Source organism: Streptomyces flavochromogenes, assembly GCF_000717595.1.
Lineage (GTDB): Bacteria > Actinomycetota > Actinomycetes > Streptomycetales > Streptomycetaceae > Streptomyces > Streptomyces flavochromogenes.
The window spans coordinates 1-56,510 of sequence record NZ_JNZO01000041.1 but is presented as its reverse complement, the minus strand read 5'-3'; the positions used below and the strand labels follow the sequence as shown (position 1 = coordinate 56,510).

The window sequence follows — 56,510 nt, the reverse complement described above, 5'->3', positions numbered from 1 at the left end:
ACGCCATGCGGTCCGGGTGGAACGCGTCGAACTCGTCCAGCTTCTCGCCGTTGGAGGCGAACATGATCTGCTTGCCGGTGACGTGCGCGATGGAGAGCGCGGCACCACCGCGGGCGTCGCCGTCGAGCTTGGAGAGCACGACACCGTCGAAGCCGACGCCGTCGCGGAAGGCCTCGGCGGTGTTGACCGCGTCCTGACCGATCATGGCGTCGACGACGAAGAGGACCTCGTCGGGGCTGACGGCGTCGCGGATGTCCGCGGCCTGCTGCATCAGCTCCTGGTCGATGCCGAGGCGGCCGGCGGTGTCGACGATGACGACGTCGTACATCTTGGTCCGCGCGAACTCGATCGAGTCCTTCGCGACCTGGACCGGGTCACCGACGCCGTTGCCCGGCTGCGGGCCGTAGAAGGCCACGCCCGCGCGCTCGGCGACGACGCCGAGCTGGGTGACGGCGTTGGGGCGCTGGAGGTCGCAGGCGACGAGCAGCGGGGAGTGGCCCTGGCCCTTGAGCCAGAGGCCGAGCTTTCCGGCGAGGGTGGTCTTACCGGCACCCTGGAGGCCGGCGAGCATGATCACGGTGGGCGCGGTCTTGGCGAACCGCAGACGCCGGGTCTCGCCGCCGAGGATGCCGATGAGCTCCTCGTTGACGATCTTGATGACCTGCTGGGCAGGGTTGAGGGCCTGCGAGACCTCGATGCCGAGGGCGCGCTCCTTGACCTGCTTGATGAAGGACCGGACGACCGGCAGGGCGACATCCGCTTCGAGCAGCGCGATACGGATTTCGCGCGCGGTGGCGTCGATGTCCGCCTCGGACAGACGGCCCTTGCCGCGGAGGTTCTTGAAGGTCGCTGCAAGGCGGTCGGAGAGGGTATCGAACACGGCGGTCGCGGATCCTCGGTGTCGGGGGCGGTCGGATTGCCCTCCAGGGTATCGGGCCGCTCGAAGTGTGTGCCCCCGCCCGCCGAATCCGGCGCGCGGGGGCGGTGGGGGCCGGGGGTCAGCGGAGCGCCGACTCCAGCGCACGCGCCAGGTCGATCGCCTCCTCGTCGGGCAGCAGGGAGCCGTCGGGGCGGGTCACGTACAGGGTGTCGACGGCGTTGGCGCCGAGCGTCGACACATGCGCGCTCCGGACCCGTACCGCCGCGCCCTCCAGGGCCCGGCCGATGCGGTGGAGGAGGCCGGGCGCGTCCTGGGCGCGGACCTCGATGACGGTGGCGAGGCGGGAGTCCGCGGCGGCGACGGTGACGCGGGGCGGCGGGGCGGTGAGGCCCCGCCGGCGGGGGTAGGCGGCCTCGCGCTCGGCCAGCCGGGCGCGGATGTCCAGGGAGCCGTCGAGCGCGCGGACGAGGTCGGCGCGGAGCCGGGCGGCCTCGGGCAGGGAGCCGTACTCGGCGGCGACCCGCCAGTCGAGGACGAGGACGGGTCCCGAGCCGGCGCCGAGGTCGAGCGGGAGCTCGACGGCGCGGAGGTCGGCGGCGCGGACGGTGAGCCGGTGCAGGGCGAGGACGCCGGCGACGGCGGGCAGGACGCCTGGCTGGTCGGGTAGGGCGATGACGAGTTCGACGCCGACCGGTTCGGGTTCCTCCGGTTCCGCCACGACCGGTTCGGTGTGGAGGGCGAGGACGGGTTCGCCGGTGCGCAGGGCCTCGATGGCGAGCCGTTCCTGTTCGGCGCTGGGGGCGGCGGCCTCGGGGTCGGGCGGGGTCTCCCCCGCCAGGACGCCGGCGACCCGTTTGACCAGGTCGGCGACGAGCGAGGCGCGCCAGGCGGACCAGGCGGCGGGTCCGGTGGCGAGGGCGTCGGCCTCGGTGAGGGCGTGCAGGAGTTCCAGGGTGCCGACGGTGCCGACGGCGGTCGCGACGGCACGGACGGTGGCGGGGTCGTCGAGGTCGCGGCGGGTGGCGGTCTCGACGAGGAGCAGGTGGTGGCGGACGGCGGTGGCGATGGTGGCGACGTCCGTGCGGTCGAATCCGATGCGGGTGGCGAGGTCGCGGGCGATGGTCTCGCCGGCGACGGAGTGGTCGCCGGGCCAGCCCTTGCCGATGTCGTGGAGGAGGGCGGCGACGAGGAGGAGGTCGGGGCGGCCGACGCGGCGGGTGAGCGAGGAGGCGCGGACGGCGGTCTCGACGAGGTGGCGGTCGACGGTCCAGGTGTGGACGGGGTTGCGCTGGGGGCGGCAGCGGACGCGTTCCCAGTCGGGCAGCAGCCGGGTGACGATCCCCTCGGCTTCGAGGGCTTCCCAGACGGGGACGGTGGCCTCGCCGGCGCCGAGCAGGGTGACGAGTTCCTCACGGGCCTCGGCGGGCCAGGGCACGGGCAGCGGGGTGGCGGTGGCGGCGAGGCGGCGTACCGCGTGCAGGGAGATCGGCAGGGCGGACTGGGCGGCCGCGGCGGCGGCCCGCAGGGGCAGGACGGGGTCGCGTTCGGGCCGGGCGGTGCGGGCGAGGACGACCTCGCCGTCCATCTCGACGACGCCTTCGGCGAGCGGGGTGCGCTCGACGGGCGGTTTCCCGGTACCGGTCCGGCCGCCGAGGAGGGCGCGCAGGCGGGGCCGGGCGGAGCGGGCCTTGAGGACGCGGTTGACCTCGCGCCAGGTGACGTCGGTGGCGTACGAGATGGTCCGGGCGGCCTCGTACACCTCGCGGAGCAGGGTGTCGGCGTCGAGGAGGCCGAGTTCGGCGGCGACGGCGTCCTGTTCCTGGAGGGCGAGCCGGTCGGTGGCGCGGCCGGTGGTGAGGTGGAGGGCGTCACGGGCGTCGAGGAGGCGGCGGCGGGCGCTGTCGAGGCCTTCACGGGGGGCGTCGGCGAGCCAGGAGGCGGCGACGGCGCGGAGGGCCTGGGCGTCGCGGAGGCCGCCCCTGGCCTCCTTGAGGTCGGGTTCGAGGAGGAATTGCAGCTCGCCCATGCGTTCGGCGCGTTCGCGGCAGAGTGCGTCGAGTTCGGGGAGGCGTACGGGTGCCTGGTTGCGCCAGTCGGCGAGGACGGTGGTGCGCAGGGCGGCGACGAGTCCGTGGTCGCCGGCGAGGGGCCGGGCGTCGAGGAGGCCGAGGTGGACCTTGAGGTCGTCGGCGGCGGTGGCGCGGGCCTCGGCGGCGGTGCGGACGGAGTGGTCGAGGGCGAGCCCGAGGTCCCAGACGGGGTACCAGATGCGGTCGGCGAGAGCGGCGATCGCGGCCTTGTCGGCGGTGCCGTCGTGGAGCAGGAGGAGGTCGAGGTCGCTGCGCGGGGAGAGCTCGGCGCGGCCGTAGCCGCCGACGGCGACGAGGGCGACCCCGTGGGGTGGTGCGGCGGCCGCGAAGAGCCCGGCCAGCCAGTCGTCGGTGAGCCGGGCGAGGGCGGCGCGGCGCGGCGGCCCGGACCGCTCCTTCTCGTGGAGGAGGAGCAGCCGGGCCGCCGCGTAACCGCCGGGTCCCGAATCTTCGGTCTCTTCGCTGACTTCGAGGCTCGTCACCCGGCGGCTCCTTCGTTGCTTACGGTGCGTCCGGACCGCTGTCTACAGGGCGTCCGGACCGCGTTCGCCGGTGCGGACGCGGACGGCGGTCTCGACCGGCACGCTCCACACCTTGCCGTCTCCGATCTTGCCGGTTCGGGCGGCCTTCACGACGACGTCGATGAGCTGTTCGGCGTCCTCGTCCTCGACGAGGACCTCGATGCGGATCTTGGGTACCAGGTCGACCGTGTACTCGGCGCCCCGGTAGACCTCGGTGTGGCCGCGCTGGCGGCCGTAGCCGCTGGCCTCGGTGACGGTGAGGCCGTGGACGCCGAAGGCCTGGAGGGCCTCCTTGATCTCGTCGAGCCGGTGCGGCTTGACGACCGCGGTGATGAGCTTCATGCGTCCACCTTCTTGTTCTCCGTGACGGCCGGGGCGGGGGCTGCGGTGGAGCGCGAGGACGCGCCGCCGCCGGCTCCGCTGAAGTCGTACGCGGTCTCGGCGTGCTCGACCTGGTCGATGCCGGAGACCTCGTCGTCCTCGCTGACCCTCATGCCCATCGTCTTGTCGATGATCAGCGCGAGGATCGCGGAGGCGATCAGAGAGTAGGCGAGGACGGCGAAGACACCGACGGCCTGCTTGCCGAGCTGGTCGAGGCCGCCGCCGTAGAAGAGTCCCTTGGCGTCGGACTGGACGCCGCCGGTGGCGAAGAGGCCCACGAGGAGGGAGCCGAGGACACCGCCGACGAGGTGGACGCCGATGACGTCGAGGGAGTCGTCGTAGCCGAACCTGTACTTGAGGCCGACGGCCATGGCGCAGAGGAGACCGGCGATGACGCCGATGGCGATCGCGCCGAGCGGACTGACGGCGCCGCCGGACGGGGTGATGGCGACGAGGCCGGCGACCGCGCCGGAGGCGGCGCCCAGGGTGGTGAAGGAGCCGTGGCGGATCTTCTCGTACGCGAGCCAGGCGAGCATGGCGGCGGCGGTGGCGACCTGGGTGTTGACGAACATCACCGCGCCGACGCCGTCGTCGTTGCCGAGCCAGGAGCCGGCGTTGAAGCCGAACCAGCCGAACCAGAGGAGACCGGCACCGAGCATGACCAGCGGGAGGCTGTGCGGGCGCATCGGGTCCTTCTTGAAGCCGACGCGCTTGCCGATGACGAGGATGACGCCGAGGGCCGCGGCGCCGGCGTTGATGTGGACCGCCGTGCCGCCGGCGAAGTCGATGACGCCCATCTCGAAGAGCCAGCCGCCGGCGCCCCAGACCCAGTGGGCGACGGGGAAGTAGACGACGGTGACCCAGAGGGTGATGAAGAGGGCCCAGGCGGTGAACTTGACGCGGTCGGCGAGGGCGCCGCTGATCAGGGCCGGCGTGAGGATGGCGAACATCAGCTGGAAGACGGCGAAGACGTACACCGGGATGGTGTAGCCGTCCCAGAGTTCGGTGACGCCGATGCCGCTGAGGCCGACGTAGTCGGAGGACCAGCCGATGATCGAGCCCGAGTCGGTGCCGAAGGCGAGGCTGAAGCCGAAGAGCACCCACAGGATCGTGACGATCCCGAGGCTGATGAAGCTCATCATCAGCATGTTGAGGGTGGACTTGACGCGGACCATGCCTCCGTAGAAGAAGGCGAGTGCCGGGGTCATCAGCATGACCAGGGCGGAGCAGATGAGCATGAACCCGGTGTTGGCGGCGGACAGCTCGGGGGCGTCTGCTGCCAGGGTCGTGATGGCTGGTGCCATCGGCGTCTCCTCGTCGTCGAATGCGGCCTGTGCGGGGGCGGGGCCGGAGGGCGGCTGCGGCCGTGAGGGGTGGCCGGTTATGGCCCAGAGATTCGCGCAGGGCCGTTTCCGCCGATGCCGCTCGATGTTTCGGAGCGGTGACGAAGGGGTGGGGCGTGTTACGCGACCGTGAACGGCCGCATCACAGCGAGGTAACGCCCGTATCCTCCGCCCACGGGAAACAGGCCTGGAACGGTGTACGCGGCACGCCGGAGACGGGGCCGGAACGGTGTACGCGGCACGCGGAAGACGGGGCCGGAACCGTGTACGGCACACGGAAGACGAGCCCGAAGCGGTGTACCGGCACGCGGAAGACGGGGCCGGGGAGCCGTGCCCGCGGCACACGAGAACCGGCCGCGCCTGGCGTCCGTGTGACCTTGCGGCGGGGGAGCCGAGTCGGGCATTACGGGACGTCCGGCGCGGCCGGAGTACGGGTGGCGCCGGGGGCGCCGGGTGGGTCAGACCGCTTCGGCGGCCTCGGGGAGCAGCTGGGTGAGCCGGTCGGTGAGGTGGACGACCTCGGCGACGTCGCTGTAGTTGCGTGCGGCGTGGTCGACGGTCTTGCGGAGTCGGGTGTTGACCCGCTCGGAGCGGATGCTGCGGGCGACTCCGAGGGCCTTCTCGGCGAGGACGACGGACTGCTCGGGCTCGCGCTTGAGGAGGTGGACGGTGGCCATGCCGATGAGGTTCAGCGCGTACGACCGCTGGTGGTCGGGGTCCTTCTCGAAGAGCTCGACGGCCCGCTCCATCACGGGTTCGGCGAGCGAGGCGTAGGTCGGGGAGCGTCCGGCGACGTAGGCGAGATCGCGGTAGGAGTGGCTGTTCTCGCCGTTGAGTTCGGCCTCGGAGAAGAAGCCGATCCAGTCGGGCTCGGGCTCGCCGTCGAGGCCGACGTCGGCGAAGGTGTCCTCGGCCATCCGGACGGCCCGCTTGCACTTGGAGGGCTGCCCCATGTTGGCGTAGGCGCGGGCCTCCATCGCATACAGCATGGCCTGGGTGCGCGCGGTGGCGCAGTCCCGACTGCCGTACTGGGCGAGATGGATGAGTTCGAGGGCGTCGTCGGGCCGGCCCAGGTGGATCATCTGGCGGCTCATCGAGGACAGGATGTACGAGCCGAGGGGCTTGTCGCCTGCCTCCTTGGCGGCGTGCAGGGCGAGCACGAAGTACTTCTGGGCGGTGGGCTGGAGGCCCACGTCGTAGCTCATCCAGCCGGCGAGTTCGGCGAGTTCGGCGGCGCAGGTGAAGAGGCGCTTGGCGGTGGCGGCCGGCTGGGGCTCCTGGAGGAGGTCGGTGACCTCGTGGAGCTGGCCGACCACGGCCTTGCGGCGCAGTCCCCCGCCGCACTGGGCGTCCCATTTGCGGAACATGGCGGTGGTGGATTCGAGGAGGTCGAGTTCGATCTCGGAGAGCCGGTTGGGGCGGCGGGCGTCGGCGAGCGGGTCGGGGCGCTCGAGGTCGCCCGCGGGGGTGGGGACGAGCCAGCGCTGCATCGGTTCGATGAGGGCGGGTCCGGCGGCGAGCGACAGGGACGAGCCGAGGAAGCCGCGGCGGGCGAGCATGAGGTCGCTGCGGGAGAACTCGCCGAGCAGTGCGACCGTCTGCGGTCCGGCCCAGGGCAGGTCGACGCCGGAGACGGAGGGCGACTGGTGGGCGGTGCGCAGGCCGAGGTCCTCGATGGCGACGACGGAGCCGAAGCGCTCGGAGAACAGCTCGGAGAGGATCCGCGGGATGGGCTCGCGCGGCTGCTCGCCGTCGAGCCAGCGACGGACGCGCGAGGTGTCGGTGGAGATGTGGTGTGCGCCCATCTGGCGCGCCCGGCGGTTCACCTGGCGCGCGAGTTCGCCCTTCGACCAGCCGCTGCGGACGAACCACGAACCCAGCTGCTCGTTCGGGCGCTTGCCGGCAGTCGTACCGTCTGCGCCGTTGCCGCCCACAGGAACGCCCCCATCCACCTGAATACCTGTCATGTGAACCCCTACCAGAATGCCGCGTCTCGCGGCACCCGTCCGGCGTTCGCGCTCCTTCGAACTGGAAACCGGGTTGCCTCCGGCATACCCGCGTGCGCAAGCGACCCCGGGGGTTCGAGTACCGAAAGTAATCCTACGATCACCCGTCCACGAGGGCGATTCAAGAAACGCCACCATTCGCCACCCCTTCGAATGAACTCGCCGCCCGCGGATCGCGATTCACTTGACATGCGACGAACCGGAGTCGGCGGACGGATGCGCGGAGAGGCGCGCGCACCGGCCCGCACCACCCCGCCCACGACCGCACGCCACCCTCGGCGACGGAACGTGACGAAGGGTGACGACGGTGCTCCGGGTCGTAACCACCGGCGCGCTCGACCCGTTGGAGGGGACATGGGTTTCACGATCGGCGGCATTCGTGAGATGCGGTCCGGCGCACGCCGCCGCGTTCGCACCACGGAGTGCACTGCGGTGGCCGAGTACACAGGACTGTGGGGCTGGGACGTGGTGCCCGGAGCGCGGGCCGTCTCCGGCCAGTGCTCCTGCGGGGATCCGGCGTGTACGGCCCCGGGCGCGCACCCCCTCTCCTTCGCGGAACCGGTCCCGGCCGGCGCCGGCCTCGACGACGCGACCAAGGCATGGTCGGAGTACCCCGGCGCGGCACTGCTGCTCCCGGTGGGCCGGGCGTTCGACGTGATCGAGGTCGCCGAGGCCGCGGGCCGCCGGGCGCTCGTCCGGCTCGAACGCATGGGGCTCCCGCTGGGCCCGGTGTGCGCGACGCCGACCGGCCGGGCGCGGTTCTTCGTGGCGCCCGGAGCGGCGGCGGAGCTTCCGCAGCTGCTCTACCGGATGGGCTGGGACGACGCCGATCTGGATCTGCACTGCCTGGGGCCCGGCACCTACGTCACCGCTCCCCCGTCGGACCTGGGCGGGCTCGGTCCGGTGCGCTGGCTGCGGCCCCCGACGCTGGACACGGCGGGCGCGCCGCCGCAGGCACGGCTGCTGCTCGGCACGCTGGCGTACATCTGCCACCGCACCCACTTCTGAGCCCCGGCACGCGGAAGGGCCCTCGCCGGGTGGCGAGGGCCCTTCCGCGTGCCGTACGGGCGTCAGTCGCCGATCAGGGCGTCGACGAAGGCGCCCGGCTCGAAGGGCGCCAGGTCGTCCGGGCCCTCGCCCAGGCCGATCAGCTTGACGGGGACGCCCAGCTCGCGCTGGACGGCCACGACGATGCCGCCCTTGGCGGTGCCGTCGAGCTTGGTGAGCACGATGCCGGTGATGTCGACCACCTCGGCGAAGACACGGGCCTGGATCAGACCGTTCTGGCCGGTGGTGGCGTCGAGGACGAGCAGGATCTCGTCGAGCGGACCGTGCTTCTCGACGACGCGCTTGACCTTGCCGAGCTCGTCCATGAGGCCGGTCTTGGTGTGGAGGCGGCCGGCGGTGTCGATGAGGACGACGTCGGCGCCCTCCGCGATGCCCTCCTTGACCGCGTCGAAGGCGATCGACGCCGGGTCGCCGCCCTCCGGGCCGCGGACGGTCCGGGCGCCGACGCGCTCGCCCCAGGTCTGGAGCTGGTCGGCGGCGGCGGCACGGAAGGTGTCGGCCGCGCCGAGGACGACGGACTTGCCGTCGGCGACGAGGACACGGGCCAGCTTGCCGGTGGTGGTGGTCTTGCCGGTGCCGTTGACACCGACGACCATGACGACGCCCGGCACGTCCGAGGGGCTCTCGGTGTGCACCGTGCGGTCGAGGTCGGGTCCGAGCAGGGTGACGAGCTCCTCGCGGAGCAGCGCGCGCAGCTCCTCCGGGGTACGGGTGCCGAGCACCCGGACCCGCTCGCGCAGCCGCTCGACGAGCTCCTGGGTGGGAGCGACGCCGACATCGGCCGTGAGAAGGGTCTCCTCGATCTCCTCCCAGGTGTCCTCGTCGAGGTGCTCGCGGGACAGGAGCGTGAGCAGCCCCTTGCCGAGCGAGTTCTGCGAGCGGGCGAGCCGGGCCCGGAGCCGGACGAGGCGGCCGGCGGTGGGCTCCGGGATCTCGATCTCGGGAGCGGCGGGCGCGGCGACGACGGGGTCCTCGACGGCGGCCGGCGTCTCGACGGCCTCCTCGGCGGGGAGTTCGACCTCCTCGACCGTGCGGCGTGGTTCCTCCCGCGGCGTCTCCGCCTCCTCGCCGACATGCGGTTCGGCGGGCGGAGCGGTGATGGTCGGCGTGGTGGACGGCGGCTCGGCCGGCGGCAGCTGCTTCTTCTTGCGACCGCTGATCACGAGCCCGCTCGTCACGGCGACCGCGACGACCAGAGCGATGACTACAGCAAGGATGAGTTCCATAACTCGACCAGTATGGCGTGACCTCGCCCGCGTCCCCTCGCTCTCCCGGCGGGGGCATGCCCCTCCGGGCCCGGCCGGTCCGCCGTTCGGCCGCACGCCGACGGGAAGCCCCTCGGGGCGGAGACACGACCGGCCGGTGTCGGTCCGGTGCCGGTGAGCGAGGCCTCGGCGCGCGAGGCGCGCCCGGAGGGTGCTGAGGCCCCTTCTATGGGCTGACGCACCCTTTGCTCGTTAGGGCGCGAATGTACGATGTTCCGACCCCCACACCTTCGTACGGAGTACCCCCATGCCCCACGACGCCTCCGAAGCCGCAGGCGCGACGCACGACGGCGCGATGGAGACCCGCGGTCTCGAGCCCGTCCCCGACGCCGAGCGGACCGGCCGGGTCCGCGAGCTGTTCCCGACCTGGGTCGCGGCCAACATCAGTGTGCTGCTGCTCACGATGGGCGCGGGCCTGATCGTCTTCAACGGCCTGAACTTCTGGCAGGTCCTGGCGGTGGCGGTCGCCGCGCCGGTCCTCTCGTACGGGATCGTCGGCCTGATCTCGATCGCGGGCAAGCGGGGCGGGGCCCCCGGGATGGCGCTGTCGCGCGCGGTGTTCGGTCAGCGCGGAAACCTTTTTCCCGGCGCGCTGATCTGGGTGGCCCGGTGGGGCTGGGAGACCATCAACGCGGTCACCGGCGCCTACGCGGTGCTGACCGTGCTCGACCTGCTCTTCGGCGTGAAGTCGAACACCTTCCTCATCGTCGTGACGCTGCTCCTCTTCGTCACCTGCACCTTCCTCGTCTCGGGGCTCGGGATCAACGCGCTGCGGGTGTGCAGCAAGTGGTCCACCTACCTGTTCGGCGCCTTCTCGGTGCTCGTCCTGGTCTATCTGGTGGCGAACACCGACTGGTCGGCGGTCTTCGACAAGCCGGCCGGTTCGACTGCGATGATGATCGCGGGCATCGGCACGATCGCGGCCGGCGGCATCAGCTGGGTCCCCTCGGGTCCCGACTTCACCCGCTACCTGCCCCGTACGGCCTCGTCGAAGGCGATGGTCGGCTCGACGGTGGGCGGCGCCGGCATCGTCGTGCTGCCGATGGTCCTGATGGGCGCTGTCATGGCGGTGTCGACGCCGGACCTGGCCTCGGCGCAGGACCCGGTCTCCTTCATCGGCGAGCTGCTTCCGATGTGGATCTCGGTGCCGTACCTGGTGATCGCCCTGCTCGGGATGCTGCTGATCAACTCGATGTCGATGTACTCGGCCGGGTTCACCGCGCAGACCCTGGGCATCAAGGTCTCGCGCGCGGCGGCGGTCAGCGTCAACGCGCTGATCAGCCTGATCTTCGGCTTCCTGCTCATGGTGGTCGCGACCAGCTTCATCGGCTCGTTCATCTCCTTCCTGACCCTGCTCGCGGTGGCGTTCTCGGCCTGGATCGGCGTCTTCGGCGTGGACATGCTGCGGCGCCGGTCGTACGACGCGGTGGCCCTCATGGACACCACCCGCACCAGTGCGTACTGGTACCGGGGCGGTTTCGCCTGGCAGGCGATGACGGCCTGGGCGGTCGCGCTGCTGGCGGGTCTCCTCTTCACCAAGGTCGACTGGTTCTCCGGTCCGCTCGCCTCGTCCTGGATCGGCGAGAACGGCCTGGGCTGGGCGGCGACCATCGTGGTGGCGGGCGTGCTGTACGCCGTGCTGCCGCGTGCGCCCGAGAAGGTTCCGGCGGAGCCCGCCGGAGTGCGCGAGACCGTTTCCATCTGACGCTACGTCAGATAACGTCCCCCTTCGCCGGTATCCCACCAGCGGAGGGGGACTTCCCATGCCGATCAGCGTCATACGGTTCAACCTCGTCGATCCCCGCGCGACCCCCGAATCCCTCTCCGCCCGCTACCGGGCCGCCGTCGAGATGGCCGCGTACGCCGACGCCCACGGGGTCGACACCGTGCAGACCGAGGAGCACCACGGGGTCGACAACAACTGGCTGCCGTCCCCCTTCGCCTTCGCCGGGGCGGTCTTCGGCGCGACGATGGGAGGGGCGGCGCACAGCGCCTCGCCGGGGGGTGGTGGCCGGGAGACGGGTGGGCGGATCGCCGTCACCGTCTCCGCGATCATCGGGCCGCTGCACGACCCGCTGCGGCTCGCCGAGGAGATCGCCGTCCTCGACCTGCTGAGCGAGGGACGCCTGGTGACGGTGGCGGGGATCGGCTACCGCCCGGAGGAGTACGAGGAGCGCGGGGTCGACTGGGGGCGGCGCGGCAAGCTCCAGGACCTGCTCCTGGAGACCCTGCTCACGGCCTGGACCGGGGAGCCGTTCACGTATCAGGGCCGTAAGGTACGGGTCACCCCGAGGCCCTTCACCCAGCCGCATCCGATGCTTCTGGTCGGGGGGTCGTCGCGGGCGGCGGCGCGGCGGGCGGCCCGGCTCGGGCTTCCGTTCTTCCCGAGCGCGCACCTGCCGGAGCTGGAGGAGTACTACCAGGAGCGCTGCGCGGAGTACGGCACGGAGGGCTGGACGATGATGCCGGCCGAGGTGACGCCGCTGCTGCATCTGTCGGAGGACCCGGACCGGACCTGGGCGGAGTACGGGGAGCACTTCCTGCACGAGGCGCGGACGTACGCCTCGTGGCAGTCCAAGGACATCCGCTCGGCGGTGCGGTCGACGGCGGCGACGGTGGCGGAGCTGCGTGCGGAGGGGGTCTACCGGGTCCTCACTCCGGAGGAGTGCCTTGCGCTCGGCCTGGAGAGCCTCGTGCTGCATCCGCTGTGCGGCGGGATGCCGGTGGAGGAGGGGTGGCGGAGCGTGCGGCTGTTCTGCGACGCCGTCGTGCCCCGGCTCGCGGCCTGAGCGCGGAGGACGACACCGTCCCGCCCCGGCTCGCGGCCTGAGCGCGGAGGACGACACCGTCCCGCCCCGGCTCGCGGCCTGAGCGCGGAGGGCCGTGACGTACTGCCCCGGTCCGAGGCGTGAGGCCTCGGGCCGGGGCAGTTCCGTGGGTGAGGAGAGGGGCAGCGGGGATTAGCCCATCTCCTCCAACGCCTTGCCCTTGGTCTCCTTGACGTACCGGAGCACGAAGGGGATCGAGAGCACGGCGAAGACCGTGTAGATGATGTAGGTGCCGGAGAGGTTCCAGTCCGCGAGGGACGGGAAGCTGGCCGTGATGGCCCAGTTGGCGATCCACTGGGCGGAGGCGGCGACACCGAGTGCGGCGGCGCGGATCCGGTTGGGGAACATCTCGCCGAGGAAGACCCAGACCACCACGCCCCACGAGAGGGCGAAGAAGAGCACGAAGACATGGGCGGCGACCAGTGCCACGACGCCCTGCGTCTCGGGGAGTTTGCCGTCGACGAGGTCGGCGGAGAAGGCCCAGGCCTCGACGGCGAGGGCGATCGCCATGCCGACGGAGCCGACGAGGGCGAGCGGCTTGCGGCCGACACGGTCGACCAGGACCATCGCGATCACGGTGCCGATGATGTTGATGATCGACGTGGTGAACGAGTAGAAGAACGAGCTCGACGGGTCGATGCCGACGGACTGCCAGAGGGTCGCGGAGTAGTAGAACGCGACGTTGATGCCGACGAGCTGCTGGAAGACCGAGAGGCCGATGCCGACCCAGACGATGGGCAGCAGCTTGAAGCGGGAGCCGATGACGAGGAGGTCCTTGAAGGTGGACTTGTGCTCGCTGCGCATGGCCCGGTCGATCTCGGCGACGCGGTGGTCGAGGTCGACACCCTTGCCCTCGACCTCGGCGAGGACCTCCTTCGCCCGGTCGATCCTGCCGACGGAGATGAGGAAGCGGGGGGACTCGGGGATCGCGAAGGAGAGCATGCCGTAGAGGAGGGCGGGCACGACCATGACGCCGAGCATCCACTGCCAGGCCTCCAGGCCGCCGATCTCGCCGCGCTGGTCGCCGTCGGCGAGCTGGAGGATGCCGTAGTTGACCAGCTGGGAGATGGCGATGCCGATGACGATCGCGGCCTGCTGGAAGGAGCCGAGGCGGCCGCGGTAGGCGGCGGGGGCGACCTCGGCGATGTACGCGGGGCCGATGACGGAGGCCATGCCGATGGCGAAGCCGCCGACGATCCGCCAGAGGGCGAGGTCCCAGAGGGCGAAGGGGAGCGCGGAGCCCACGGCGCTGACCGCGAAGAGCACCGCGGAGATCTGCATGCAGCGGATGCGGCCGATGCGGTCGGCGATCCGGCCGGCGGTGGCGGCGCCGATGGCGCAGCCGATCAGGGCGATGGCGATGACCTGGGCCAGGGTGCCGGAGCCGATGTCGTAGCGGTCGCGGATCGCCTCGACGGCGCCGTTGATGACGGAGCTGTCGTATCCGAAGAGGAAACCGCCCATCGCGGCGGAGGCCGTGATGAAGATGACGTGGCCGAGGTGGTCCGGGTGGGCGGCTCGGCCTTCGGAAGGCGGCGGCGTGGGCGCCTGCGCGGTGTGGGGCACATGGACTCCTCGGTGGGGGGCAAGCCCTTCCAGTGGCGCACAACTTCACGCCGCCCACCACGTGAAGGTAAAAGCAACGTTGCAGAGACTATGCCTTCAAGTTTCTAAGTCAATAGGTGATGTCGTGTGACTTAATCTGCACTGCAAGGTGGCTTGAGTTCAACACTTGAAGAAATGGCGCTGTCGAGCTCATCGCAGCCGCTGGCTGATCACCTTCGAGACGCCGTCACCCTGCATGGACACGCCGTACAGCGCGTCCGCGACCTCCATGGTCCGCTTCTGGTGGGTGATCACGATCAGCTGCGAGGACTCCTGGAGCTCCTGCATGATCCGGATCAGCCGCTGGAGGTTGGTGTCGTCGAGCGCCGCCTCGACCTCGTCCATCACGTAGAACGGGCTGGGCCGGGCCTTGAAGATCGAGACCAGCAGCGCCACGGCCGTCAGCGAGCGCTCGCCGCCGGAGAGCAGCGAGAGCCGCTTGACCTTCTTGCCGGGCGGGCGGGCCTCCACCTCGACGCCGGTGGTGAGCATGTTGTCGGGGTCCGTGAGGACGAGCCGGCCCTCGCCGCCCGGGAAGAGCCGCGAGAAGACGCCCTCGAACTCACGGGCCGTGTCCCGGTAGGCCTCGGTGAAGACCTGCTCGACCCGCAGGTCGACCTCCTTCACGACCTGAAGCAGGTCGGTCCGGGTCTTCCTGAGGTCCTCCAGCTGCTCGGAGAGGAAGCGGTGCCGCTCCTCCAGCGCCGCGAACTCCTCAAGGGCCAGCGGGTTGACCTTGCCGAGCTGGTGGTACGCCCGTTCGGCGGCCTTGAGACGCTTCTCCTGCTCCGAACGGATGAAGGGGCGCGACTCGTCGGCCTCCGGAGAGTCCGTACCCTCCGGGGAGTCCACGCCCTCCGCTCCCCCGACGGCCGGCGACGGCGGTACGGGCTGGTCCGGTCCGTACTCGGCGACCAGCGCGGTCGCCTCCACGCCGAACTCCTCCAGGGCCTTCGACTCCAGCTGCTCGATCCGCAGTCGCTTCTCCGCGCCGAGCACCTCGCCGCGGTGCACCGAGTCGGTCAGCTTGTCGAGTTCCGCCTTGAGCTCGCGGCCCCGGGTCCGGGCTGCCGTCAGGCCCTCCTCGCGATCGGCCCGCGCCGCCTGCGCCACCACCCGCTCCCGCTCGGCGCGGACGAGCGACACGTCGATGTGGGCCAGGAGGCTCCGGGCGCCGGCGGCGACCGCGCCCCCGACCCGCTCCTCGTGGCGCAGCCGGGCGCGGCGCTGCTCGGCGCGCGCGCGTGCCTCCCGTTCGGCACGGGCGGCCCGGTCGAGCGAGTCGGCCCGCCCTGCGAGCCCCCTGACCCGCTCCTCGTGAGTACGGACCTGGAGGCGTGCCTCCATCTCGGTCTGGCGCGCGTTGGATCCGTCGATCGCGAGCCGGTCGCGGGTGGCGGTGTCGGGTTCCTCGTCCCCGCCCTCCCCGAACGCCGCGGCCTCCTGGGCCACAAGGAGCCGTTCGGCGAGTTCCTCCGCCTCGGCGGTCGCCTTCTCCAGGGCCTCCTGCGCGCGGGCGGCGGCGGCCGCGGTCCGTTCGGCCTCCCCGGCCGCTCCCCTGGCCTGGCCGGCGAGCCGGCCGAGCTGCTGGGCGACGGCGGACTTCTCCCGTTCGGCGGTACGTCGAAGGGTGTCGAGTTCCTCGACGAGTGCGGCGGCGGTACGGCGCCGCTCGTCGGCCTGGCCCTTGGCGGCGGCCAACTCCTCGCAGCGTACGACGAGTTCGTCGAGCTCGGCGGCGGCCTCGGCGACCGAGGCCTGGACTTCGAGGAGGCTGGGAGCGCCCGCGGAGCCGCCTTGGGCGAAGTGCGCGCCGAGCAGGTCTCCTTCGAGGGTGACGGCGGTCGACGCGGGCCGCGACCTGACGAGGTCGGCGGCCTGCTCCAGGTCGTCGACGACGACCATTCCGGCGAGCAGCCGGCGGACGGCTCCCATGAGCTCGTCGGGGCCGCGGACGAGGTCGGCGGCGTACGGGTGCCCCTCGGGCGCCGGGACCGCGGTCTCTCCGGAGCGGTCCGGTTCGGGGGCCCCGGTCAGGAGCAGGGCCGCGCGGCCGGCGTCCTGCTTGCGCAGCAGGCGGAGGGCTTCGGCTGCGGCGGAGGGGCCGGTGGCGGCGACCGCGTCGGCGGCCGCGCCGAGGGCGGCGGCGACGGGGATCTCGTATCCGGGGGTGACGGTGAGGAGTTCGGCGGCAGGACCGAGGAGTCCGCTGAGTCCCGCGGTCAGCAGGGCGCCCGTGCCGTCCTTCCGGCGCAGTCCGAGGGCGAGGGTCTCGTGCCGGGCCTGGGTCGCGGCGCGGCGGCGTTCGGCGGTGGCGGCCGCCTCGCGGGCGGTGCCGAGGGCGGCCTCCGCCTCGGCCAGTTCGCGGCGGGCGGCCTCGTACCGCTCGCCGTGTTCGGTGTCCGCGGCGTCGAGGCCGTCGACCTCGGTCTTGAGCTGCTCGTACTCCTCCTGGGCGGTGACCGCCCGTTCTCCGGCCTCGTCACGGGCGGCGGCGAGCCGGTCGATCTCGGCCTGGGCGGAGGCGGCGCGCGAGCGGGCCGCGTTGACCTGGCCGTGGAGGCGGGCGAGGCCCTCGCGCCGGTCGGCGAGGGCGCGGGCCAGGTCCTTGAGCCGGCGCTCCTCGGACGCCAGCGCCTGTTCGAGCTCGGCGCGGTGGGCGACGGTGTCCTCCAGGGCGCGCTCGGCCGCCTCCAGGGCGGCTTCCAGCTCCGCCTCCTGCTCGCGGACGCGGGCAGCCTCGCGCTCCAGGTCCTCCGGGTCGCGGCCGCGGCGTTCCTCGGCGGGTGCCGCGGTGGCGCTCTTCACCCGCGCGTCGGCCAGGGAGGCCGTGCCGCGGACGCGTTCGGCGAGCTGGGAGAGGGCGTACCAGTTCTGCTGGGCCCTCTCGAGTCGGGGCACGAGCGCGCGTGCCTCGGCCTCGAGGGCGGCCTCGCGGGCGAGCGCGGCCCGCAGTTCGGTCTCGGTGGCTTCCTTGCGGGCGAGCAGGGCCGCTTCGTCGGCGACCTCGGCGGTGAGGGCCCGCTGGAGGTGGACGAGGTCGTCGGCGAGGAGGCGGAGCCGGGCGTCGCGCAGGTCGGCCTGGATGACGACGGCGCGGCGTGCGACGGCGGCCTGCCGGCCGAGGGGTTTGAGCTGGCGGCGCAGTTCGTCGGTGAGGTCCTGCACGCGCGCGAGGTTGGCCTGCATCGCGTCGAGCTTCCGCAGCGCCTTCTCCTTGCGCTTGCGGTGCTTGAGGACTCCCGCGGCCTCCTCGATGAAGGCGCGGCGGCCCATCGGGTCGGCGTGCAGCACGGAGTCGAGCTGCCCCTGGCCGACGATGACGTGCATCTCGCGTCCGATGCCGGAGTCGGAGAGCAGGTCCTGGAAGTCGAGCAGCCGGCAGGTGTCGCCGTTGATCTGGTACTCGCTGCTGCCGCCGCGGAACATGATGCGGGTGAGGGTGACCTCGGCGTAGTCGATGGGCAGCGCGCCGTCGGAGTTGTCGATGGTGAGGGACACCTCGGCACGGCCGAGCGGAGGGCGCCCGGTCGTGCCGGCGAAGATGACGTCCTCCATCTTGCCGCCGCGCAGCGACTTGGCGCCCTGCTCGCCCATGACCCAGGACAGGGCGTCCACGACATTGGACTTGCCCGATCCGTTGGGGCCCACGACGCAGGTGATTCCCGGTTCGAACCGCAGCGTGGTGGCCGAGGCGAACGACTTGAATCCGCGGAGGGTCAGGGCCTTGAGGTGCACGCCCGGGACTCTACCGGGGCTCGTGCGTTTCACCCGCGAAGGTGTAGGGCAGATCCTCGGGTGAGGAGGGGTGGGACGGGAGGGGAACGGCGGGTGAAAGAAAGAAGGGACGCCGAAGCGCCCCTTGCATGTCTGCTCTGCCGACATGAGTGTTCAGATGGCTGCCGACATGAGTGTCCATGCGGCTGTGCCGGCGTGAGTGTTTCCCACCTGGCCCCTCGGGGCTGGGTTGTCAGGTGAGCGCAGGCTCCGCCTGGGGTACGTCGAGGTCGATGCTGTTCAGCAGTGACTCTCCCTGGTGCTGAGCGGCGGCAGCGGCAAGCGAGTCGTTCTCGGACTGGATCCGTACCAGCTCGGATTCCAGGTCCTGGACGCGCTGCTGAAGCCGTCGCATCTCGGCGAGGAGTCGCGGGTCGGAGCCGCCGACGTAACCGAGAAGCGCCTTTGCCATGATGGATGGTCCTCCACAATGAGTGACCGACCGAAGCGGTTGGGTCGTGAGGGATTTCGCACCCGCGGTGCTCGGCAGTACTGCTTGTCGTGCCGGTTCCACTGCCAAACAGCTAAGGTGCGCGGGGCTTCCAGAGTCTCACCAAAAAGTTTGACGGTCAACACGATCACGCCCCGTTTGAAGGGGCGACCGAGGAGTCCCGGGCCGCTCAGCGGGCGGCGGGGCCTCATGAACTCGGTGCCTCAGGGCGTCGCGATCATCCTTACCCGGCAGCCTTCCACGACGGGCGCGCCTTGGCAACCACCAGGCCGTTTCCCCTCCACCCGGCTGTTACCGCGCGTCCTTTCGAGGCCTCTCTCGGTCACCGGAAAGGGTGTCGGAGAGTGATCGTCAGCGGATGGCGAAGCCGTCGTAGCCACCGCGCGGGGTGGCCCAGATCTCAGTGACGCCGTCCACGCGCCCGGGTGTGTCGGCGGAGTGGAGCCAGGCGAGCAGACGGTGGCAATTCTCACGCGCCCCTTCGGCCACCACCTGCACGCGGCCGTCGTCGAGGTTCAGGGCGAAGCCCACCAGGCCGCCGATCTCCAAAGCGTTTGCCCTGGTGAACCAGCGGAAGCCCACTCCCTGTACCCGGCCGCGTACCCACGCGGTCATCCGCACGTCGTCACTCATGCCTGCACGCTAGCGGGCGGATTGCCAGATGAGCACATCGCCCCCGGTCCGCATGGACTACAGTCCCGACCGAACACGCCTCACCCATTCGGGCCCGCCCTGTTCGATCGGCGGTCCGAAACGGTACCGAGAGCAAAGATCAGCAAAGGCCACAGGGCCGGCACAGGACCACAGCAGGACCAGCAAGAGGAAGGCAGACCAGATGGGACGCCACCGTCGCGCCGGAGCCGCACCCGCCGCAGAAGACTACGCGGACGGCTCGGACCGCAGTCACCGGGGTACCCGCCGCAAGCGGCGCGCCCCGGTGCGCACCGGCCTGCTCGGAGCCTCCGCCGCCGTCGCGGTGGGCGCCATCGCCGTCGCCTCGGGCCTGCTGCCCGGCGGGGACACCTTCGACGTCGGCAGCGCGGGCACGAGCGAGCGCCCGAGCCAGTCCCGGCAGGCGCCGGAGCTGACGACGCAGGGCGGGTCCACGCAGACCCCGACCGGCGACTCGGGCAGCGCCCGCACGAGCGCGAAGGCGAGCGCGGGTACGGACAAGGGCAAGGCGGCCTCGCCGTCGGCGACCCCGTCCGCGAAGCCGACCCCGAAGGCGACGCCGACCCCGACGAAGGCGCCGGCCAAGGCCCCCACGAAGGCCCCGGCCAAGCCGGCCGCCCCGAAGAGGACCACGGCCGCCCCCTCCACCAAGGCCCCCGCGCCGAAGCCGGAGCCGAAACCCGACCCGACGACCGAGGCTCCGGTCGAGACGACCGCGGCCCCCTCCACCGCCGACCGCGGCGTGGCCGCCGAGGCGGAGGTCGTCCGGCTGGTCAACGTCGAACGCGCCAAGGTGGGCTGCTCGCCGGTGAGCGCGGACGCCCGGCTCGCGGCACTGGCCGGGGCGTTCAGCTCGGACATGGCGGCCCGCGGCTTCTTCGACCACACGGACCCGGACGGGGCCACCCCGTGGGCGCGCGCCGAGAAGGCGGGCATCTCGGGCCTCGGCGGCGAGAACATCGCCCGCGGCCAGGCCGACGCGGCGGCCGTCATGGAGTCCTGGATGAACAGCGACGGTCACCGCGCCAACATCCTGAACTGCGACTTCACCACCCTGGGCGTGGGCGTCCACTTCGCCGACGGCGGCCCCTGGTGGACCCAGGACTTCGGCTACTGAGCCGGCCGTCCTCGCGCTTCCCCTGTGTGAAAGGGCCCGTCACCTTCCCGGTGGCGGGCCCTTTCGCGTCGTCACGTCCGGGATCCTCAGGCGGCGGCCTTGCCCGCCACGAAGGTGCGGGCCGTCAGGGCGACGCGGCGGCCGAGGTGTTCGGCGGTGGCGACGTCGGCCTTGTGGACGCCCTCGGGGCCCAGGTCGGCCGGGGTCTGGCCGGCGGCGCCGGAGAAGAAGCCGAGGCGGTTGATGTCGTTCTCGGAGGCCTCGCTGGTGTTCCAGCCGGGCTTGAGGCCGAGGTTGATCCAGTTCATGCCGTGCTGGCCGGCGAGGATCTGGAAGTACTGCAGGGTGTGCAGCTTGTCGCCGCTCTTGGAGCCGGAGTTGGTGAAGCCGGCGGCGAGCTTGTCCAGCCACGCGTCGGCGAACCAGCGCTTCGAGGAGTCCTCGGCGAACCGGTGGAAGGCGCCGGAGGCCGTGCCCATGTAGGTCGGGGAGCCGAAGACGATCGCGTCGGAGGCGTCGAGCAGCTCCCACTCGGCCTCGGTGATCCCGTCGACCTTGATCAGGTGGACGGTGGCGCCCGTCTCGGCGGCACCGTCGCGGACGGCCTCGGCCAGGACGGCGGTGTGGCCGTAGCCGGAGTGGTAGGCGATGGAGACGACGGGGGTGGTCACAAGAGGCTCCTCGAACGAGAACAGGTCTGAGAACAGGTCTGTGGGGACGTCCAGAAGTAGAGCACTAACTTTTTGATAGCGCAACCCATGAGTGAGCGCACACCTGGCGGTGAGCGCTGTGCGGGAGTACGGTGGAGGGCATGACTGACGACCTCGCCTACGACGTGTTCGCGCGCGCCTGCCCCTCGCGCGGCACGCTGGAGCATGTGACGGGCCGTTGGGGCAGCCTGACCCTCGGCGCCCTGTACGACGGGACGTTCCGGTTCAACGAACTGCGGCGCCGGGTCGACGGCGTGAGCGAGAAGATGCTGTCGCAGACCCTGCACGCGCTGGAGCGCGACGGACTCGTCCATCGCGAGGCGCAGCCGACGAATCCGCCGCGGGTCGACTACCGGCTCACCCCGCTCGGCCGCGAGATCGCGGAGCGGCTGATCGGCCTGATCCAGCTGGTCGAGGGCCGGATGCCCCAGGTCGAGGCGGCCCGCGAGCGTTACGACGCGGAGCGCGGAGCCCCGGTCGGCGCCTGATCCTGAGACCCGCCGGCGGCGTCGAGGGCGTGCGCCCCCGGGCGATCGCGTCGTCAGGCGCTCGCGCGCGGCGGTCGCTGGCAGCGCGGACAGAAGTAGCTGGAACGGTTCATCCACGCGCGGCGCCGCATCGGCGTACCGCAGCGGTGGCAGGGCTCGTCCTCGCGCCCGTAGGCGTCGAGCGAGCGGTCGAAGTAGCCGGACTCGCCGTTGACGTTCACGTACAGGCTGTCGAAGCTGGTGCCGCCGACATCGAGGGCCGCGTTCATCACGTCCCGGACGTGCCCGAGGAGTTCGGCGGAGCGCGGGCGCGTGAGGGTGGCGGTCGGCCGGTCGTAGTGGAGCCGGGACCGCCAGAGCGCCTCGTCGGCGTAGATGTTCCCGACGCCGCTGATCAGCGACTGGTCGAGCAGCGCCCGCTTGACCGTCGTACGGCGCAGCCGCAACGCGCTCTGGAAGGCGGCGTCGTCGAACTCGGGGTCCAGCGGGTCGCGGGCGATGTGCCCGATGACGTCCGGCAGTCCGTCGGGGGTCTGGTCGTGGAGCGAGAGTCCGCCGAAGGTGCGCTGGTCCACGAAACGGAGCTCGGTGCCGGCCGCGCCCGTGACGGAGTCGCTGTCGGATGCCGCGAAGCGGATCCGGATGCGGAGGTGCTTCTCGTCCGCGGCGTCCTCCGGCTGGACGAGCAGCTGCCCGCTCATGCCGAGGTGCCCGAGGACGGAGGTGCCGGTCTCGGCGAGCGGCAGCCACAGGTACTTGCCGCGTCGGCGCGCCACCTCGAACCGCTGCCCCTTCAGCCGGGCCGCGAAGTCCGCGCCGCCCGCGGGATGACGCCGTACGGCCCTGGGGTGCAGCACCTCGACCTCGGTCACGGTCCGCCCGGCGACCCAGCGCTCCAGACCCCGCCGTACGACCTCGACCTCGGGCAGCTCGGGCACGGGACTCCTCCGGACGTACGTCTTCGACAGCGGTTCAACCCTACCGGGGGCCGACCCGCGAGGAGGACGGAGAAGAGGACGGGAAAAGACGAGAACCCCGCCCTGGGGCGGGGTTCTCGGGAAGCGGGGGTGCGGCCGTCAGGCCGACGCCCGGTGGGCGGTCGGAGAGGGGTCGGCGACCTCTCCCGTTCCCGCCTCGGCCGCGGCCTTCGCCGCCGCCGCGCGCTCGTCCGCGGCCGCGCGGATCGCGCGCCACGCGGACTCCGCCGCCTGCTGTTCCGCTTCCTTCTTGCTGCGGCCGGTGCCGGTGCCGTACGAGACACCACCGACGCGGGCGGCAGCAGTAAAGGTCTTCTCGTGGTCCGGGCCCTCTTCGGAGACGAGGTACTCCGGAACGCCCAGACCCTCGGCCGCGGTGAGCTCCTGGAGACTGGTCTTCCAGTCCAGGCCGGCACCGAGGTTCGAGGACTTCTCGATCAGCGGGTCGAAGAGCCGGTGCACCAGCTCGGACGCCGCGTCGAGGCCCTGGTCGAGATAGACCGCGCCGATCACCGCTTCAAGGGTGTCGGCGAGGATGGACGCCTTGTCCCGGCCACCCGTGCCCTCTTCGCCCCGGCCGAGCCGGATGAAGGAGCCGAGTTCGAGTTCGCGTCCCCCGTCCGCCAGCGCACGCGAGTTGACCACCGCGGCCCGCAGTTTGGCCAGCTGGCCTTCCGGCAGGTCGGGGTGGGTCCGGTACAGCGTGTCCGTGACCACCAGGCCGAGCACGGAGTCCCCGAGGAACTCCAGCCGCTCGTTGGTGGGCAGACCGCCGTTCTCGTACGCGTACGAACGGTGGGTCAGCGCACGCACCAGAAGGGCGGACTCGAGCTGATAGCCGAGCCGCCCTTCCAGAAGCGTGTGGGACGAGGCATGGTCCGTCTTGTCGTCCGTCTTGCGGGACTCAGACATTGCGCCTCTCACCAGCCCAATCAGACCGAGAGGACCTGGCGCTTGTTGTAGGTGCCGCAGCTCGGGCACGCGATGTGCTGCAGCTTCGGCTCCTGGCAACGCTCACACGAAACCAGGGTGGGGACCGCAGCCTTCCACTGCGACCGGCGGTGGCGCGTGTTGCTGCGCGACATCTTCCGCTTCGGAACAGCCACGGCTACTTCTCCTGCTTCTCGGCGGCGCTTCGGACGTCCCCGTCAGAGGCTTTGCCGCTCATGTTGTCCTTCTCATCGGTTCCCAGCGAACCGGCGAGTCCCTGCAGTGCCGCCCAACGAACGTCGACGGCGTCATGGTGGTGGTCCGGGTTCTCGTTCAGGTTGGTTCCACACTCGGAACACAGGCCTGCACAGTCCTCCCGGCACACCGGCTGCATCGGCAGTGCGAGCACCACCGCATCACGCAGCACGGGTTCGAGGTCGAACATGCCGTCCTCGAGGGGGATCATGTCCTCGTCTGCCTCGGCTTCGTCGTCCGCGGCCGCCTTGGAGCGGCCCCGGTCGTCGGAGTCGGGGTACGAGAACATCTCCTGGAAGTCCACATCGAGCTCCAGCTCGACGGGCTCCAGACACCTTACGCACTCCCCCTCGGCCGATGCACGGGCGGTGCCTGTGACAAGCACCCCTTCCATGACCGACTCAAGACGGAGATCGATTTCCACCGGAGCGCCCTCGGGCACTCCGATCACTCCTTCGACGCCCAGGTCCCTGGGGGCCTCGATCGAACGCGAGAGCCGCTGGAGGGCACCAGGACGCCGCCCCAGCTCGTGCGTGTCGAACACGAGGGGGTTGCGGTGGTCGAGGCGCGTGCTCAGGGCTCTTCCTGCTTTCGAAATCGTGCTGCGTCGAGGAGGCTGCCAGACGTGGGCAGCATGGATCGCGGAGATACGCGCGACCGAAGAGCCAGGATACTGGACGCTTCGCTCAGGGCCCAATCCGGGCCTTGGGGTCGTACCGACCCCGCGCTACTGCCCCTGTTCGTAGCGGCGGAGCTGCTCCAGGTCGATCATGCCCGTGTCGAAGAAGCTCGTCTCGTCGAGCGCCGCGCCCTGCTGCTGGTGCCCCTGCGGATGGACCTGCTGCTGGACGGGCTGCTGGTACGCGTACGGGTCCTGCTGCTGGTAGCCGTACGGGTCGGCGTGCTGCGGCTGCTGCTGGTACGCGTACGGATCGGGCTGCTGCTGGACCTGCTGATAGCCGGCGTACGGGTCGGGCTGCTGCACCTGCTGGTACGCCGCGTACGGGTCGGGCTGGGGCTGGGACTGCTGCTGGGCGGGGATCTGGACCGGTTCCGGGTCCGAGAGCTCCGCGAGCCCGGCCAGATAGTCGGAGTCACTGGTGTGCACGGAGCCGCCGAGACCCTCCTGGGCGGCCATGTGCTCGCCCAGCGCGTCGGTGGCGATCCTGCCGTGCAGCTTCTGCCGTCCCCGTCCGACGGCCTCCAGGGTCTTGCTGAGCACCGCCTCGAAGGCGCCGAGCTTGGCGTCGACGTACTCGTCGGCCCGGTGGATCAGGGTCTGCGGGTCGGCGCTGTACTCGGGGGCGTCCTCGTCCGCGTAGCCGTTCTGGTCGAGGCCCGGGCCCCGGCCGAGGAGCTTCTCGCGGCCCCGGTCGACGGAGCCGATCGTCTTGTTGAGGACGACCTCGAAGTTCGCCAGCTTGGAGTCGACGTAGTCGTCGGCCTCGGCGCGGACCTCCTCGGCCTCGCGGCGGGCCTCGGAGAGGATGCGGTCGGCCTCCTCCTGCGAGAGCCGGGCGACCTGCGTGTCGGAGACGATCGAGCCGCGCTCCGCGTGGGCCGCCTCGATGATCCGCTCCGCCTCCTGGCGGGCCTGCTCGACCATGTGCTCGCGGCCGCCGATCAGCTCCTGGGCCTGCGCGAGGGAGCCGGGCAGGGCCTCCCGTACCTCTTCGAGCAGGGCGAGCAGCTCGGCGCGATTGACCACGCAGGATGCCGACATGGGCATGGAGCGGGCGCCCTGCACGGTCGCGACGATCTCGTCGAGCTTCTTCTGTACGTCCACCGGGTGCTCGCCACTCTCTACAGCTGGATGGAGACGGACGGGACGACTGTAAGGGCAGTCGGCGCCCGTCCGACACCGGGTGACGGAGCGTCAGCGGCGGTGGCCGCGCGTCACTTCTGCGCCAGGCGCTCGGTCAGCCGGGGCAGGACCGTCGGCGGGACCAGGTGGGAGACGTCGCCGCCCCAGGCCGCGACCTCCTTGACCAGCGAGGACGACAGGAAGCTGTAGGTCGGGTTGGTGGGGACGAAGAGGGTCTCCACACCCGTGAGGCCGTTGTTCATCTGGGCCATCTGCAGCTCGTAGTCGAAATCGCTGACCGCGCGCAGTCCCTTGACGATCGCGGGGATGTCGCGCTGCTTGCAGAAGTCGACGAGCAGTCCGTGGAAGGACTCCACCTCGACGTTGCCGAAGTCGGCGGTCACCTCGCGGATCAGCTCGATCCGCTCGTCGACCGTGAACAGGCCCTTCTTCGACTGGTTGATCATCACCGCGACATGTACGACGTCGTACAGCTTGGAGGCGCGGGCGATGATGTCGAGGTGTCCGTTGGTGATGGGGTCGAATGACCCCGGACAGACGGCGCGGCGCAACTTGGGTCCCTCGCTCTCCGGTCCGGTCATCGTGCGTCTTCGCACGTAGAGGCGGCGCGACCGTACCAAAACGTTCCCTCGCCGTAACGACGGGCCCGCAGTGGTTCGAAACCGGCCGGCCAGCCGAACTCTCCGCCTCTGGTGCTGCGCTCCACGGTGACGAGGGCGTCGTCCGCGAGCCAGCCCCCCGAGCGGAGTGTGAGGAGAATCTCGCGAAGATCCTCGTCGGTGACGGCGTACGGCGGGTCGAGAAAGACCAGGTCGTACGGGTCGGAGGGCGCCGGTCCCGTCACGATCTGCTCCGCTTTGCCGGTGCGGAGTTCGGCGCCGGGCAGACCGAGCGAGGAGATGTTCTCGCGGATGGTCCGAGCGGCGCGCGGCTCGGCCTCGACGAGGAGGGCGTGGGCGGCTCCCCGGGAGAGCGCTTCGAGGCCGACGGCGCCGGAGCCGGCGTACAGGTCGGCGACCCTGGCCCCGTCGAGGGTGCCGAGGAACGCCCCCCAGGTGGAGAAGAGGCCTTCGCGCGCCCGGTCGGAGGTGGGGCGGGTTCCGTTGCCGGGCGGCACGGCCAGGCGGCGCCCGCCGGCGGTGCCGGCGATCACGCGAGTCATCGGTGTCCTCGTCCTGCGTCGTCCAGTGCGTACGTCTCAGGATATGACCGCGGTCCACACCGCGCGGTCAGCCCTTCTCCAGGTACTCCTCCCGGTCCTTGTCGAGCAGGGCGTCGAGCGCGGTGCGCAGGCCGGGGTGGGCGGCGAGGTCCGGGTCGGCGAGGACGAGGGCGGTGGCCTCCTCGCGGGCGGCGGCGATGACCTCCTCGTCGTCGATGACGGTGAGCACCCGCAGGGAGGAGCGGACCCCGGACTGGGCCTGGCCGAGGACGTCGCCCTCACGTCGCTGTTCGAGGTCGATGCGGGAGAGCTCGAAGCCGTCGAGGGTGGCGGCGACGGCGGCGAGGCGCTGGCGGGCGGGGGTGGCCTCGGGCATCTCGCTGACGAGGAGGCAGAGGCCGGGTGCGGAGCCCCGGCCGACGCGGCCGCGGAGCTGGTGGAGCTGGGAGACGCCGAAGCGGTCGGCGTCCATGATCACCATGGCGGTGGCGTTGGGGACGTTGACCCCGACCTCGATGACGGTGGTGGCGACGAGGACGTCGAGCTCGCCCGCGGCGAAGCGGCGCATGACGTCGTCCTTGTCGTCGGGGTGCATGCGGCCGTGCAGGACGGCGATCCGGAGTCCGGTGAGGGGCCCGGTGCGGAGCTTCTCGGCGACGTCGAGGACGGCGAGCGGCGGGCGCTTCTCGGCCTCGTCCTCGGCGGACGCCTTCGCCTTCTTCTTCTGGTCCTCCTCGTCGCCGATGCGGGGACAGACCACGTACGCCTGGTGGCCCTTCTCGACCTCCTCGCGGACCCGCTCCCACGCGCGCGTGAGGAAGTGCGGCTTGTCGGCGGCGGGCACGACATGGGTGGCGATCGGGGAGCGTCCGGCGGGCAGCTGGTCGAGGACGGAGGTCTCCAGGTCGCCGAAGACGGTCATGGCGACGGTGCGCGGGATGGGGGTGGCGGTCATCACGAGGAGGTGCGGGGGCTGTTTCCCCTTGCCGCGGAGGGCGTCGCGCTGCTCGACGCCGAAGCGGTGCTGCTCGTCGACGACGACCAGGCCCAGGTCGTGGAACTGGACCTTGTCCTCGATCAGCGCGTGGGTGCCGATGACGACGCCGGCCTCGCCCGTGACCAGGTCGAGGAGGGCCTGGCGGCGGGCCGCGGTGCCCATGGAGCCGGTGAGCAGGACGACCTTGGTGGCCCGGTCGGCGCCGCCGAGCATCCCTCCCTCGGCGAGCTCGCCCATCATCTCGGTGACGGAGCGGTGGTGCTGCTGGGCGAGGACCTCCGTGGGGGCGAGCATGGCGGCCTGTCCCCCGGAGTCGACGACGGCGAGCATGGCGCGCAGCGCGACCATGGTCTTGCCCGATCCGACTTCCCCCTGGAGGAGGCGGTGCATGGGGTGTTCGGTGGCGAGGTCGTCGAAGATCTCCTTGGAGACCTTCCGCTGACCGTCGGTGAGGGTGAAGGGGAGCTTGGCGTCGAAGGCGTCGAGGATGCCCCCGGGGACGGGCCGGCGGGCGACGGCGGGGAGTTGGGTGTCGGCGTGCCGGCGGCGGGCGAGGGCGACCTGGAGGACGAAGGCCTCGTCCCACTTGAGGCGTTCGCGCGCGGTGGCGATGTCGGCCTTCGTGCGGGGCCGGTGGATGAGCCGGAGGGCGTCGGGGAGCTCGGCGAGACCGCGGCCCTCGCGCAGGGCGTCGGGGAGCGGGTCGACGGCGTCGACGGCGCCGGGCAGGACGGCGTCGACGGCCTTGGCGATCTTCCAGGACTCCAGCTTGGTGGTGGCCGGGTAGATCGGGATGAGGGCGCCGGCCCAGACGTCCACGGCCTCCTCGCCGTCGCCGCGGAGGAGTTCGTACGAGGGGTGGGCGAGCTGGAGGCGCCGGTTGAAGAGCGAGACCTTGCCGGCGAACATCGCGCGGGTGCCGGGCAGCAGGTCGTGGTGCGGCTTGTGCACGCCCTTGCCGAAGAAGACCAGCTGGAGGCGGCCGCTGCCGTCGGTGATGGTCACTTCGAGGCGCTGGCCGCGCCCCTTGGAGCCGTTGAAGGTGTGCACACGGGCGTCGGCGACCTGTGCGACCACCGTGACGTGCTCGTCGAGCGGCAGGTCGGCGAGGGTCGTCAGCTCCCCCCGCTCGGCGTACCGGCGGGGGTAGTGGTGGAGCAGGTCACCGACCGTGTGCAGGTCGAGTGCCTCGGCCATGACCTTGGCGGTGGCGGGGCCGAGGGACTTCTTGAGTGGTTCGTCGAGCGCGGGCACGCGTTCCATTGCACACCACGCGACCGACAGTCGTCCCGGAGGCTGTGGACAACCGCCGGGAAAAACTCCTATTCCACCCCGATGAGCAGCGGCGGAGCGCCCGCGCCCGCGTGGTACGTGGTGGTGTCGACGGCGAGGTAGCCGCGCCGGACGTGGGCCTCCAGGTCGGGGGCGAGCCCGGTCGGGGTGTCGTCGGCGACGACGAGGGTGACGAGTTCGCCGCCGGCCGAGAGCATCCGGTCCAGGACGGTGCGGGCGGTCTCGGTGAGGTCGGTGCCGATGACGGCGACGTCGCCCTCGATGAGGCCGAGGATGTCGCCGGCCTGGCAGACGCCCGCCGAGGTGAAGGACTGCCGTTCGGCGACGGCGAGTTCGGCGTAGCGGGTGGCTCCGGCGGCGGCCGTCATGGCGACGACGTCCTCGTCGAAGCGCCGGTCGGGTTCGTGGACGGCGAGGGCGGCGATGCCCTGGACGGCGGCCCGGGTGGGGATGAGGGCGACGCGAATGCCCTCGGCCCGGGCGCTTTCGGCGGCGGCCGTCGCGGTCTGCCGCAGGTCGCTGTCGTTGGGCAGGAGGACCACTTCGCGTGCGTGGGCCCGCCGGATCGCGTCGAGGAGTTCGTCGGCGGCGGGCTGTTCGCCGGGCAGGGTCCGTACGGTGGTGGCGCCCGCCTCGGCGCAGAGCCCGGCGAGGCCCTCGCCGGGGACGACGGCGACGACCGCGCGCTGGGCGCGCTCCCCGCGCGCGGAGGCGGCGGCCGAGTCGGCGGCGAAGTGGGTGATCCGGATGCGGTGCGGCCGTCCGGCCTCGACACCGGCCTCGACGGCGGCGCCCGCGTCGTCGACGTGCACATGGACGTTCCACAGTCCGTCCCCGCCGACGACGACGAGGGACTCCCCCAGCGCGTCCAGCCGGGACCTGAGCAGCTCCACGGCCTCGTCCCCGGCCTCCAGGAGGTAGATCACCTCGAAGGCGGGCCCGTCCTCGGCGGGGCAGTCCTCCGGCGGTGCGGGCGTGATCCGCGCCTCGGGCACCGGCGGCGGGGTCTGTCCGGTCACGGTCTCGAGGAGGGCGCCGAGGACCGTCACGAGGCCTCTGCCGCCCGCGTCGACGACTCCGGCGCGTTCGAGGACGTCGAGCTGCCCCGAGGTGGCGGCGAGAGCGGTCCTGGCCCCGTCGTGTGCGTTCCTGGCCACCTCGACGAGCCCGCCGCCTGCGGCGCAGGCTCCGGCCGCGGCGCTCGCGACGGTGAGGATGGTGCCCTCCACGGGGTGGGCGACGGCCCGGCGGGCCGCGCTCGCGGCCTCGCCGAGGGCGCGGGCGAGGTGATCACCGTCACAGCCGTCGGCGAGGACGCCCGCCATGCCGCGGAGGAGCTGGGACAGGATGGTGCCGGAGTTCCCGCGGGCTCCGAGGAGCGCGCCGTGCGCCATGGCCCGTACGGTCTCGGCGGTGTCGGGTGCGGGCGCCGAGACGGCGAAGACGGCCTCGACGGCCTGGTGGGCGGCCTCCGCCGTCAGGTACAGGTTGGTGCCGGTGTCCCCGTCGGCCACGGGATAGACGTTGATCGCGTCGATCTCCTCGCGTTCCCGGCCGAGCGCGTCCAGCGACCGCGCGCACCAGGACCTGACCGCTTCGGCGTCGAGCTCGACGAGCTCCTCGAAGGGGTGAAGGGCTCGCGACAACGGGGGGTCCTCCTTCGGCGGTGAGCTCACCGCAGGGTAGACCCGAGGTGTCCCTCCCCCAAGCTCCCGGCTTCGCTCGGGCAGGGAGGACCCTCCGGTGACCTGGGCCCGGGGCGAGGTCCGCCGAGTCCATGCTAGTTTCGTTCCACCGAGCCAGCCGTTGTATGCTGCTTCGGTTGCCTGGTTCACACCGGGCCATCCCCCGGCAAGCCACTTCAGACTCCTGATTCCGGTGCGCCGGATTTCACTGTAATTCTGAAGTCTTTGGAGTGACCCGTGGCTGCCAACTGCGACGTCTGTGGCAAGGGGCCGGGCTTCGGCAACAACATTTCGCACTCGCACCGCCGTACGCCCCGTCGCTGGAACCCGAACATCCAGCGTGTGCGTGCCGTGGTCGGTCGGACGCCGAAGCGGCTCAACGTCTGCACCTCGTGCATCAAGGCCGGCAAGGTCTCGCGCTAATTGCGGCGTGTTCTGTCGTAGCGCAGCCCCTGCGGTTGCCTTGAAAGGCCGGTTCACCCAGGTGAACCGGCCTTTTGCCTTGCCCGGGTGCGGAAGGGCCGCCGGTGTGGGCACCGGCGGGGCGCTCACTCCCTGAACCGCCAGCCGTGGTCGACCGGCCCGATGCCCGCGCCCAGCGCGAATCCGGCGCCGATGGCCCCCGTGACGTACTCCTTGGCCTCCCGTACCGCCTCCGGCACCGGGAGCCCCTTGGCGAGCCCGGACGCCACCGCGGAGGCGAGCGTGCAGCCCGTCCCGTGGGTGTGCCGGTTGTCGTGGCGCGGGGCGCGCAGCCAGTGCTCCTCGGAGCCGTCCGTGAGCAGGTCCACGGCCTCCCGGCCGGTGGGCAGGTGCCCGCCCTTGATCAGCACCCACTCCGGCCCGTACGACAGGATCGCCTCGGCCGCGACGCGCATGTCGGCCTCGTGGACGACGTGGACACCCGTGAGCTGTGTCACCTCGTCCAGGTTCGGGGTGGCGACGGTGGCCCGGGGCAGCAGCTTCGTACGGACGGAGTCGAGCGCGCTCTCGGCGAGCAGGGAGTCCCCGTGCTTGGAGACGCCCACCGGGTCGACGACGACCGGTGATCCGGAGTCGCCGAGCAGCTCGGCGACGGTCTCCACGAGGGCGGCCGAGGCCAGCATGCCGGTCTTGACGGCCTGGACGCCGATGTCGTCGGCGACGGCCCGGTACTGGGCGCGTACGGCCTCCACGGGCAGCTCCCAGACGCCCTGGACGCCCCGCGAGTTCTGGGCGGTGACGGCGGTGAGCACGCTCATGCCGTGGACGCCGAGCGCGAGCATCGTCTTCAGGTCGGCCTGGATGCCGGCGCCGCCGCCGGAGTCGGATCCGGCGACGGTCAGCACCAGCGGCGGCGCGGAGGTCACTCGGTCTCCCCGAAGTGGTCCCAGCCGCCCGCGCTGTGCCAGGGCGCGCCGTCCACGGTGACCTGCGGAAGTGCGGAGGGGTTGAGGACCTCGCCGATGACCTTCCAGCGGGCGGGCAGTTTCACGTCGGGCGGGAAGGTGGCGACGATGGCGTGGTCCTCTCCCCCGGTGAGCACCCACTGCATGGGGTCGACGCCGACGGCCTGGCCGATGTCGTTCATCTGGGTCGGGATGTCGATGAGCCCGGAGCGCAGGTCGATGCGGACCTTGCTGGCCTCGGCGATGTGGCCGAGGTCGGCGATGAGGCCGTCGCTGACGTCGCACATGGCGGTGGCGCCGAGGCCGGCGGCCGCGGGGCCCGCGTGGTACGGCGGTTCGGGCCTGCGGTGGGCCTCGACGAAGGCGCGCGGCGACCGGAAGCCCCGGGAGAGGACCGCGTAGCCGGCGGCGGACCAGCCGAGCCAGCCCGTGTAGGCGACGACGTCGCCGGGCTGGGCGCCGCCCCGGGTGACCGGGTCGTGGTTGCGCAGATCGCCGAGCGCGGTGATGGAGACCATGATCGTGTCGCCCCGGACGACGTCGCCGCCGACCACCGCGGCGCCCGCGACCTGACATTCGTCGCGCAGTCCGTCCATGAGTTCGGTGGGCCAGGTGACGGGGAGTTCGGCGGGGACGACCAGGCCGAGGAGGAGCGCGGTGGGGACCGCGCCCATGGCGGCGATGTCGGCGAGGTTCTGTGCGGCGGCCTTGCGGCCGACGTCGTACGCCGTCGACCAGTCGCGGCGGAAGTGACGTCCTTCGAGAAGGATGTCCGTGCTGGCCACCACGCGCCGGTCGGGCGCGGAGACGACCGCGGCGTCGTCGCCCGGCCCGATCCGTACCGCCGGGGTGGAGGTGAGCCGGGACGTGAGCTCCTTGATGAGCCCGAACTCGCCCAGCTCTCCGACTGTGCCCTTCACCGCGCCTCACCTCGTGTCTTCGTGTCGGCCGGCGGGCGGGGGCGCGTCTGTTCGCGCCGCGGGTCGCGGGCCGTCACCGTGCTGGGTACCGTCAAGTAGACCGTCAACTTCTGTCCTGCGTACGCCACCCCGCGAGCGCCTCGGGACACGCAGGTCTCCCCGCGGCCCGCGGCGACGCGGTACCGTGGCGTCCCTTTCTCCCACAAGATCCTCGTGGTCGCCCTGGAGGTTCCGTGGTTCAGGCGTACATCCTCATCCAGACCGAGGTGGGCAAGGCGTCGACCGTCGCCGACACCATCTCCAAGATCCCGGGGGTGCTCCAGGCGGAAGACGTGACCGGTCCGTACGACGTCATCGTGCGCGCGCAGGCCGACACGGTCGACGAGCTCGGCCGTATGGTGGTCGCGAAGGTCCAGCAAGTGGACGGCATCACGCGCACCCTCACCTGCCCGGTCGTTCATCTGTAGCCCCCGTCTACGCTTGGCCGGTGAAGTCTTCCCACCGGCCCCTCGGCCTGCCCGCCGCCGTCACGGCAGCCGTACTGCTGCTGGCCGCCGCCGGCTGTTCCTCGCCGGACGCCGCGGCGTCCGTCGTGGTTCCCAGCCCCCCGGCGGCGGAGGCCGCCCTCTGCCAGGACCTGGCGAGGGAGCTTCCCGGCACCGTGGCGGGGCTGGAACGGAGTGACCCGGAGCCCGGCTCCGAGTTGACCGCCGGCTGGGGTGACGGTGCGATCGTACTGCGCTGCGGGGTGCCCCGGCCCGAAAAGATGAGCGATCCCCAGGCGCAGGGCGTCGAGGCGAACGGCGTCAACTGGATGCTGGAGCGTCCCGAGGGCAGCGGGCCCCGTTTCACCTCGACGTACCGGAAGACGTACGTCGAGGTCACGCTCGGCGAGCAGTACACGCACGACATGACGCCGCTGGCGGATCTCGCCGATCCCGTACGGAAGACCGTGCCGCCCAGCCTCTGAGGGCGGCGGCACGGTCTTCCGGGGTGCCGGGGCCTGTCGGACAGGCCCAAGGGGTCAGCGCAGGCCCGTGGAGCGGGTCAGCGCGGCCTGGATGAGCCGGTCGACGAGCTCGGGGTAGCTCACGCCGCTCTCCTGCCACATGCGCGGGTACATGGAGATCGGCGTGAAGCCCGGCATGGTGTTGATCTCGTTGATGACGAACTCGCCGTCCTCGGTGAGGAAGAAGTCGGCGCGGACCAGACCCTCGCAGGAGACCGCCTCGTAGGCGGCGACGGCGAGGCGCTGGATCTCGGCGGTGGCCTCGTCCCCGATGGGGGCGGGCACGATGCCGGAGGCCGAGTCGATGTACTTGGCCTCGAAGTCGTAGAAGTCGTGGTCCGTGACCGGCGGGATCTCGGCCGGCACGCTGGCGCGCGGCCCGTCCTCGAACTCCAGGACGCCGCACTCGATCTCGCGGCCGCGCAGCAGCGACTCGACGAGGATCTTGGGGTCGTGGCGGCGGGCCTCCTCGATGGCCTCGTCCAGGCCGGAGAGGTCGTCGACCTTGGTGATGCCCATGGAGGAGCCGCCGCGGGCCGGCTTCACGAAGAGCGGCCAGCCGTGCTCGGCGGCGAACTCGACGATCTTCTTGCGCGCGGCGGCGGGGTTCTGCTCCCACTCGCGCGGCCGGATGACCTCGTACGGGCCGACCGGGAGGCCGAAGGAGACGAAGACCCGCTTCATGTACTCCTTGTCCTGCCCGACGGCGGAGGCGAGGACGCCCGCGCCGACGTAGGGGACTCCGGAGAGCTCCAGGAGGCCCTGGAGGGTGCCGTCCTCGCCGTAGGGGCCGTGGAGCATCGGGAAGACCACGTCGACCTCGCCGAGGGCCCTCGGCACGGCGCCGGGCTCGGTGAGGACGACCTCGCGGTCGGCGGGGTCGACGGAGAGGACGACGCCGCCCTCGGTGGACTCGGCCAGGTCGGCGACGTTCGGCAGGGCGCGGTCGGCGATGGCCATGCGCTCGGGGGCGTCGGCGGTGAGCGCCCAGCGCCCGTCCGTCGTGATGCCGATGGGCAGCACGTCGTACTTGTCCCGGTCGATGGCGCTCAGGACGGCGCCCGCCGTGACGACGGAGATGGCGTGCTCGGAGCTGCGTCCGCCGAAGACGACGGCCACGCGCGGCTTGCGGGGGCTCTGGGTGTTCTCGCTCATATCGCGATGAGCGTACCTTGCGCGTCCCGAACGACCTTGCGGCCCCGGTCCCCTCGCGCGCGTCCGGCGCAGTGCGGCTCGGCGTCGCGCGGGGGCCCGGGACGGCACCGGCCGGTGGCGGCTACCGGCGCTCGGCCTTCGCGCTGCGCGACATCAGCTCCTTGAGCGCGACGACCGGCGGCTTGCCGTCGTGGACGATCGACACGACCGTCTCGGTGATGGGCATGTCGACGCCGTGGCGGCGGCCCAGATCGAGCACCGACTCGCAGGACTTGACGCCCTCGGCGGTCTGCTTGGTGGCCGCGATGGTCTCCTGGAGGGTCATCCCGCGGCCGAGGTTGGTGCCGAAGGTGTTGTTCCGGGAGAGCGGCGAGGAGCAGGTGGCGACGAGGTCGCCGAGGCCCGCGAGGCCCGAGAAGGTGAGCGGGTCGGCTCCCATGGCGAGGCCGAGGCGGGTGGTCTCGGCGAGGCCGCGGGTGATGAGCGTGGCCTTGGAGTTGTCGCCGAGGCCCATGCCGTTGGCGATGCCGACGGCGAGGCCGATGACGTTCTTCACGGCTCCGCCGAGCTCGCAGCCCACCACGTCGGTGTTGGTGTACGGGCGGAAGTACGGGGTGATGCAGGCGGTCTGGAGGCGCTGGGCGACCGTCTCGTCGACGCAGGCGACGACGGCGGCGGCGGGCTGCCGGGCGGCGATCTCCTTGGCCAGGTTGGGGCCGGTGAGGACGGCCACGCGCTCGGCGGGCACGTCGGCGACCTCGGTGATGACCTCGCTCATCCGCTTGGCGGTGCCGAGTTCGACACCCTTCATGAGGGAGACGAGGACGGTGTCGGGCGCCAGCACCGGCGCCCAGGCGGCGAGGTTGCCGCGGAGGGTCTGGGAGGGGACGACGAGGACGGTGAAGTCGGCGTCGTGGGCCGCCTCGGCCGGGTCGGCGGTGGCCGTGACGGCCGCGGGGAGTTCGACGCCCGGCAGGTAGTCCGGGTTGACCCGGGAGGCGTTGATCTCCTTGGCGAGTTCGGCGCGGCGGCCCCAGAGGCTCACCTCGCAGCCCGCGTCGGCGAGCACCATCGCGAACGCGGTACCCCAGGATCCGTTTCCGAAGACGGCTGCCTTGGTCACTTGGTGCCCCCTTCGGCGGCCCTGCGCCGCTGCTCCAGGCGCGCCTTGCGGTGGTCGTACGGTTCGGCGGGCGCCTGCTCGCCGCGGATCTGCTCCAGGAGCGCGGTGACGGCCGCCATGATGACCTCGGTCGCCTCGCGGAGCACCTCGGGCGTGGGCTCGAGTCCGTAGAAGCGGGAGAGGTCGACGGGCGGACCGGCCTGCACGGTCAGCGTCTTGCGGGGGAACAGGCTGAGCTTGTTCTCCTTGGCGTACGGCGGCATCGCCAGGTTGGCGCCCCACTGGGCCACCGGGATGACGGGGGCCCGGGTGAGCAGCGCGACGCGCGCGGCACCGGTCTTGCCCGCCATGGGCCACATGTCGGGGTCCCGGGTGAGGGTCCCCTCGGGGTAGAAGGCGACGCACTCGCCGCGCTCGATGGCGTCGACGGCGGCGCGGAACGCGTCGAGCGCGTTGGTCGTCTCCCGGTAGACGGGGATCTGTCCGGTGCCGCGCAGCATCATCCCGACGAAGGGGGCCTTGAAGAGGCCCGCCTTGGCGAGGAGGCGCGGGACCCGGCCGGTGTTGTACTGGTAGTGCGCGTAGGACAGCGGGTCCAGGTAGGAGTTGTGGTTGACCGCGGTGATGAAACCGCCGTCGGCCGGAATGTGCTCCATACCGCGCCAGTCCCGCTTGAACAGAACCACCAGGGGGGGCTTGGCGATGACCGCCGCGAGGCGGTACCAGAAGCCGATTCTGCGGCGGGGCACTCGTACACCTTTCTCCGGGACTGGCTGGCAGGGGGTCAAGTGTCGCCCCATGCTCCTGCTCTGTCGAGTGACACCGTACGCCCCGGGCCCTCCTGGGGACCGCGTGGGCGGGACAGAATGGGCCCCGATGAACACGCATGCGGACGACGGCTGGTCCCTGGTCGTACCTCTGAAGCCCCTTGCCCTGGCGAAGAGCAGACTGGCCGCGGCGGCCGGGTCCCGGCTGCGCCCGCGGCTGGCGCTCGCGTTCGCCGAGGACACCGTGGGGGCGGTGCTGAACTGCCTGCGGGTACGGGATGTGGTGGTCGTCACGGACGATCCGGCGGCCGGCGAGGCGCTCGCCGCCCTGGGCGCGCGGATCGTCCCGGACGCCCCGGCGGCTGGGCTCAACGCGGCGCTCGCGCACGGGGTCCGTGCCGTACGGACCCGGCGGCCGGCCGCGCGGGTGGCGGCGCTCAACGCGGATCTGCCGGCGCTGCGGCCCGAGGAGCTGGCCCGGGTCCTGGATGTGGCCAGGAAATTTCCGAGGGCTTTTCTCGCTGATGCCGCCGAAATAGGTACGACATTCCTCTCGGCGGCTCCTGGGGTGGAATTGGAACCGGCATTCGGAGGTGCGTCGCGACTCCGGCATTTGTCTTCGGGCGCGGTGGAAATCCTGCTGACGGGGGTGGATTCGGTGCGCCGGGACGTGGACACCGGTGAGGATCTGGCGGAGGCCCGGGCGCTGGGGCTCGGCCCGCGGACGGCCGCCCGGTGGCTGCCGGCGGCCGGATAGGCTGCGGTCCATGCAGGCGACCGCGTTCACGTACGACTCCGAGACCCACAGCGGCAGTGTGCTGCTCGACGACGGCACCCCCGTGGAGTTCGGGGCGGAGGCCTTCGAGGCGGGCGGGCTGCGGCTGCTGCGGCCCGGGCAGCGGGTCCGGATCGAGGCGGAGCCGGGCACCTCGGGGGCCGGCCTGCGGATCACCCTGGTGACGCTCCAGACGTTCTGACGCGCCCGGTCCCCGCCGACGGGGCCCCGGACGCGCCGCGGGCCGGGCTCCCTGGGGGGAGCCCGGCCCGGCGGGTGTCTACCGCTCGTCCTACTTCTTGGCGGCGGCCTTCTTGGCGGTCGTCTTGCGCGCCGTCGTCTTCTTGGCGGGCGCCTTCGTCGCCGTGGCCTTCTTCGCGGCCGGCGCGGTCTTCTTCACCGTGGCCTTGGTCGCCTTCTTCGCGGCGGCCGTGGTGGTCTTCTTGGCGGCGGCGGAGGTCTTCTTCGCCGCGGCCGTGGTGGCCTTCTTGGCCGGGGTCGCCTTCTTGGCGGCGGCCGTGGTGGTCTTCTTCGCGGGGGTCGCCTTCTTCGCGGCGGCCGCCGTGACCTTCTTCGCCGGGGTCGCCTTCTTCGCGGCGGCCTTCTTGGCGGTGGTCGCCCTCTTGGCGGCGGCCTTCTTCACGGTGGCGGAGGCGCCACCGCTCAGGCTGCCCTTGGGGGCCTTCTTGACGGAGACCTCGCCGCCCTTGGGGAGCTTCTTCGAGCCGCTGACCAGGTCCTTGAAGCCCTGACCGGCACGGAAGCGCGGGACCGAGGTCTTCTTGACCCGCACCCGCTCACCCGTCTGCGGGTTACGGGCGTAGCGGGCCGGACGGTCGACCTTCTCGAACGAGCCGAAACCCGTCACCGAGACCCGGTCGCCACCCACCACGGCACGCACGATGGCGTCGAGCACGTGGTCGACGGCTTCGGCGGCCTGCTGGCGACCGCCCATCTTGTCGGCAATCGCTTCTACGAGCTGCGCCTTGTTCACGTCTTCCCCTTCGGAGACATTGCCAGAACGAAAGTGTTCAAGCTTTTTCGCACGTTAGGCATGTATATACCGCAAATCAAACACGAAACGGGCTAATCACCCTAGTGCCGCAACGCGGAAGATCCGCTACGGAGTTCTTGGTGTCAGTCGTCCTCTGGGAATCGGCCCTCGTCGAGGTCCTTCATCAACCGGTCCAGACGCGTTGCCGCGTCCTTGAGATCGTGCTTCGCCGCTGCCGTCACGACCAGCAGCTTCCGGGACAGCGCCATCCTTACGCCCTCCGGGACTTGCAGTGAGCGCACTCTTGTGTGCGCTTCCTTCAATCGGGCGGCGACTGACTCGTAGAGCTCGAGTTGGCTGTCGCGTTCCATGCACCGATTGTGCCATCTAGGGCGAGTTGTCGCCCGACAGGGTCTCAACAAGCGACTGCGCCCCCCACCGGTCGGTGGGGGGCGCAGTCTTGGAAAAGCGCTGCTCAGACCGTAATTGTACGGGGCTTGAAGGCCGGTCGTGACGTCTCGTACGCCGCGATGTCGGCTTCGTTCTGAAGGGTGAGGCTGATGTCGTCGAGACCGTTCAGCAGCCGCCAGCGGGCGTTCTCGTCGAGCTCGAAGTCGGCGTCGATCCCGGCCGCCAGGACCTTGCGACGCTCCAGGTCGACGGTGACCTCGGCGGTCGGGTCGGCCTCGGTCAGCTCCCAGAGCGCGTCGACCGTCTCCTGCGGCAGGACCACCGTGAGCAGGCCGTTCTTCAGCGAGTTGCCGCGGAAGATGTCGGCGAAGCGGGAGGAGATCACGGTCTGGAAGCCGTAGTTCTGGAGCGCCCAGACGGCGTGCTCACGGGAGGAGCCGGTGCCGAAGTCGGGGCCGGCGACCAGGACCGAGGCGCCCTGCCGCTCCGGGCGGTTGAGCACGAACTGCTCGTCCTTGCGCCAGGCCTCGAAGAGACCGTCCTCGAAGCCGTCGCGGGTGACCTTCTTCAGCCAGTGCGCCGGGATGATCTGGTCGGTGTCGACGTTGCTGCGGCGCAGCGGGACGGCCCGGCCGGTGTGCGTGGTGAAAGCTTCCATGGTTCCTCAGACCCCCGCGGTGGTGGCGACGTCGGACAGATCGGCCGGGGAGGCCAGATGGCCCAGGACGGCGGTGGCGGCGGCGACCTGGGGCGAGACCAGGTGGGTCCGGCCGCCCTTGCCCTGCCGACCCTCGAAGTTGCGGTTCGAGGTGGACGCGGAGCGCTCACCGGGAGCCAGTTGGTCGGGGTTCATGCCCAGACACATCGAGCAGCCCGCGTGCCGCCATTCGGCGCCGGACTCCTTGAAGACCTTGTCCAGGCCCTCCTCGACGGCCTGCAGGGCGACGCGCACCGAGCCGGGAACGACCAGCATGCGGACGCCGTCGGCGACCTTGCGGCCCTCCAGCAGGGCGGCGGCGTTGCGCAGGTCCTCGATGCGGCCGTTGGTGCACGAGCCTACGAAGACGGTGTCGACCTTGATGTCGCGCAGCGGCTGTCCGGCGGTCAACCCCATGTACTCCAGGGCCTTTTCGGCGGCCAGGCGCTCCGAAGCGTCTTCGTACGAAGCCGGGTCGGGGACGTTCGCCGAAAGCGGCGCGCCCTGGCCCGGGTTGGTGCCCCAGGTGACGAACGGCGCCAGGGAGGCGGCGTCGATGACGACCTCGGCGTCGAATACCGCGTCCTCGTCGGACCTCAGGGTCTTCCAGTACGCGACGGCGGCGTCCCAGTCCTCGCCCTCGGGGGCGTGGGCGCGGCCCTTCAGATAGGCGAAGGTGGTCTCGTCGGGAGCGATCATGCCCGCGCGCGCGCCGGCCTCGATCGACATGTTGCAGATGGTCATCCGGGCCTCCATCGAGAGCTTCTCGATGGCGGAGCCGCGGTACTCCAGGATGTAGCCCTGGCCGCCGCCGGTGCCGATCTTGGCGATGATCGCCAGGATCAGGTCCTTCGCGGTGACGTCCTCGGGCAGCTCGCCGTCGACCGTGATGGCCATCGTCCGGGGGCGGGCCAGCGGCAGCGTCTGGGTGGCGAGCACGTGCTCGACCTGGCTGGTGCCGATGCCGAACGCCAGCGCGCCGAAGGCGCCGTGCGTGGAGGTGTGCGAGTCGCCGCAGACGACGGTGGTGCCGGGCTGGGTCAGACCCAGCTGCGGTCCCACCACGTGGACGACGCCCTGCTCGACGTCGCCCAGCGGGTGCAGGCGGACGCCGAACTCGGCACAGTTCTTCCGGAGGGTCTCCAGCTGAGCGCGGGAGACCGGGTCGGCGATCGGCTTGTCGATGTCGAGGGTCGGGGTGTTGTGGTCCTCGGTGGCGATGGTGAGGTCGAGGCGCCGCACCTGCCGGCCGTTCTGGCGCAGGCCGTCGAAGGCCTGGGGGCTGGTCACCTCGTGCAGCAGGTGCAGATCGATGAAGAGGAGGTCGGGCTCGCCCTCGGCGCGCCGGACGACGTGGTCGTCCCAGACCTTCTCCGCGAGTGTCCTACCCATCGCTTTCCCTCCGGCCGACGTCTACGCCGGCACAACTAGAGACCCGTTTCGCGGGCCGTTGTGCGGCCGCCTCACCAGAGTGACAAGTTCCGCAGGAAATTGAACTTGCGTTTCACAGAGTGAGACGCGAATATCGTTGCATGGACAACTCTAGCGGCGTAGGCGTTCTCGACAAGGCAGCCCTTGTCCTGAGCGCCCTGGAGTCCGGTCCGGCCACCCTCGCAGGACTGGTCGCGGCGACGGGACTCGCACGACCCACGGCACACCGACTGGCCGTGGCACTGGAACACCACCGGATGGTGGCGCGTGACATGCAGGGCCGGTTCATCCTCGGACCGCGTCTCGCGGAGCTCGCCGCCGCGGCCGGCGAGGACCGCCTGCTCGCGACCGCGGGCCCGGTTCTGACGCATCTGCGCGATGTCACCGGCGAGAGCGCCCAGCTCTACCGCCGGCAGGGCGACATGCGCATCTGCGTGGCGGCCGCCGAGCGGCTCTCGGGCCTGCGGGACACCGTCCCGGTCGGCTCGACGCTGACGATGAAGGCCGGCTCCTCGGCGCAGATCCTGATGGCCTGGGAGGAGCCCGAGCGGCTGCACCGCGGCCTCCAGGGCGCCCGCTTCACGGCGACGGCCCTGTCGGGCGTACGGCGCCGCGGCTGGGCCCAGTCGATCGGTGAGCGGGAGCCGGGCGTCGCGTCCGTCTCCGCGCCCGTACGCGGCCCGTCGAACCGCGTGGTGGCCGCCGTCTCGGTCTCCGGTCCGATCGAACGCCTGACGCGCCACCCGGGCCGTATGCACGCCCAGGCCGTCATCGACGCCGCGGCCCGTCTCTCCGAGGCGCTCCGCCGTACCGGCTGACCTTCCCGCCCGCCTTCTGTTCGTCCCGGCCCACCGCTCCAACGCCGCAGCGGTGGGCCGGAGTTGTCCCTGCGTACGGCACCGGACAGCGAAGAAGCCCTCCCCCGAAGGGAAGGGCTTCCTCGTTCTGTACCCCCGACCGGATTCGAACCGGCGCTACCGCCTTGAGAGGGCGGCGTGCTAGGCCGCTACACAACGGGGGCCTTGCGGATCAGATCCGCGGTGCAGATGAGCTCTGCGAGCTGGCCTACCTGGACTCGAACCAAGAATGACGGTACCAGAAACCGTAGTGTTGCCAATTACACCATAGGCCATGGTGGTTACACCGTACCCCCGACCGGATTCGAACCGGCGCTACCGCCTTGAGAGGGCGGCGTGCTAGGCCGCTACACAACGGGGGCCCTAGCGATCCCACCCGGTCGAGACCGGGTGATGTCACCGTAGATCCACCGGGAGCTACCCAAGTGACCTACAGGATGGATCTGTACCCCCGACCGGATTCGAACCGGCGCTACCGCCTTGAGAGGGCGGCGTGCTAGGCCGCTACACAACGGGGGCTTTGTGGATGCCATCCACGGGTTGCAGATAAAGCTCTGCGAGCTGGCCTACCTGGACTCGAACCAAGACTAACGGAACCAGAAACCGTCGTGCTGCCAATTACACCATAGGCCACCGGGGCAACTTCCCCACCAGGGAGGATCTTGCTCGGCTTGCGCTTTCCGGGTTCTTGCCTTTCGGCTTGTTCCCCTCGGCGCAGGAAGAACATTACCCGAAGGTGGACGGTGCTCCAAAACGGGTATGCCCTCCGAGCAGGGCCGGAAGCTCGCGGAGGCTTGTGATCCGCTTCAGCTCGGGGCGGCCGCCGGTGTCCGCGCGGTCCAGCCAGATGCCCCGCAGCCCCGCCTCCACGGCGCCCCTGGCGTCGATGTCCGGCTGGTCCCCCACGTACGCCACCTCGCTCGGGCGCAGGTCAAGGGCGGTACAGGCGGCGTGGAAGGCCTCGGCGGCCGGCTTGGCCACCCCGAGCTCCGCCGCGCACAGGACGGCCTCGAAGCGGTCGCGTACGCCGAGGACCCGGAGCTTCCGGTCCTGGTTGTGGAGGCTGGAGTTGGACAGAATCCCGTGACGATAGTCATCGGCCAGCAGGTCCAGGACAGGGAGGGCGTCGGGGAAGAGTTCCCAGGCCGCCTCGTAGTGGGAGACGTACCGCTCGAACCAGCCGTCGGCCTCCGCGGCGGTCATGCCGGGCTCCGCCAGGAAGTCCCGGACGCGCTCCCGCCGCTGCTCCTGGAAATCGACCCCGCCGGCCTCGAAACGGCGCCAGTGGAGCACGGTCAGCTCCCGCCAGCGACGGAGGGCCTGGTCGACGGATGCGTATCCGTCCACCAGGCCCTCGGCCGTCAGGTGCGCGCTCATGCCGACGTGGTCGGCGCGGGCGTAGTCGAAGATCGTGTCGTCGACGTCCCACAGCACCGCGCGGATGGTCATGGCCCGACCGTACCGCGCGGGAGGGGTCAGGCGGCGAGCTTCGCCAGAGCCGCGTCGATGCGGGTCAGGGTCTTCTCCTTGCCCAGGATCTCCAGGGACTCGAAGAGGGGCAGGCCGACCGTGCGGCCGGTGACGGCCACGCGGACCGGGGCCTGCGCCTTGCCCAGCTTGAGGCCGTGGGCCTCGCCGGCGGCCAGCACGGCGTTCTTGAGGGACTCGGGGTCGCTCCAGTCGGCGCCTTCGAGCTTCTCGCGGGCGGTGGTGAGGAGGGCCGCGGGCTCGCCCTTCATCGCCTTGTCCCACGAGGGCTGGTCGAAGACCGGCTCCGACAGGAAGAGGAAGTCCACGTTGGCCGTGATGTCCGAGAGGACGGTGACGCGGGTCTGGGCGTGCGGCGCGATGGCCTCCCAGGCGGTCCGGTCGAAGTCCTCGGGCGCCCAGTTGGCGAAGGGGGCCCGCAGCCAGGGCTCGCAGGCCTCGGCGAACGCCTTCACGTCCAGCAGGCGGATGTGGTCGGCGTTGATCGACTCGGCCTTCTTGAGGTCGAAGCGCGCCGGGTTGGCGTTGACGTCGGCGATGTCGAACTTCGACACCATCTGCTCGATGGTGAAGATGTCCTGGTCCGCCGAGAACGACCAGCCGAGGAGCGACAGGTAGTTCAGCAGGCCCTCGCGGAGGAAGCCGCGCTCCCGGTAGAGGTTGAGGGAGGCCTCGGGGTCGCGCTTGGAGAGCTTCTTGTTGCCCTCGCCCATCACGTACGGCAGGTGGCCGAAGGACGGGATCTCCTTGGCGACGCCCAGCTCGATCAGCGCCTTGTAGAGCGCGATCTGCCGCGGGGTGGAGGACAGCAGGTCCTCACCGCGCAGGACGTGGGTGATCTCCATCAGGGCGTCGTCGACCGGGTTCACCAGCGTGTACAGCGGGGCGCCGTTGGCGCGCACGATGCCGTAGTCCGGGACGTTGTCCGGGGTGAAGGTGAGCTCGCCGCGGACCAGGTCCGTGAAGGTGATCGGCTCGTCGGGCATCCGGAAGCGGACGATGGAGTCGCGGCCCTCGGCGCGGTAGCGCTCGATGCGCTCGGCGCTCAGGTTGCGGCAGGTGCCGTCGTAGCCGGACGGCTTGCCGGCCAGGCGAGCGGCGTCACGACGGGCTTCCAGCTCCACGGCGGTGCAGAAGCAGTGGTACGCGTATCCGCCGGCGAGCAGCTTGTCGGCGACGTCCTTGTAGATGTCCATCCGCTGCGACTGGCGGTACGGCGCGTGCGGGCCGCCGATCTCCGGGCCCTCGTCCCAGTCGAGGCCGAGCCAGCGCAGCGAGTCGAGCAGCTGGTCGTACGACTCCTCGGAGTCGCGCGCAGCGTCGGTGTCCTCGATGCGGAAGACCATGGTGCCCTCGTTGTGCCGGGCGAAGGCCCAGTTGAAGAGAGCGGTGCGGACCAGACCCACGTGGGGGTTGCCGGTCGGCGAGGGACAGAAACGGACGCGGATGTTCGCGTTAGCCACGCTTGATCACCCTATTGGTGAGAGTGCCGATGCCTTCGATGGTGACGGCGACCTCGTCGCCGACGTTGAGGGGGCCGACCCCGGCGGGGGTGCCGGTGAGGATGACGTCTCCGGGGAGCAGCGTCATGGCCTCGGTGATGTGGACGACCAGGTCCTCGATGGAGCGGATCATGTCGCTCGTCCGACCCAGCTGGCGCTGTTCGCCGTTGACCGTGGCCTGGATGGTCAGGTCGCTCGCGTCAGCGATGCTCAGGTCCGTCTCGACCCAGGGTCCCAGCGGGCAGGAGGTGTCGAAGCCCTTGGCACGGGCCCACTGCTTCTCGCGCTGCTGGGCGTCGCGGGCGGTGACGTCATTGGCGCAGGTGTAGCCGAAGACGACGTCCTTCACGCGCTCACGGGGCACCTCGCGGCACATACGGCCGATGACCACGGCCAGTTCGGCCTCGTGGTGCAGCTCGTTGGAGAAGGAGGGGTACTCGATGGCGTCGCCGGGGCCGATCACCGAGGTGGTGGGCTTGAAGAAGGCGACGGGGACGTCGGGGACCTCGTTGCCGAGTTCGGCGGCGTGCTCCGCGTAGTTGCGGCCGATGGCCACGATCTTGTTGGGGAGCACCGGCGGCAGGAGCCGTACCTTGCTCAGCGGGACCTTGGTGCCGCTGAGCTCGAAGTCGGTGTACGGGATGCCCTTGATGATGTCGAGGACGAGGCCGCCGGACTCGACGGTTCCCTCGCCCTCGACGGCGCCGAAGGCCACATTGCCGTCGATGGAGAATCTGGCGATGCGCACGAGTGCTGTCGCCCCTCACTTGGTGCTGGCTGGAGTCTGACGCTCCAGGCTAACGCGGCGCGGGGCGGCGGACCGGCGATGTCACCGGGTCGATGACCGGGAGGGCGGGCGGGTCCCCGGGTGCTGACGCGGGTGGCTCCGGGGGTGGCGTCAGCGGGACGCGGAGGCGTAGGGCTGGGGCTGGTACGGGGCCGGGGGCTGCATGAGGACGGTGCGGCGCGGGTTGGCCGTCTTCGCCGGCAGCTCGACCGCGTACTCGGGCAGGGCGACCCGGCCGAGCTCTGCGGCGTCCGAGAGGTGGACGAGGGTGGAACGGCGGGGGTTGGCCGTGGTGCCGGGCGTCGTCGTCTTCATCGCGGTGATCTGACCTTGTTCCGGAACGGGCGCCGCGTTCGGGCGCGAGGGGGTGTAAAGCGTCAGGCTAAACATGCGATTCCCTTCGAATGCATGGCTAAGACATCGATCATCGTGTGAGTTTGCTCACCAAGGGCGACATATTCCGGGCATTACGGACCGTCGCCTGTCGCCACGGAAAGGGACATTCCGCCACTGAATGCTCTATTCCGCTCCTGATCATGGCGACTGGGACACACGGGTACGCGCAGCCATTGGAGAGGAAAAGTCCGAATCCTCCGTGATCATCTTCTACATGGGGTGACGCTGTGCGCACGGGTTGTCATGACCCTCCCGGCGCGACACGCGGCCCTTGTTGGAGGTCCGGCACTGTGCTGGAATTCCACGCACCGCCGCGGGTTTCAAGCCGGCGCGCAGGGGGCGCAACGCAGCGCCGGCCTAGTGGCGGGGAAGGGGGAACTGCGCCGGTCACCGACGACCACCTGGGGTGCCCTCCACGCACCCCGATTGACGCCGACACCGTCCTCTCCGTTCATCCGGAAGGACGCCTGGTCCAGAGGTTGCGACGCTAGTGCAGGGACGTTTCAAGAGGGATGGCTCGGGGTCTCCCCAGGCCCGTCAGGGCCGAGCGGATGCTCCGGCGGAGCAGGAACCGCGTGCCGGGACCGACCGCGGTCCCTCGGCCTCGCACACCCCGAACCAGGGTCAGGGTCCGTCCGGCGAGGGCGGTGACGGCGGCAGGCGCACGAGCGCCGCGGCCGCGTCCGACGCGCCGTCCGACGCACCCCCCAAGGTCCGGGCCGAGAACGAGGTCGGTCCTCGAATAGCCCTGCGCAACTGGCGCATCTCCACGCGCCTGGTCGCGCTCCTCACCCTCCCCGTGGTCGCCGCGACCACCCTGGGCGGCATCCGCATCAGCGAGTCGCTCCAGGACATGGAGCAGCTCGACCACATGCAGCTGCTGACCAAGCTGACCCGAGAGGCCACCGACCTCGCGCAGGCCCTCCAGTCCGAGCGTGACCTCTCCGCGGGTCCGCTCTCCAACAGCCGCCCGGTCAGCGACTACCAGGTCGCCAACCCGCGCCGGAAGACGGACCTGGAGTACAAGGCCTTCCTGCAGGCCACGGAGGCCATCCCGGCCACCGAGGGCGACGAGGCGCTGCGCAGCATCCGGCAGAACGTCAACCAGATCGCCTCGCAGGTCAGCGGTCTGCACACGATCCGGAGCAACGCCTACGAGAAGGACGTCTCCCACTCGGTGACGGTCGAGGCGTACAGCCGTCTCATCCGCTCGCTGCTCAGCCTCTCGCAGGACATGGCGCAGGCGACCAGCAACCCCGAGATGATCAAGCGGACCCGTGCGCTCGCCGCGTTCTCGTCCGCCAAGGAGTACGCCTCCATCCAGCAGGCGATCATCGCCGCGGCGCTGCCGCCGAGCGACCGGACCTCCGGCGACATCCAGCAGGGTGACCGCCTCTACGCCGAGGCCGCGCTCAACTCCGAGGGCCGCGAGCTCCAGTCCTTCCAGGCGATCTACGAGTCGACCGGTGGCGACGCCACCGAGCGACTCGCGTCCCTGAACAGCGGCAACCCGTCGATCACCGCCGCCGAGAAGTACGCCGAGCGTGTCCTCAACATGGACAACGCCATGAAGAGCGGCCCCAAGCGCGGCCACCTCAACTTCACCGACGAGTACGGCACCAAGATCGCCACCATGAACCGCATCGAGCGCGGTCTGCTCGGCGACATGGAGAGCCTGGCCCGTGAGCTCCGCCAGGAGTCGCAGCGGGACGCCATCGTCAACGGTGCGCTGATCCTCCTCGTCCTCGGCGTCTCGCTCATCGGTGCCTTCGTCGTGGCCCGGTCCATGATCCGCTCGCTGCGCCGGCTCCAGGACACCGCGACCAAGGTCGCCCAGGAACGCCTGCCCGAGCTCGTCAAGCAGCTCTCCGAGTCCGACCCGCAGGACGTCGACACCTCCGTCGAGTCCGTCGGTGTGCACTCCCGGGACGAGATCGGCCAGGTGGCCGCGGCCTTCGACGACGTGCACCGCGAGGCAGTCCGTCTCGCCGCCGAGCAGGCCCTCCTCCGGGGCAACGTCAACGCGATGTTCACCAACCTCTCGCGCCGTTCCCAGGGCCTCATCCAGCGTCAGCTCTCGCTCATCTCCGAGCTGGAGTCGCGCGAGGCCGACCCGGACCAGCTGTCCTCGCTCTTCAAGCTCGACCACCTCGCGACGCGTATGCGCCGTAACGGTGAGAACCTCCTCGTCCTCGCCGGTGAGGAGCCCGGCCGCCGCTGGACCCGCCCGGTCCCGCTGGTCGACGTGCTCCGCGCCGCCGCCTCCGAGGTGGAGCAGTACGAGCGCATCGAACTCGCCTCGGTCCCCGCGACCGAGGTCGCCGGCCGGGTCGTCAACGACCTCGTCCACCTCCTCGCCGAGCTGCTCGAGAACGCCACCTCGTTCTCCTCGCCGCAGACGAAGGTCCGGGTCACCGGTCACGCACTGCCCGACGGCCGTGTGCTCGTCGAGATCCACGACACCGGCATCGGCCTCTCCCCCGAGGACCTCGCCGCGATCAACGAGCGGCTCGCCTCGCCGCCCACCGTGGACGTCTCCGTCTCCCGCCGCATGGGTCTCTTCGTGGTCGGCCGCCTGTCCCTGCGACACGGCATCCGCATCCAGCTGCGCCCCTCCGACTCGGGCGGCACCACCGCGCTCGTCATGCTGCCCGTCGACGTCGCCCAGGGCGGCAAGAAGCCGATGCCCAAGCCGGGTGCCGGTGGCCAGGGCGCGATGCCGCCGGGTGCCTCCGCCCCGGGCGGCCGGCTTCCCGCCGGTCCCGGCGCGGCCGGCGGCCCCGGCGGACGTCCGGGCCAGGGCGGTGCGCCGTCCTCGGCGGCCGGCCGCCTGGGCACCGGTGCGCCGCGCGGTCAGGTCGGCACGAGCGGTCCCCGGGCCGCGCTGCCCGCCCGTGACGGTGCGCCGCTCTCCGGTGGCCCGCAGGGCGCCCCGCAGTCCCGTACCCCGCAGCCGCAGAACGCGTCGCTCGACCGGACCGGTCAGCTGCCGCAGCCTCCGCAGGCCCCCCAGGCCCCGCAGAGCGGCGATCCGCTGCGGCCGGGCCCCGGTGGCGGCGGTCTCATCGGCGGCGCCGCGAGCGCCATCCCGTCCCGTACGGACGTCTGGGGCAGCCAGGGCGCCCCGCAGGCCGGACCCGGCGCCCCGCAGCACGCACCGCAGGGCCAGGGCCAGGGTGCCCAGCAGACCGGTGGATACGAGTTCCCGCGCGCCGAGCTGCCGGGGGGCAACCCCCAGCAGCAGCGCCCGCAGGGGGCTAGCTGGGGCAACGACCAGGCCCAGCAGCCGGTCCGCCGCCCGCAGCAGGAGATGTCCCCGCTGGACGCCCCGCGCGGTCACGAGGACCCGGAGACGACCGGCTCGTTCGCGGCCCCGGCGCCCCAGGGACCCGGTTCCACGGGCCAGTTCCCGCGCCCGGACTTCGGTGCGCCCCAGCAGTCGCAGGGCCGCCCTCAGCAGGCCCCGCAGCAGCAGGCCCCGCAGGTGTACCAGGGCGGTGTCCAGGACCCGGCGTCGACGGCGCAGTTCCCGCGCCCCGACTTCGGTGCCCCGCAGGGCCCCGGCTCCACCGGCCAGTTCGCGCGGCCCGACTTCAACAGCCCGCAGCAGGCCCAGCAGCAGGGCTACCAGGGCGGCCAGCAGCAGCAGTTCGGCCGGCAGCCCTACGTGCCGCAGGCGCAGCAGCAGGCCCCGCAGCCGCCGGCCCCGCGTCAGCGCACCGGCGGTGGCAGCGGCGACTTCGGCGCCCCGCGCCCGGAGCCGGTCCAGCCGCAGCAGGGCCAGCCGCAGGGCCAGCAGCCGCAGCTCCAGCAGCCGCGCCGTCCGGAGGCGCTGCCGCCGGCGGGCACGGGCGACGGCCGTACGCCGCTGTACGACACGCTGGAGACCAACTGGTTCCACCAGGAGCAGGCCCAGCAGCAGGCACAGCAGCAGGCGCAGACCCCGGTCGCGCCGCAGCCGTCCGCCCCGGCGCAGCGTCCGGCCGGTGACCCGGCCGACGGTCGCCAGAACGGCGGGGCCGCCTGGCGGACCTCGCCCAACGACGAGCTGGTGCGCCAGGCCGAGCGGGTGCGCAAGCCCGCGGCCGGCGGTGTCACCACCTCTGGTCTTCCCCGGCGTGTGCCGAAGGCCAACCTCGTACCCGGGACCGCACAGGAGCAGGCCCACACGGCCGGCCCCCAGGTCTCGCGTGCACCCGACGACGTCCGCGGCCGGCTGACCAATCTGCGCCGCGGTATCCAGCAGGGCCGTCAGGCAGGTAACTCGACCACGGGTAATCACCACCTCGGTCCGAACCATCAGCAGGAGCGTTAGTTGAACGCGATGAGCCAGGCGGCGCAGAATCTGAACTGGTTGATCACCAACTTCGTGGACAACACCCCTGGGGTGTCCCACACGGTGGTGGTCTCCGCCGACGGACTCCTGCTGGCCATGTCCGAAGGATTCCCCCGCGACCGTGCCGACCAGCTGGCGGCGGTCGCGTCCGGACTGACCTCGCTGACCGCGGGTGCGTCCCGGATCTTCGAGGGGGGCCCCGTCGCCCAGACCGTGGTGGAGATGGAGCGTGGCTTCCTCTTCCTCATGTCGGTCTCCGACGGTTCCTCGCTGGCCGTGCTCGCGCACCCCGAGTGCGACATCGGCCTCGTCGGCTACGAGATGACGCTGCTGGTCGACCGGGCCGGCAGCGTCCTCACCCCGGATCTCCGCGCGGAGCTCCAGGGCAGCCTGCTCCACTAGCCGGCTGCTTCAGGGAAAACCTCACCGCACCACCGACCGACAGGGCGGTACGCCCCTCCGTACCGCCCTGGCACCGTTATCCGTCCGGCCGCCCCACCCGGCCCCCCACCGGCCCCATCAGACGGCAGAAGGTTTGCTGTCACGCCCGGAGGATTCATGACCCCGCCCCCCGCCTCTCACGATCCGTACGGCAATTCAGTCGACGAGTACGGACATGAGGGCGACCAGCCGCTGGTGCGTCCGTACGCGATGACCGGCGGCCGGACCCGGCCGCGCTACCAGCTCGCCATCGAGGCACTGGTCAGCACCACGGCCGACCCGGCGCACCTCGCCACTCTCCTCCCGGAGCACCAGCGGATCTGCCACCTGTGCCGTGAGGTCAAGTCGGTGGCCGAGGTGTCGGCGCTGCTGTCGATGCCTCTCGGTGTCGCCCGCATCCTCGTCGCCGACCTGGCGGAGGCCGGCATGGTGGCCATCCACCAGCCGGGCAACGGAGAGACCGGCGGCACGCCGGACGTGACTCTGCTCGAAAGGGTGCTCAGTGGACTTCGCAAGCTCTAGCGGCGGTGCGCGAGAACAGCGGCCTGCCGTTCGTCATCGCCCTCAACGGCTTCGACGGCGCCCAGCCGTACCAGCCCGAGGAGGTCCGCGAGGCCCTCCAGATCGGCCCCGGCACCCCCATCATCACCACCGACGCCCGGCACCGCGCCGACGCCAAGAGCGCGCTCATCACCCTTGTCGAGCACGCTCTGATGGCCCGGCTGAAGTAGTCGGACGACCGGAGCGGTTGTCATATGCCGCCGCCAGGGGCGGTCTGTGTCGTTCGACACGGCCGCCCGCGCGTTCATAACATTTCGACAGAGAATTGGGGCGCCCCGGACACCCGACGCATCCGATCGGTGTCGCTGCGCTCACCTGAGCCCCGTCTTTTGGCGGGGCTCGCTCTTTATGCCCGTTTTATACGTGGCGTAGGCCCGTGAAACCGGCCGCATCCCACTGTTTGGAACCGACCCCCTTCACGTGCTGCAATTCATGAACTCCCGAGTAGTACGGCCCTGAACGAAACACCGGCACAACGTAGGTGCCGACGCCGAGAGGTTGTTGGTCGAGTGAGGCGCAGCAAGGAAAGCTCCGCGGAGCAGGAGACACGGGGCAACTTCACCCCGCCGTCGCGCACGGCGATGTCGCCCGCGGACGTGCCCGTGACGCAGCCCACCGTGGCCGCCGCCCCGGGCAGCTCCAGCAAGCTCTCGCCCCGCAACTGGCGGGTGCCCACCAGGCTGAACGCGATCCTCTGCATACCCGTGCTGGTCGGCCTCGTCATGGGCGGCTTCCAGGTCAAGGGATCGATCGACACCTGGCAGGAGGCGCAGGACGCCGAGAAGACGGCGCTCATCGTGCGCGCCGCCTCGGAGTACAGCACCGCCCTCCTCAACGAGCGTGACCTCACCGCGGCTCCCCTGCTGGCGGTGAAGACCCCCGAGGACCGCAAGAGCGACGAGGTCACGAAGGCGTACGCCGCGACCGACGCCGCCAAGGTGAAGTTCGACGAGGCTGCCAAGGACCTGCCCTCGGGCCAGGGCCTGGAGCGCCGCCTGAACCTCTTCCGCGAGGAGGAGCCCAAGCTCGAGGCGCTGCGCAAGGCCGCGTACACCCGCTCCCTCGACCCGGTGAACACCCAGCTCCAGTACACCGGCGTCCAGCACTACCTCACCGAGTTCTCCAACGAGCTCGGTCTCGGCACCGGCAACGTCACGGCTTACGGCCGCAGCGTCTACGCCATCCAGCTGGCCAAGGGCGCCGAGTCCCTCCAGCGCTCCATAGGCACCCAGCTCCTGGTCCGGCCCAGCCGGGCCGAAGCCGTCTTCGCCCAGCAGTCCGTGGCGTTCAACTCGTACAACTACCTGGAACAGATCGCCCTCGGCGAGTTCTCCTCCGGTGGTATGCCCGAGGACGTCGCGCTGCTGAAGAAGGTCATGACGGGCAAGGCCACCGAGGGTGCCAAGCAGATGCAGGCCGAGGGCCTCGACCTGCCGAAGGGCAAGGACGGCTCCGTCTACTCCGGCGTCGCCTCCGCCATCGGCACCGCCAAGAGCCCCGAGGCCCTCGCCGCCCTGAAGTCCAAGGGCATCACCCCCGTGACCTGGATGGCCGTCGCCACCGCCAAGTTCGAGGGCTACTCCGAGGTCGAGAAGGCTCTGGTCGACAAGGCCGTGGCCGAGGCGATCAAGATCTCCGACGAGGCCAAGACGGACGCCTGGGTCAACGGCGGCATCGTCGTCATCGCCCTGCTCGCCGCCTTCATCCTCGCCGGAATGATGGCCCGCCAGATGAGCCGCGCGATGCAGCAGCTGCGCACCGCCGCCTTCGGCATCGCCGAGCAGCGTCTGCCGATGCTGGTCGACCAGCTGTCCCGTACCGAACCCGGCCGGGTCGACACCCGCGTGCAGCCGATCCCCATCGACACCCAGGACGAGATCGGCGAGGTCGCCCGCGCCTTCGACCAGGTCCACCGCGAGGCCGTCCGGCTCGCCGCCGAGCAGGCCATGCTCCGGGGCAACGTCAACGCGATCTTCACCAACCTCTCGCGCCGCAACCAGTCGCTGATCGAGGGCCAGCTGACCCTCATCACCGACCTGGAGAACAACGAGGCCGACCCGGACCAGCTGGAGAACCTCTTCCGCCTGGACCACCTGGCGACCCGTATGCGCCGCAACGGCGAGAACCTCCTCGTCCTCGCCGGCGAGGAGCCGGGCCGACGCTGGGACCAGCCGGTCCCGCTGGTCGACGTCATGCGCGCCGCCTCCTCCGAGGTGGAGCAGTACGAGCGCATCGAGCTGGCGGGCGTGCCGGACGCCGAGATCCACGGCCAGGCCGTGACCGACCTCGTGCACCTGCTCGCCGAGCTCCTGGAGAACGCCACCACGTTCTCCTCCCCGCAGACCAAGGTCCGCGTCACCGCGACCCGTCTCCCCGACGGCCGCGTGATGGTCGAGATCCACGACAAGGGCATCGGCCTCACCGCCGAGGACTTCGCGGACATCAACCACAAGCTGGCCAACCCGCCGACCGTGGACGCGGCCGTCTCGCAGCGCATGGGCCTCTTCGTGGTCGGCCGGCTCGCCGACCGCCACGGCATCCGGGTCCAGCTGCGCCCCTCGGGCGAGCAGGCCGGTACGACCTCGCTGGTCATGCTGCCGGACGCGATCACGCACGGTGGCGGTGGCGAGCAGCCGATCCAGGACGACTTCACGGTCTCGCAGATCATTCCGCAGCAGCAGCAGCCGAGCGCCTTCGAGAGTGCCCCGCAGCAGCAGCAGCCGATGCTGACCGCCGCCGATCTCGGCTTCGACGACTCCCGGTACGAGCAGCCGGCCGAGGAGGAGCGTCAGCTCGACCCGGTCAACCGCTCGCTGAAGCGCGAGGGGCGGCGAGCCGCCCTGGAGGCCCAGGCGCAGGGCGACGACCGGCCGCTCTTCCGCGACGAGGCGGAGCAGCCGGACGAGTACGGTCAGCAGGGCCAGGAGTACGCGCAGCAGGGCCAGGAGTACGGCCAGGGTCAGGAGTACGGGCAGCAGCAGGGTCAGGAGTACCCGGCCGAGCAGTACGCCCCGGCGCAGGACTACGGTCAGCAGCAGGCTCAGCAGTCGCAGGGGTACGGCCAGGAGTACGAGGCCGGATTCCCGCAGCAGCAGGACGGTTACGCGTACCAGCAGCAGGGTTACGAGGCCTACCCGCAGCAGGGCTATGCGGAAGCTTCGTACGAGACCCCGGGAACCGAACACCAGCAGTACGGCAATGCGTTCGATACCCAGTCCCACCAGGGAGACTGGCAGGATCAGAGCGCTTACCAGGGCGGCTACCAGCAGCCGTTCGGAGCGGAATCGGAATCTGCTCCGAGCGCTCCCGAACAGGCCCCCGAGCGCGTAGGCTTCGACCGTCCGGGTCCGACCCCGAGTGCCGCCCCGGACGCCGGTCACGCGCTGACCGACGCCGGACTGCCGCGCCGCGGCAGCGTCGCCTCGCCGACCCAGCAGGCGCCGCAGCAGCAGGCACCGCAGCAGGCGAAGCCCGCGCAGCCGGCGCAGCAGCAGAACGACGCCGACCCCACCGACGAATGGCGCTCGACCAACGACGAGCGCTGGCAGCGGGCCGGGAAGCTCAAGGACCCGAAGGCGGGCGGGGTCACCTCGTCCGGTCTCCCCCGCCGGGTCCCGAAGGCCAACCTGGTCGAGGGCACGGCGGAGCAGACCCCGCAGGGCGGCCCCCAGGTCTCCCGCGCACCCGAGGACGTACGGGGCAGGTTGAGCAACCTGCGCCGCGGCGTCCAGCAGGGACGCAGCGCGGGAACGGACACGAACGGATCGGGCCTCGGCCCGGGCAGTACCTACAACCAGGAGCGTTAGTGTGAGCATGAGCCAGGCGGCGCAGAATCTGAACTGGTTGATCACCAACTTCGTGGACAACACCCCCGGGGTGTCGCACACGGTGGTGGTCTCCGCCGACGGACTCCTGCTGGCGATGTCCGAGGGTTTCCCCCGGGACCGCGCCGACCAGCTGGCGGCCGTCGCCTCCGGACTGACCTCGCTGACCGCGGGCGCGTCCCGGATCTTCGAGGGTGGTGCGGTCAATCAGACCGTGGTGGAGATGGAGCGCGGCTTCCTCTTCATCATGTCGATCTCGGACGGCTCCTCGCTGGCCGTGCTCGCCCACCCCGAGGCCGACATCGGTCTCGTGGGCTACGAGATGGCGCTGCTCGTGGATCGCGCGGGCACCGTCCTGACTCCTGACCTCCGGGCGGAGCTTCAGGGAAGTCTTCTCAACTAACAGACAGACAGTGCGTTTCGCGCCACCGCCCCGTAAGGTGCGGTGGCGCGGTTCAAGGGACATGGACCGCGAGGCAGTCGGAGGAGGAGACGTGGGAACACCACCGGGCTCAAGCCCCTACAACGGTTATGACGCGCACCAGGCGCCGCTCGGCGACACCGCGCAGAACCGGTTCAACTTTCCCTCCGCCCCGAGCAGACAGGGTGTATCGCAGCCCTACCGGCAGCCTCACGCCCAGCCCGCGGGTGCGCAGGGCTCCTCTCGTGCTCCGTCCGCCGCAGGCTCCAGCAGCTCGGGCGGCGCGCACAACCCGCTGGTGCGTCCCTACGCGATGACCGGCGGCCGGACCCGGCCGCGCTACCAGCTCGCCATCGAGGCGCTGGTCAGCACGACGGCCGATCCGTCCCGGCTGCAGGGGCAGTTGCCCGAGCACCAGCGGATCTGCCGGCTGTGCTTCGAGATCAAGTCGGTCGCCGAGATCTCGGCTCTTCTCTCCATCCCCCTCGGCGTCGCCCGAATCCTCGTGGCCGACCTGGCAGAGGCCGGGCTCGTCGCCATCCACCAGCCGGGCGGCGACGAGGCCGCCGGCGGTCAGCCAGACGTGACACTGCTCGAAAGGGTGCTCAGTGGACTTCGCAAGCTCTAGCGGCGGCGCGGCCCGTTCAACCACCAGCGCGAAGATCGTGGTGGCGGGTGGCTTCGGCGTGGGCAAGACCACGTTCGTCGGCGCCGTCTCGGAGATCAACCCGCTGCGTACCGAAGCCGTCATGACGTCTGCGTCCGCGGGCATCGACGACCTCACGCACACCGGCGACAAGAAGACGACGACCGTCGCCATGGACTTCGGCCGCATCACCCTGGACCAGGACCTGATCCTGTACCTCTTCGGTACGCCCGGTCAGGACCGCTTCTGGTTCAT

51 protein-coding genes, 5 tRNA genes and 1 pseudogene (1 of these 57 running past the window's edge) are annotated in these 56,510 nt (G+C 71.1%); 19 read left to right on the top strand and 38 right to left on the bottom strand.

The window, feature by feature from the left end; translation table 11 throughout:
- The 5 genes from ffh to nsdA all read right to left on the bottom strand — a co-directional run.
- Nucleotides 1–880 carry the 5' portion of a signal recognition particle protein gene (gene ffh, locus IF00_RS0136295; RefSeq protein WP_030325629.1) on the bottom strand. 674 nt of this gene lie to the left of the window's left edge, so the window shows 880 of its 1,554 coding nt (coding positions 1–880); it begins with the start codon at nt 878–880; its stop codon lies off the left edge, out of view.
- A 118-nt stretch (nt 881–998) separates the two neighbouring features.
- On the bottom strand, nt 999–3,452 hold the full coding sequence (locus IF00_RS0136290) for a [protein-PII] uridylyltransferase (RefSeq protein WP_030325627.1): 2,454 nt from the start codon (nt 3,450–3,452) through the stop codon (nt 999–1,001).
- A gap of 42 nt (nt 3,453–3,494) precedes the next feature.
- Complete coding sequence (locus IF00_RS0136285; protein WP_015036464.1) at nt 3,495–3,833, bottom strand: P-II family nitrogen regulator; 339 nt, start codon at nt 3,831–3,833, stop codon at nt 3,495–3,497.
- Nucleotides 3,830–5,176: an ammonium transporter gene (locus IF00_RS0136280; protein ID WP_030325626.1), complete on the bottom strand. Its 1,347-nt coding sequence runs from the start codon at nt 5,174–5,176 to the stop codon at nt 3,830–3,832. Before IF00_RS0136280 ends, IF00_RS0136285 begins: the two co-directional genes overlap by 4 nt.
- Nucleotides 5,177–5,673: 497 nt before the next feature.
- Nucleotides 5,674–7,149: a transcriptional repressor NsdA gene (gene nsdA, locus IF00_RS0136275; protein ID WP_030325624.1), complete on the bottom strand. Its 1,476-nt coding sequence runs from the start codon at nt 7,147–7,149 to the stop codon at nt 5,674–5,676.
- A 426-nt stretch (nt 7,150–7,575) separates the two neighbouring features.
- Here nsdA and IF00_RS0136270 point away from each other — a divergent pair, with 426 nt between their 5' ends.
- A complete protein-coding gene (locus tag IF00_RS0136270) occupies nt 7,576–8,229 on the top strand; it encodes a bifunctional DNA primase/polymerase (RefSeq protein WP_030325622.1) in 654 nt (217 codons plus the stop codon).
- A 62-nt stretch (nt 8,230–8,291) separates the two neighbouring features.
- Here IF00_RS0136270 and ftsY read toward each other — a convergent pair whose 3' ends face one another.
- Nucleotides 8,292–9,515 (bottom strand): signal recognition particle-docking protein FtsY, encoded by a 1,224-nt coding sequence (gene ftsY, locus IF00_RS0136265; protein WP_030325617.1) that lies wholly within the window; start codon nt 9,513–9,515, stop codon nt 8,292–8,294.
- A 286-nt stretch (nt 9,516–9,801) separates the two neighbouring features.
- Here ftsY and IF00_RS0136260 point away from each other — a divergent pair, with 286 nt between their 5' ends.
- Together IF00_RS0136260 and IF00_RS0136255 are read left to right on the top strand one after the other, a co-directional pair.
- Nucleotides 9,802–11,259: a cytosine permease gene (locus IF00_RS0136260; RefSeq protein ID WP_030325615.1), complete on the top strand. Its 1,458-nt coding sequence runs from the start codon at nt 9,802–9,804 to the stop codon at nt 11,257–11,259.
- A gap of 58 nt (nt 11,260–11,317) precedes the next feature.
- Complete coding sequence (locus IF00_RS0136255) at nt 11,318–12,343, top strand: LLM class flavin-dependent oxidoreductase (RefSeq protein WP_030325613.1); 1,026 nt, start codon at nt 11,318–11,320, stop codon at nt 12,341–12,343.
- Between the two features lie 171 nt (nt 12,344–12,514).
- On the opposite strand, the gene IF00_RS0136250 is transcribed toward IF00_RS0136255, so the two are convergent.
- The 4 genes from IF00_RS0136250 to IF00_RS0136235 form a co-directional block, all read right to left on the bottom strand.
- Nucleotides 12,515–13,948 carry a sugar porter family MFS transporter gene (locus IF00_RS0136250; RefSeq protein ID WP_030325612.1) on the bottom strand — a complete coding sequence of 478 codons (1,434 nt, stop codon included), beginning with the start codon at nt 13,946–13,948 and terminating at the stop codon, nt 12,515–12,517.
- 189 nt (nt 13,949–14,137) lie between these two features.
- Entirely contained in the window at nt 14,138–17,725 is a 3,588-nt protein-coding gene (smc, locus tag IF00_RS0136245; protein ID WP_030325610.1) for a chromosome segregation protein SMC, read from the bottom strand.
- 232 nt (nt 17,726–17,957) lie between these two features.
- Nucleotides 17,958–18,176: a hypothetical protein gene (locus IF00_RS0136240; protein ID WP_015036455.1), complete on the bottom strand. Its 219-nt coding sequence runs from the start codon at nt 18,174–18,176 to the stop codon at nt 17,958–17,960.
- A gap of 390 nt (nt 18,177–18,566) precedes the next feature.
- Nucleotides 18,567–18,848: an acylphosphatase gene (locus tag IF00_RS0136235; RefSeq protein WP_030325609.1), complete on the bottom strand. Its 282-nt coding sequence runs from the start codon at nt 18,846–18,848 to the stop codon at nt 18,567–18,569.
- 202 nt (nt 18,849–19,050) lie between these two features.
- Between IF00_RS0136235 and IF00_RS0136230 the strand changes: the two genes are divergently transcribed.
- On the top strand, nt 19,051–20,004 hold the full coding sequence (locus IF00_RS0136230) for a CAP domain-containing protein (RefSeq protein ID WP_030325607.1): 954 nt from the start codon (nt 19,051–19,053) through the stop codon (nt 20,002–20,004).
- Between the two features lie 86 nt (nt 20,005–20,090).
- Here IF00_RS0136230 and IF00_RS0136225 read toward each other — a convergent pair whose 3' ends face one another.
- Nucleotides 20,091–20,675, bottom strand: a complete 585-nt coding sequence (locus IF00_RS0136225; RefSeq protein WP_030325606.1) for a flavodoxin family protein — start codon at nt 20,673–20,675, stop codon at nt 20,091–20,093.
- Nucleotides 20,676–20,815: 140 nt separating this feature from the next.
- On the opposite strand from IF00_RS0136225, the gene IF00_RS0136220 reads away from it, so the two are divergent.
- A complete protein-coding gene (locus tag IF00_RS0136220) occupies nt 20,816–21,202 on the top strand; it encodes a winged helix-turn-helix transcriptional regulator (RefSeq protein WP_030325604.1) in 387 nt (128 codons plus the stop codon).
- 53 nt (nt 21,203–21,255) lie between these two features.
- Here IF00_RS0136220 and mutM read toward each other — a convergent pair whose 3' ends face one another.
- From mutM to IF00_RS0136175, 9 genes are all read right to left on the bottom strand, one after another.
- A complete protein-coding gene (gene mutM / locus IF00_RS0136215; RefSeq protein ID WP_030325601.1) occupies nt 21,256–22,140 on the bottom strand; it encodes a bifunctional DNA-formamidopyrimidine glycosylase/DNA-(apurinic or apyrimidinic site) lyase in 885 nt (294 codons plus the stop codon).
- Between the two features lie 138 nt (nt 22,141–22,278).
- On the bottom strand, nt 22,279–23,091 hold the full coding sequence (gene rnc, locus IF00_RS0136210; RefSeq protein WP_030325600.1) for a ribonuclease III: 813 nt from the start codon (nt 23,089–23,091) through the stop codon (nt 22,279–22,281).
- Nucleotides 23,092–23,111: 20 nt separating this feature from the next.
- Nucleotides 23,112–23,285 (bottom strand): 50S ribosomal protein L32, encoded by a 174-nt coding sequence (gene rpmF, locus IF00_RS0136205; RefSeq protein ID WP_015036448.1) that lies wholly within the window; start codon nt 23,283–23,285, stop codon nt 23,112–23,114.
- A gap of 2 nt (nt 23,286–23,287) precedes the next feature.
- Entirely contained in the window at nt 23,288–23,962 is a 675-nt protein-coding gene (locus tag IF00_RS0136200; RefSeq protein ID WP_037639915.1) for a YceD family protein, read from the bottom strand.
- A 129-nt stretch (nt 23,963–24,091) separates the two neighbouring features.
- A complete protein-coding gene (locus tag IF00_RS0136195) occupies nt 24,092–25,150 on the bottom strand; it encodes a hypothetical protein (protein ID WP_030325596.1) in 1,059 nt (352 codons plus the stop codon).
- Nucleotides 25,151–25,260: 110 nt separating this feature from the next.
- On the bottom strand, nt 25,261–25,740 hold the full coding sequence (coaD, locus tag IF00_RS0136190) for a pantetheine-phosphate adenylyltransferase (RefSeq protein ID WP_193384147.1): 480 nt from the start codon (nt 25,738–25,740) through the stop codon (nt 25,261–25,263).
- Between the two features lie 26 nt (nt 25,741–25,766).
- Nucleotides 25,767–26,351 (bottom strand): 16S rRNA (guanine(966)-N(2))-methyltransferase RsmD, encoded by a 585-nt coding sequence (gene rsmD, locus IF00_RS0136185; protein WP_030325594.1) that lies wholly within the window; start codon nt 26,349–26,351, stop codon nt 25,767–25,769.
- 67 nt (nt 26,352–26,418) lie between these two features.
- Nucleotides 26,419–28,611, bottom strand: coding sequence for an ATP-dependent DNA helicase RecG (recG, locus tag IF00_RS0136180; RefSeq protein ID WP_030325592.1), 2,193 nt, complete (start codon nt 28,609–28,611; stop codon nt 26,419–26,421).
- A 59-nt stretch (nt 28,612–28,670) separates the two neighbouring features.
- Nucleotides 28,671–30,287 (bottom strand): DAK2 domain-containing protein, encoded by a 1,617-nt coding sequence (locus IF00_RS0136175; RefSeq protein WP_030325590.1) that lies wholly within the window; start codon nt 30,285–30,287, stop codon nt 28,671–28,673.
- Nucleotides 30,288–30,563: 276 nt separating this feature from the next.
- Here IF00_RS0136175 and rpmB point away from each other — a divergent pair, with 276 nt between their 5' ends.
- Entirely contained in the window at nt 30,564–30,749 is a 186-nt protein-coding gene (gene rpmB / locus IF00_RS0136170) for a 50S ribosomal protein L28 (protein ID WP_015036441.1), read from the top strand.
- 125 nt (nt 30,750–30,874) lie between these two features.
- Here rpmB and thiD read toward each other — a convergent pair whose 3' ends face one another.
- Nucleotides 30,875–31,675, bottom strand: coding sequence for a bifunctional hydroxymethylpyrimidine kinase/phosphomethylpyrimidine kinase (gene thiD, locus IF00_RS0136165; protein ID WP_030325588.1), 801 nt, complete (start codon nt 31,673–31,675; stop codon nt 30,875–30,877).
- A complete protein-coding gene (locus IF00_RS0136160) occupies nt 31,672–32,634 on the bottom strand; it encodes a thiamine-phosphate kinase (RefSeq protein WP_030325586.1) in 963 nt (320 codons plus the stop codon). Before IF00_RS0136160 ends, thiD begins: the two co-directional genes overlap by 4 nt.
- Before the next feature lie 233 nt (nt 32,635–32,867).
- Here IF00_RS0136160 and IF00_RS0136155 point away from each other — a divergent pair, with 233 nt between their 5' ends.
- Entirely contained in the window at nt 32,868–33,101 is a 234-nt protein-coding gene (locus tag IF00_RS0136155) for an Lrp/AsnC family transcriptional regulator (protein ID WP_015036438.1), read from the top strand.
- A gap of 20 nt (nt 33,102–33,121) precedes the next feature.
- Nucleotides 33,122–33,604 carry a DUF3515 domain-containing protein gene (locus tag IF00_RS0136150; protein ID WP_051820790.1) on the top strand — a complete coding sequence of 161 codons (483 nt, stop codon included), beginning with the start codon at nt 33,122–33,124 and terminating at the stop codon, nt 33,602–33,604.
- Nucleotides 33,605–33,658: 54 nt separating this feature from the next.
- Here IF00_RS0136150 and IF00_RS0136145 read toward each other — a convergent pair whose 3' ends face one another.
- From IF00_RS0136145 to IF00_RS0136135, 3 genes are all read right to left on the bottom strand, one after another.
- Nucleotides 33,659–34,798 (bottom strand): D-alanine--D-alanine ligase family protein, encoded by a 1,140-nt coding sequence (locus IF00_RS0136145; RefSeq protein WP_030325581.1) that lies wholly within the window; start codon nt 34,796–34,798, stop codon nt 33,659–33,661.
- A gap of 121 nt (nt 34,799–34,919) precedes the next feature.
- On the bottom strand, nt 34,920–35,921 hold the full coding sequence (locus tag IF00_RS0136140; protein WP_030325579.1) for an NAD(P)H-dependent glycerol-3-phosphate dehydrogenase: 1,002 nt from the start codon (nt 35,919–35,921) through the stop codon (nt 34,920–34,922).
- Nucleotides 35,918–36,670, bottom strand: a complete 753-nt coding sequence (locus IF00_RS0136135) for a lysophospholipid acyltransferase family protein (RefSeq protein WP_030325577.1) — start codon at nt 36,668–36,670, stop codon at nt 35,918–35,920. The genes IF00_RS0136140 and IF00_RS0136135 overlap by 4 nt, the downstream gene beginning before the upstream one ends.
- Before the next feature lie 127 nt (nt 36,671–36,797).
- On the opposite strand from IF00_RS0136135, the gene cofC reads away from it, so the two are divergent.
- Both cofC and IF00_RS0136125 read left to right on the top strand, forming a co-directional pair.
- On the top strand, nt 36,798–37,445 hold the full coding sequence (gene cofC / locus IF00_RS0136130; protein ID WP_030325575.1) for a 2-phospho-L-lactate guanylyltransferase: 648 nt from the start codon (nt 36,798–36,800) through the stop codon (nt 37,443–37,445).
- A gap of 10 nt (nt 37,446–37,455) precedes the next feature.
- On the top strand, nt 37,456–37,665 hold the full coding sequence (locus IF00_RS0136125; RefSeq protein ID WP_030325574.1) for a hypothetical protein: 210 nt from the start codon (nt 37,456–37,458) through the stop codon (nt 37,663–37,665).
- A gap of 90 nt (nt 37,666–37,755) precedes the next feature.
- Here the strand turns inward: IF00_RS0136125 and IF00_RS0136120 are convergent, their stop codons facing one another.
- The 4 genes from IF00_RS0136120 to leuC all read right to left on the bottom strand — a co-directional run bounded on the left by IF00_RS0136120 (nt 37,756) and on the right by leuC (nt 40,957).
- Nucleotides 37,756–38,457, bottom strand: a complete 702-nt coding sequence (locus IF00_RS0136120; RefSeq protein ID WP_030325572.1) for an HU family DNA-binding protein — start codon at nt 38,455–38,457, stop codon at nt 37,756–37,758.
- 143 nt (nt 38,458–38,600) lie between these two features.
- A complete protein-coding gene (locus IF00_RS0136115) occupies nt 38,601–38,828 on the bottom strand; it encodes an SCO5555 family protein (protein ID WP_030325570.1) in 228 nt (75 codons plus the stop codon).
- A gap of 104 nt (nt 38,829–38,932) precedes the next feature.
- Nucleotides 38,933–39,526 carry a 3-isopropylmalate dehydratase small subunit gene (gene leuD, locus IF00_RS0136110; protein ID WP_030325568.1) on the bottom strand — a complete coding sequence of 198 codons (594 nt, stop codon included), beginning with the start codon at nt 39,524–39,526 and terminating at the stop codon, nt 38,933–38,935.
- A 6-nt stretch (nt 39,527–39,532) separates the two neighbouring features.
- Nucleotides 39,533–40,957, bottom strand: coding sequence for a 3-isopropylmalate dehydratase large subunit (gene leuC, locus IF00_RS0136105; protein WP_030325565.1), 1,425 nt, complete (start codon nt 40,955–40,957; stop codon nt 39,533–39,535).
- A gap of 140 nt (nt 40,958–41,097) precedes the next feature.
- Between leuC and ndgR the strand changes: the two genes are divergently transcribed.
- The gene (ndgR, locus tag IF00_RS0136100) at nt 41,098–41,814 is read left to right on the top strand and encodes an IclR family transcriptional regulator NdgR (RefSeq protein WP_015036427.1); all 717 of its coding nucleotides are present in this window, start codon (nt 41,098–41,100) and stop codon (nt 41,812–41,814) included.
- Nucleotides 41,815–41,944: 130 nt separating this feature from the next.
- Here ndgR and IF00_RS0136095 read toward each other — a convergent pair.
- From IF00_RS0136095 to IF00_RS0136055, 9 genes are all read right to left on the bottom strand, one after another.
- Nucleotides 41,945–42,017: transfer RNA gene (locus tag IF00_RS0136095), tRNA-Glu, on the bottom strand.
- 39 nt (nt 42,018–42,056) lie between these two features.
- Nucleotides 42,057–42,128: transfer RNA gene (locus IF00_RS0136090), tRNA-Gln, on the bottom strand.
- A gap of 14 nt (nt 42,129–42,142) precedes the next feature.
- A tRNA-Glu gene (locus IF00_RS0136085) sits at nt 42,143–42,215 on the bottom strand.
- Nucleotides 42,216–42,299: 84 nt separating this feature from the next.
- Nucleotides 42,300–42,372, bottom strand: a tRNA-Glu gene (locus tag IF00_RS0136080).
- Between the two features lie 42 nt (nt 42,373–42,414).
- Nucleotides 42,415–42,486, bottom strand: a tRNA-Gln gene (locus IF00_RS0136075).
- A gap of 93 nt (nt 42,487–42,579) precedes the next feature.
- On the bottom strand, nt 42,580–43,302 hold the full coding sequence (locus IF00_RS0136070; RefSeq protein WP_030325563.1) for an HAD family hydrolase: 723 nt from the start codon (nt 43,300–43,302) through the stop codon (nt 42,580–42,582).
- Between the two features lie 26 nt (nt 43,303–43,328).
- Entirely contained in the window at nt 43,329–44,804 is a 1,476-nt protein-coding gene (gltX, locus tag IF00_RS0136065; RefSeq protein WP_030325556.1) for a glutamate--tRNA ligase, read from the bottom strand.
- Nucleotides 44,797–45,591, bottom strand: a complete 795-nt coding sequence (locus tag IF00_RS0136060; RefSeq protein ID WP_030325554.1) for a fumarylacetoacetate hydrolase family protein — start codon at nt 45,589–45,591, stop codon at nt 44,797–44,799. Before IF00_RS0136060 ends, gltX begins: the two co-directional genes overlap by 8 nt.
- Nucleotides 45,592–45,741: 150 nt before the next feature.
- A complete protein-coding gene (locus IF00_RS0136055) occupies nt 45,742–45,945 on the bottom strand; it encodes a hypothetical protein (RefSeq protein WP_030325552.1) in 204 nt (67 codons plus the stop codon).
- Between the two features lie 571 nt (nt 45,946–46,516).
- Here IF00_RS0136055 and IF00_RS0136050 point away from each other — a divergent pair.
- The 8 genes and pseudogenes from IF00_RS0136050 to IF00_RS41820 all read left to right on the top strand — a co-directional run.
- Nucleotides 46,517–50,341: a sensor histidine kinase gene (locus tag IF00_RS0136050; protein ID WP_030325550.1), complete on the top strand. Its 3,825-nt coding sequence runs from the start codon at nt 46,517–46,519 to the stop codon at nt 50,339–50,341.
- Between the two features lie 9 nt (nt 50,342–50,350).
- Nucleotides 50,351–50,764, top strand: a complete 414-nt coding sequence (locus IF00_RS0136045; protein WP_030325548.1) for a roadblock/LC7 domain-containing protein — start codon at nt 50,351–50,353, stop codon at nt 50,762–50,764.
- Between the two features lie 156 nt (nt 50,765–50,920).
- Nucleotides 50,921–51,325: a DUF742 domain-containing protein gene (locus tag IF00_RS0136040; RefSeq protein WP_030206207.1), complete on the top strand. Its 405-nt coding sequence runs from the start codon at nt 50,921–50,923 to the stop codon at nt 51,323–51,325.
- An 11-nt stretch (nt 51,326–51,336) separates the two neighbouring features.
- Nucleotides 51,337–51,534, top strand: a pseudogene (locus IF00_RS0136035) (ATP-binding protein); the annotation flags it as partial.
- A 339-nt stretch (nt 51,535–51,873) separates the two neighbouring features.
- Nucleotides 51,874–55,170, top strand: coding sequence for a sensor histidine kinase (locus IF00_RS0136030; RefSeq protein WP_030325546.1), 3,297 nt, complete (start codon nt 51,874–51,876; stop codon nt 55,168–55,170).
- Between the two features lie 7 nt (nt 55,171–55,177).
- Nucleotides 55,178–55,591: a roadblock/LC7 domain-containing protein gene (locus IF00_RS0136025; RefSeq protein ID WP_026057603.1), complete on the top strand. Its 414-nt coding sequence runs from the start codon at nt 55,178–55,180 to the stop codon at nt 55,589–55,591.
- 91 nt (nt 55,592–55,682) lie between these two features.
- Nucleotides 55,683–56,237 carry a DUF742 domain-containing protein gene (locus IF00_RS44325; protein ID WP_030325544.1) on the top strand — a complete coding sequence of 185 codons (555 nt, stop codon included), beginning with the start codon at nt 55,683–55,685 and terminating at the stop codon, nt 56,235–56,237.
- The coding region (locus IF00_RS41820; protein ID WP_037639913.1) for a GTP-binding protein at nt 56,218–56,510 on the top strand (293 nt) is incomplete at its 3' end. The genes IF00_RS44325 and IF00_RS41820, both read left to right, overlap by 20 nt.

What these genes read in the sequence shown, in the direction of transcription:
- IF00_RS0136285 (WP_015036464.1), bottom strand. Translation starts at nt 3,833, where the DNA reads ATGAAGCTCATCACCGCGGTCGTCAAGCCGCACCGGCTCGACGAGATC.
- IF00_RS0136280 (WP_030325626.1), bottom strand. Translation starts at nt 5,176, where the DNA reads ATGGCACCAGCCATCACGACCCTGGCAGCAGACGCCCCCGAGCTGTCC.
- IF00_RS0136270 (WP_030325622.1), top strand. Translation starts at nt 7,576, where the DNA reads ATGGGTTTCACGATCGGCGGCATTCGTGAGATGCGGTCCGGCGCACGC.
- ftsY (WP_030325617.1), bottom strand. Translation starts at nt 9,515, where the DNA reads ATGGAACTCATCCTTGCTGTAGTCATCGCTCTGGTCGTCGCGGTCGCC.
- IF00_RS0136260 (WP_030325615.1), top strand. Translation starts at nt 9,802, where the DNA reads ATGCCCCACGACGCCTCCGAAGCCGCAGGCGCGACGCACGACGGCGCG.
- IF00_RS0136255 (WP_030325613.1), top strand. Translation starts at nt 11,318, where the DNA reads ATGCCGATCAGCGTCATACGGTTCAACCTCGTCGATCCCCGCGCGACC.
- IF00_RS0136240 (WP_015036455.1), bottom strand. Translation starts at nt 18,176, where the DNA reads ATGGCAAAGGCGCTTCTCGGTTACGTCGGCGGCTCCGACCCGCGACTC.
- IF00_RS0136235 (WP_030325609.1), bottom strand. Translation starts at nt 18,848, where the DNA reads ATGAGTGACGACGTGCGGATGACCGCGTGGGTACGCGGCCGGGTACAG.
- IF00_RS0136230 (WP_030325607.1), top strand. Translation starts at nt 19,051, where the DNA reads ATGGGACGCCACCGTCGCGCCGGAGCCGCACCCGCCGCAGAAGACTAC.
- IF00_RS0136220 (WP_030325604.1), top strand. Translation starts at nt 20,816, where the DNA reads ATGACTGACGACCTCGCCTACGACGTGTTCGCGCGCGCCTGCCCCTCG.
- rnc (WP_030325600.1), bottom strand. Translation starts at nt 23,091, where the DNA reads ATGTCTGAGTCCCGCAAGACGGACGACAAGACGGACCATGCCTCGTCC.
- rsmD (WP_030325594.1), bottom strand. Translation starts at nt 26,351, where the DNA reads ATGACTCGCGTGATCGCCGGCACCGCCGGCGGGCGCCGCCTGGCCGTG.
- recG (WP_030325592.1), bottom strand. Translation starts at nt 28,611, where the DNA reads ATGGAACGCGTGCCCGCGCTCGACGAACCACTCAAGAAGTCCCTCGGC.
- IF00_RS0136145 (WP_030325581.1), bottom strand. Translation starts at nt 34,798, where the DNA reads ATGAGCGAGAACACCCAGAGCCCCCGCAAGCCGCGCGTGGCCGTCGTC.
- cofC (WP_030325575.1), top strand. Translation starts at nt 36,798, where the DNA reads ATGAACACGCATGCGGACGACGGCTGGTCCCTGGTCGTACCTCTGAAG.
- IF00_RS0136125 (WP_030325574.1), top strand. Translation starts at nt 37,456, where the DNA reads ATGCAGGCGACCGCGTTCACGTACGACTCCGAGACCCACAGCGGCAGT.
- IF00_RS0136115 (WP_030325570.1), bottom strand. Translation starts at nt 38,828, where the DNA reads ATGGAACGCGACAGCCAACTCGAGCTCTACGAGTCAGTCGCCGCCCGA.
- leuD (WP_030325568.1), bottom strand. Translation starts at nt 39,526, where the DNA reads ATGGAAGCTTTCACCACGCACACCGGCCGGGCCGTCCCGCTGCGCCGC.
- leuC (WP_030325565.1), bottom strand. Translation starts at nt 40,957, where the DNA reads ATGGGTAGGACACTCGCGGAGAAGGTCTGGGACGACCACGTCGTCCGG.
- ndgR (WP_015036427.1), top strand. Translation starts at nt 41,098, where the DNA reads ATGGACAACTCTAGCGGCGTAGGCGTTCTCGACAAGGCAGCCCTTGTC.
- IF00_RS0136070 (WP_030325563.1), bottom strand. Translation starts at nt 43,302, where the DNA reads ATGACCATCCGCGCGGTGCTGTGGGACGTCGACGACACGATCTTCGAC.
- IF00_RS0136055 (WP_030325552.1), bottom strand. Translation starts at nt 45,945, where the DNA reads ATGAAGACGACGACGCCCGGCACCACGGCCAACCCCCGCCGTTCCACC.
- IF00_RS0136045 (WP_030325548.1), top strand. Translation starts at nt 50,351, where the DNA reads ATGAGCCAGGCGGCGCAGAATCTGAACTGGTTGATCACCAACTTCGTG.
- IF00_RS0136040 (WP_030206207.1), top strand. Translation starts at nt 50,921, where the DNA reads ATGACCCCGCCCCCCGCCTCTCACGATCCGTACGGCAATTCAGTCGAC.
- IF00_RS0136025 (WP_026057603.1), top strand. Translation starts at nt 55,178, where the DNA reads ATGAGCCAGGCGGCGCAGAATCTGAACTGGTTGATCACCAACTTCGTG.